This window comes from Streptomyces sp. DSM 41931 (assembly GCF_050271085.1).
Lineage (GTDB): Bacteria > Actinomycetota > Actinomycetes > Streptomycetales > Streptomycetaceae > Streptomyces > Streptomyces albogriseolus.
On record NZ_CP189902.1, the window covers coordinates 1,888,375 to 1,944,253 of the forward strand.

A 55,879-nucleotide genomic window follows, 5' to 3' on the forward strand; every position below is an offset into this window, starting at 1 on the left:
GTGGCGTTCCCGGAGATGGCGCTGACCGGGTATCCCGTCGAGGACCTCGCCCTGCGGTCGTCCTTCGTGGAGGCGTCCCGGGCGTCCCTGCGCGCCCTCGCCGCGCGTCTCGCCGACGAGGGCCTCGGCGACGTGCCGGTGCTCGTCGGCTACCTGGACCGCAGCGCCGCCGCCCAGCCGAAGTACGGCCAGCCCGCGGGCGCCCCGCGCAACGCGGCGGCCGTGCTGCACCGGGGGGAGGTGGCGCTGAGCTTCGCCAAGCACCACCTGCCGAACTACGGCGTCTTCGACGAGTTCCGCTACTTCGTGCCCGGCGACACCCTGCCGGTGGTGCGGGTGCGCGGGGTGGACGTGGCCCTGGCCATCTGCGAGGACCTGTGGCAGGACGGCGGCCGGGTGCCGGCGGCGCGTTCGGCCCGGGCCGGGCTGCTGCTGTCGGTGAACGCCTCGCCGTACGAGCGGGACAAGGACGACACGCGTCTCGAGCTGGTGCGCAAGCGGGCGCAGGAGGCCGGCTGCACCACCGCGTACCTGGCCATGACGGGCGGGCAGGACGACCTGGTCTTCGACGGCGACTCGATCGTCGTCGGCGCGGACGGCGAGGTGATCGCGCGCGCCCCGCAGTTCTCCGAGACGTGTCTGCTGGTCGATCTGGACCTGCCGGCCGCGGCGGCCGACGCGCCGGAGGGCGTGGTGGACGACGGGCTGCGCATCGAGCGGGTCGTGCTGTCCGAGGACCCGGTCCCCACGTACGAGCCGGAGCACACCGGCGGCTACGCGGAGCGTCTCGACGACGACGCGGAGGTGTACTCCGCGCTGGTCGTGGGCCTGCGGGCGTACGTACGGAAGAACGGCTTCCGTTCGGTGCTGATCGGGCTGTCCGGCGGCATCGACTCGGCGCTGGTCGCCGCGATCGCGTGCGACGCGGTGGGCCCGGAGAACGTGTACGGCGTCTCCATGCCGTCGAAGTACTCCTCCGACCACTCCAGGAGCGACGCGGCGGAGCTAGCGCGGCGCACCGGGCTGAACTTCCGCACGGTGACGATCGAGCCGATGTTCGACGCCTACATGGGGTCGCTGGAGCTGACCGGCCTGGCGGAGGAGAACCTCCAGTCGCGGCTGCGCGGCACGATGCTGATGGCCCTTTCCAACCAGGAGGGTCACATCGTCCTGGCCCCGGGCAACAAGTCGGAGCTGGCGGTGGGCTACTCGACGCTGTACGGCGACTCGGTCGGCGCGTACGGGCCCATCAAGGACGTCTACAAGACGCTGGTGTTCCGGCTGGCGCGGTGGCGCAACCGCGCGGCCGAGGAGCGCGGCGAGACGCCGCCGATCCCGGAGAACTCGATCTCCAAGCCGCCGAGCGCGGAGCTGCGGCCGGGCCAGGTGGACACGGACTCGCTGCCGGACTACCCGGTGCTGGACGCGATCCTGGCGCTGTACGTGGACCAGGACAAGGGCGCGGACGAGATCGTCGAGGCCGGGTACGACCGCGAGCTGGTCGAGAAGACGCTGCGGATGGTGGACCGCGCGGAGTACAAGCGGCGCCAGTACCCGCCGGGCACCAAGATCTCCCCGAAGGGCTTCGGCAAGGACCGCCGTCTGCCCGTCACCAACGGCTGGCGTGAGGGGCTGCCGCCTCAGGTGTGAGGTCCGGTACGACGACGGCGGGCGGGGCGCGGTGTTCCGCGCCCCGCCCGCCGTCGTGTGTCCGGGTCCCGGCCCGCCCAGGTCACTCGGCGGTGCCGGTGACCCGCACCCGTGCCGCTATCGGCAGGTGGTCGCTCGCCGTCGGCGGGAGCGTCCAGGAGCTCTCCGGCTCGGCGCCCCTGACCAGGATCTGGTCGATCCGCGCCATCGGGAACGACGCCGGCCAGCTGAAGCCGAAGCCGCTGCCCACCGCGCCCTGCGTGGAGCGCATCTGGGAGGTGACCGCCTTCAGGGCGCGGTCGTTCATCGTGCCGTTCAGGTCGCCGAGCAGGACCACGTTGTCCAGCGGCTCGTCCGCGATGGCCTCTCCCAGCGCGTCGGCGCTCTTGTCGCGCTGACGGGCCGTGAACCCGGCCTCCAGCTTCACCCGCACCGACGGCAGATGCGCGACGTACACGGCGACCCGGCCGGCCGGCGCGTCCACCGTGGCGCGCATCGCCCGCTGCCAGCCCAGCCGGATGTCCACCGACCTCACGTCGCTGAGCGGGTACTTGGACCACAGGCCGACCGTGCCGACCACCGCGTGGTGGTCGTAGGTGTCCGACAGCGCCGCCCGGTAGGTGGGCACCTCGGACGCCTTCAGCTCCTCCAGCGCCAGCACGTCCGCGCCCGCGGCGGCCACCTCGCGGGCGGTGCCGGACGGGTCCGGGTTCTCGGCGTTGACGTTGTGCGTGGCCACCGTCAGGTCGCCGCCGGAGGCGTTCTTGTCGCTGAGCAGACCGCCGAACAGGTTCAGCCACACGACGACCGGAAGGACCGTCGCGACCAGCGCCGTCGCCGAACGGCGGACGAGGGCCAGGACCAGCAGCACCGGCACGAACAGGCCCAGCCACGGCAGGAACGTCTCGAGCAGGCTGCCCAGGTTGCCGACCGCGTTCGGGACGTGCGCGTGGGCCAGCATGACCAGCGCCAGCAGGAGCGCGCAGACGGCCACCACCCAGCCCCTGCGCCAGATGCCGCGATCGCCGCGCAGGGAACCCAGCCGGTGGAGCAGGCGCCGCAACCGTGAGGCCGGGGTCCGGGGGCCCTGGCGCCCTTCGTCCGTCTCCGTCATGTACGCCTGCCGCGCCATACCGTTGCCTCACAACCTGCCGTGCACACACACCGTCGCCCCCGGTAAGACCCTAGGGGATGATCGGCTCCGTTCCTGCCGCCCCTCGGCGGCCGTACGAGGGCGAGGACGCCCGGCGGCGCCCGGGGAGTTCCGGGTGGGGCGGGTGAAAGCGCCGTCTGTGACGAAACGCGCACGACGGGGCTCGGCCGGTGGGACGGGCCCACCGGCCGGGTTGGTGTCCCGTCAGGCGAACGGGATGGTGAGGACGGAGCCCGCGCCCACCTGGAGGGCGGAGGGGCCGTTGCCCAGTGCGCTCCAGACCTCGACGCGGACGGTGCCGCCGTCCAGGTCGCCCAGGGTGCCCGAGGCGGAGTGCAGGCCCTGCCGGGCCGAGGAGTACTCCTCCCAGCCGGGGAGCGGGTCGGTGGCGAAGTAGCGGAACGTCTCGACGCGCTCGAACGTGCCGTCGCCGGTCAGGTCGTACGACACCCGGGCCTGCTGGGCGTGGCCGACGGAGCCGCCCGCGTCCACCTTGAAGGTGAAGGCGGTCGAGGAGCCCGACTTCAGGGTGCCGTTGACGTTCTCGACCTCGTAGACGAGCGGGTTCTTCGGGGTTCCGTCGTTGTTGGTGCCTCCGGCGGAGGGGATGGTGTCGGAGGAACCGGTCGCGGCCGCCTCGGTGGCGAGAGCGCCGCCCGGCTGCGGGTAGAACGTGTCGGCAGTGACCGGCGGGTTGCCGGCCGTGGTCACCTTCAGCGTGCCGCTCGCCGGGCCGGTCTGGCCGGCCGTGTCGCGGGCCTTGACGCTGTAGGAGTACTCGGTGCCGGCCGTCAGTCCGGTGTCGGTGTGCGTGGTGCCGGTGACGGTGGCGACCTTGGTGCCGCCGCGGTAGACGTCGTAGTCCTTGACGCCCTTGTCGTCGGTCGCCGCCTCCCAGGTCAGCTCGACGGAGGTGCTGGTGACCTCGCCGGCGACCGGGGTGCCGGGCGCGCCGGGCGGCTGGTCACGCGTGCCGGTGGTGGTGACGGTCACGGTGCCGCTGGGCGGGCCGACCTGGCTGGAGGTGTCGCGGGCCCTGACGCTGTAGGTGTACTCGGTTCCCGAGGCCAGCCCGGTGTCGGTGTAGGTGGTGCCGTCGACGGTGGCGACCTTGTCGTCGCCGCGGTAGACGTCGTAGTCCTTGATGCCGAGGTCGTCCGTCGCCGCCTCCCAGGTCAGCTCGACGGAGTCGTCGGTGATGTCGCCGGCGACCGGGGTGCCGGGCGCGCTGGGCCTGTCGTCACCGGGGGCGCCGCACAGCGTGCCGAGCTCGGTGTCGTCGCCCGCTCCGGACGCGGTCGACTTCGCCGGGACGTTGAGCACACCGCCGTCGGAGAAGAGGACCGAGCACTCCTCGGCGCCGTAGTTGTGCGCGGCGTAGGTCTTGGTGCCGTTCTTGTCGAAGACGGTGGCCGTCGGCGAGTTGGCCGTGACGGTCATGTCCGGGGCGCCGATGGAGTTCATCGTGGAGACCCAGTGGTAGGTGTGGGCCTTGGTCTCGCCGGCCTCGGGGACGTACCCGCCGTTCCACTGGTTCCAGTACTGCATGGCCTTGGCCGGGTCGTAGAGGGCCTGGACCTGCCAGAAGATGTCCTTCCACTCGACGGCCGGGCCGCCGTTCTCCTCCTCCATCTCGGTCACGCTGCGGCGCAGCATGTCCTTCTCGCGGGCCAGGTGCAGCGAACCGCCGGTCATGGGGAGGAAGTTGATCCCGTGGATCTCCTCGGGGTTGGCGGTCCACCAGGTGGCGTAGGCGCCGCCGCTGCTCCAGACCATGCCCACGACGTCGTGGGTGAAGTCCTCGGGGTAGACCTGCTGGTCGGCGTCGAACCAGTACTGCGCGATCGACTCCGACTCGGTCATCATCATGTAGACGCCCTGGTCGCGCAGCGCCTTGTCGCCCGTCGCCGAGCCCCACATGATCAGGCCGGCGCTGAGGTTGATCGACTCCGAGGAGGACTCCTGGTTGTTGCCGGCGGCGAAGGCCTCGTGGCCGGCGGCCCAGCTGTGACCGGCGTAGACGTCGAAGCCGCGCAGGAACGGATACTTGGAGTCGTCCCTGGCCGGGTTGGCGGCGTCCTTGATGAGCTCCTTCACCATGCCGCCCCACTCGGAGTCGGCGGCCCACTGCGGGTCGTACTGCGCCACGATCGCCGCGGCCATCACGTAGTACGAGTAGTGGAAGTGGTGGTCGTTCAGCTCCTGGTCGCTGCCGTAGGAGGCCGGGTAACCGATGAGCGTGCGCCAGTCCTTGTCGTAGGAGAACTCCGAGGGCCCGCCGACGGTGAACCACTCCTCCATGCGGCCCTCGATCAGCTCGATGAGCTTGTCGCGGCTCGCGGTGTCACCGATCTGGTCGGCGATCGGCACGAGCTGGGCGAGCTTGCCCAGGGCCTTGCCGGTCCAGTAGGTGTCGATGGCCCCGCTGAACGGGTCGCCCTGCGTCAGCACGTCGTTGATGTACGTCTTGAGCTTGGCCTTGTCGACACCCGCGGCGCTGGGCAGCCCCGGCAGGACGCCGTTCACCTTCTGCACGGTGGTGGACGAGGTGCCCTCGCGGACTCTCATCTCCCCGCGGGAGGACACGTAGCTGTAGTCGGTCAGCGGGTCGGAGGTGTGCAGCCACTGATGGCGGTAGAGCGCCTGGAGGGTGCCCTTCTCCGTGCCCTCCTTCGCCTCGGTGATCAGCGAGTACGTCGCCTCGACCTCGCCGGCGCCCTCCCGGTACTCCCAGTCCACCTTTGAGCCGGTCACGAAGCTGAAGGCGTACTTCTCGTAGTCGGCGAGCGCGTCCGTGCCGGGCAGGACGGCCAGGGAGAAGTAGTCCTTCGAGCCGAGGTCGGCCCTGATCTCGTTGCCGGACACGGTCCAGTCGCTGCCGCTCGGGGCGAACAGCGCGTAGTGGTGGCCCGAGATGGTGACGCCGAGGACGTTGCCCTGGTCGGCGAAGACCGTCGGCGGGGCCGCGGCCTTGATCTGCGCCGCGCCGCCCGTGCCCTCGGCGTACACGTACGGCATGCCGTGGCCGATGGTCGTCCGCAGCGTGCGCGCACCGTCGTTCCAGGACGGGGTCACGGTCCAGTCGCTCCACCCGTCCGCCTTCGCGTCGGGGGAGTTGAGGCCGGCGAGGCCGAGGGTCAGGTCGGCCTCGTGCGCGAACTCGTACTGACGCCCGCCGCCCACGATCTCGTGGTCGGTCGGGTAACCGACCTCCAGGCCGCCGGCCACCGCCTTGTAGGTGAGGGGGTGGCCGTACATGTTCTCCGACCACGGGTTGGCGGCGAACCGCTGGAAGGCCAGCGAGGACCACCAGTCGTTGGTCGGTACCGGCGTGTCCGCCATGCGCGGCGTGACCTTCGGCTTGACCGCCTGGCCGCCGTTGTTGGACGGGCCCTGCCGCCCGGCCGGCCGGACGTCGCTGTAGCTTCCCTTGCCCACCTCGACGGTGGCGGCCGAGGCGACACCACTGCCGAGGGTGGCCACCAGGCCTCCCGCGGCCATCGCGGCCGCCGACAGTAGTGCCAGGGGTCTCCGGAATCTCATGCGGAACCTCTCTGAGAGCGCTCTCAGGACGGCGCTCAACGTAAGCAGCAGGCAAAGAGCGGTCAATACTTCAAGCAGGAATTGGTGCCTGCGGCGCGCACGGGAGTCGGTGGCGGCAGGGCGGCGCGACGCCCGCTCCACCGCCGCCGGAGCGGGCGTCGCGACGGGTTCCGCCGCAGGTCGGAGCAGACGCCGCCGTCGGCGCACGGCTCAGTCCGAGCGCCCCGGTGCCGCCCGGAGCGGCGCCCGGACTGCTCCGGGGGGACACGACTCCCGGGGCACGGGTTCGACCCGGACGGGGTCCGGCCCGCGAACCGGCGGCCCGGGCGGCCGCACCCCGACCACTGACCTGAAAGCGCTCTCACGCTGCCGGAAGGGGAACTATCCTGTCTCCTGGGAGGAGCGGCAGGCGACGCGGTGCCGCACAGCAGACCAGGAGTTCCCTTGCCCGAGCAGACAGCAGCAAACCGCCCGACGCTGGAGGCTGTCGCTGCGCGGGCGGGCGTGTCGCGCGCCACGGCGTCGCGCGTGGTCAACGGGGGCGCCGGTGTGCGCCAGCCGCTGGTCGACAAGGTGCGCGCGGCGGTCGACGAGCTGGGCTACGTCCCCAACCACGCGGCACGCTCGCTGGTGACCCGCCGGCACGGCGCGGTCGCCGTGATCATCGCGGAGCCCGAGCTCCGGGTCTTCTCCGACCCGTTCTTCGCGCAGCAGCTCCGGGGCATCAGCCGGGAGCTGACCGCCAACGACCTCCAGCTGGTGCTGCTGTGGGTGGAGGACGAGTCCGATCACGGACGGATCGCGCGGTATCTCGCCGGGGGGCACGTCGACGGAGCGATCGCCTTCTCCCTGCACGGTGACGACCGTCTGCCGAGGCTGATCACCGAGAGCAAGGTACCCACGGTCCTCGGCGGCCGGCCGGGGACGGAGGCCGGCCCGGCCCTGCCGTATGTCGACACCGACAACCGGGGCGGCGCGCGGGAGGCCGTGCGCCACCTGGTCTCCCTGGGGCGCCGGACCATCGCGCACATCGCGGGTCCGGGTGACCAGACCTCGGCACTGGACCGGATCGCCGGCTATCACGACGTGCTGATCGACCCCGACCCGGAGCTGCTGCGCGAGGGGAGCTTCACCGAGGAGAGCGGCGCACGGGCCATGGCGGAGCTGCTCGACCGGCGGCCCGGCATCGACGGCGTCTTCGTCGCCAACGACCTCATGGCCCTGGGCGCCCTGCGCGTGCTGCGCGAGCGGGGTCTGCGCGTCCCGCAGGACGTGGCCGTGGTCGGCTTCGACGACATGGAGGCGGTGGTACGCGCCAGCGACCCGGCGCTGACCACGGTGCGCCAGGACGTCGAGGGCCTGGGCAGGCTGTCGGTGAAGCTGCTGGTCAAGCTGCTGAGCCGGCCGACCGGCCGGGTCCCCGCATCCGTGATCATGCCGACGAACCTGGTCCGGCGCGCCTCGGCGTGAAAGCCGGCTCCCGGGCGGCGTCCGGGAGCGCGATGCCGTGCCCGTTTCCGGCCCGCTTCCGGTCGGCCCGGCCCTCGCGTCGGCCCGACCTTCGCGTCGACCCGGCCCTCGCGTCACCCGCGCGGCCACCGGCCCGCCGGGGCTGCCGGCGGACCCAGCACTTTGGACGACCCGCGTCCGACCACACCGTCACCCACGGACCCGGCACCCCGGTCGCCCCCCTCCGGCCACACCGCCGCCCACGGACCCGGCACCCCGGACGACCCCCTCCGACCACACCGCCACCCGCAGGCCGGGCGGGGTTCCGGCGCGGCACGGAATCCGCCGCACAGCGAGCCGCGGGCCGCGCACCCGGCTAGCGTCCCGGCGCACCACACAGCCCTGCGGGCTTCCGGCCTGCGGCCCCCAGCGGCGTTCCGGCGCAGCACGGAATCCGCCGCACAGCGAGCCGCGGACCGCGCACCCGGCTAGCGCCACGGCACACCACACAGACCTGCGCGCTTCGCCGCGGACCCGGCGGCATCACGGTGCACCACACAGCCCTGCGCGCTTCCGGCCCGCAGCCTCCCGCCCTCCGTACAGCGGGTTTCCAGCCGCGGCGCCTGGCTGACCGCCGACGAGGCCGGGCAGGAAGCGTCCCCGCAGCGCGGGTCCGTGACCGCAGTCGCCAACCTGGCGCGTCCGGAGCCTTGACGTGAGCCGTACCGGGCGGGCACTCTCCACTCGCACCGTTTGAGAGCGCTCTCAGAGCGCTCTCATGCCACCGAGTCGAGGAGCCACCCATGCCCACAGCCCGTGCCGCGAGAAGAGCCACCGCCCGCCTGGGGGCGCTCGTCCTGACCGGTGCCCTGCTCGCCGCCTGCGGCGGTTCGTCCGACGCCGACTCCGCCGCCGGCGCGAACGGCAAGATCACCCTCACCGTGGACCTCTTCGGCTCCTTCGGCTACAAGGAGGCCGGGCTCTACGCCGAGTACGAGAAGCTGCACCCGAACATCACGATCAAGCAGACGGACACCGAGGACGAGGCCGACTACTGGAAGTCGCTCCAGACCCGCCTCGCGGGCGGCGGCGGCCTCGCGGACGTGCAGGGCATCGAAGTGGGCCGGATCGCCACCGTCACCCAGCAGCAGACCGACAAGTTCGAGGACCTGAAGAAGTACGGCGCGGAGTCCCTGAAGGGCCAGTTCGCGGAGGCCAAGTGGGCCGCCGCCACGGGGAAGAACGGAGAGGTCCTCGGGCTCGGGACGGACGTCGGCCCCGAGGCCATGTGCTACCGCACCGACCTGCTGAAGAAGGCCGGCCTGCCCACCGACCGCGAGGAGCTCGCGCAGCGCTGGTCCAGCTGGGACGGCTACCTGGAACTCGGCAAGCAGTACAAGGCGAAGGCCCCCGGCAAGAGCGCCTGGCTGGACAGCGTCGGCAGTCTCTACTCGATCATGATCGGGCAGCAGAAGGAGCGCTACTACAGCGCGTCCGGAGAGCTGATCTGGGACAAGAACCCCGCCCTGCTCGAGGCATGGGACCGCTCCGTGGAGGCGGCGGAGAGCGGGCTGAGCGCCGAGCTCGACCAGTGGTCGCCGCAGTGGAACCAGGCCTTCGCCGCCGGCTCCTTCGCCACCATCCCGTGCCCCGCCTGGATGCTCGGCTACATCAAGGGCCAGGCCGGTGACGCGGGCCAGGGCAAGTGGGACATCGCCAAGCTGCCCGGCGGCGCCGGCAACTGGGGCGGCTCCTACCTGTCCATCCCGCGCGCCGCCGAGCACAAGAAGGAGGCGTACGAGCTCATCAAGTGGCTCACCGCGCCCGAGCAGCAGGAGAAGCTCTTCCGCAAGGTGGGCAACTTCCCCTCCAGCACCGGCGCCATCGACAAGGTCGCCGACACCACGGACCCGTACTTCTCCGACGCCCCGATCGGCAAGATCTTCGGTGACGCGGCCAAGGCGGCGCCCGTGCAGGTCCTGGGTCTGCACGACCAGAGCATCGCCCAGCAGATCACCAACGCGCTGAGCGAGGTGGAGCGCAAGGGCACGGATCCCGAGAAGGCCTGGAAGAACGCCTCGAAGGGCGTGGCCAACACCCTCGGCTGACCCGAGCGCCGACCCACGCCTCCGCCGCCGCCGCTGCCCGCCCCGCCGGCGGCGGCGGAGGTCCCATGACCGCCGTTCCCCTCCCGAAGGCCGCCCCGTGACCCTTACCGCACTCGAGACGCCGGCTCCGCCGGTCCCGCCTCCCACCCCCTCCTGGCCGAGCCGCGCACGGCGCGCGTGGCAGAAGATGTCGCCCTACGCCTACATCGCGCCGTTCTTCACCCTGTTCGCCGCCTTCGGCCTCTTCCCGCTGATCTACACGGCGTTCGTGTCCCTGTACCGGGTCGAGCTGCAGACCCCCGGCGACATGGAATGGCGAGGGCTGGACAACTACACGGTCCTGTTCACCGACGAGTTCTTCTGGATCTCGCTGCGCAACACGTTCACCATCGGCGTCATCTCCACGGTCCCCCAGCTGGTCATGGCGCTCGGGCTCGCGCACCTGCTCAACTACCGTCTGCGCGCCCGGACGTTCCTGCGCACGGCGATGCTGCTGCCGTACGCGACGTCCGTGGCCGCGGCCACCCTGGTGTTCGCGCAGCTCTTCGGCCGGGACTTCGGCCTGATCAACTATGTCGCCGGGCTCGTCGGCATCGGCCCGGTCGACTGGCAGACCGGCACGGTCGCCTCCCAGATCGCCGTCTCCACCATCGTCGTGTGGCGGTGGACCGGCTACAACGCCCTGATCTATCTGGCGGGCATGCAGTCCATCCCGCAGGAGCTGTACGAGGCCGCCGAGATGGACGGGGCGTCGAAGTGGCGCCAGTTCTTCCACGTGACCCTGCCCGGACTGCGTCCGACGATCGTGTTCACCGTGATCGTCTCCACGATCGGGGCGACGCAGCTGTTCGGCGAGCCGCTGCTGTTCGAGGGGTCCATCTCGGGCGGCATCTCGCACCAGTACCAGACCCTCGGCCTCTACATGTACGAGCAGGGCTGGGGCTTCTTCCACCTGGGCCGGGCCGCGGCCATCGCCTGGGTCATGTTCCTGCTCATCGTGGTGCTCGTGGGAGTCAACGCCCTGCTCGCGTACCGCCGTTCACGCAAGGAGGCCGTGCGATGACCACGCTCGCCGACCCGCCGGTCACGCCTCCCGCCCACCCGGAGAAGCCGCCGCACCGCCGGGCCCGCCGGTCCCGCGCCGGACGGACCAACCACGCCGGCAAGCTCACGTACGCGATCCTGGCCGTCGCCGTCCTGGTCTCCGCGTTCCCGTTCTACTGGACGGTCGTGGCGGCCAGCCGCTCCAACGCCGACCTCGCCCAGGTCCCGCCGTCGCTCCTGCCCGGCCCGCACCTGCTGCGCAACTTCGAGGCGGTGCTGGAGGAAGCGGACATCGGCAAGGCACTGCTGAACTCCTTCATCGTGTCCGGCTCGATCACCCTCGGCACCGTGCTCTGCTGCACGCTCGCCGGTTTCGCCTTCGCCAAGCTGCGCTTCCGCGGACGCGGCGCGCTGCTCGCGATCACCGTGGGAACGATGATGATCCCGCCGCAGCTGGGCGTCATCCCGCTGTTCATGCTGATCGCCGAACTGCAGTGGGTGAACCAGCTCCAGGCCGTCATCCTTCCCGGCCTGGTCTCCGCGTTCGGTGTGTTCTTCATGCGCCAGTACCTGGTGCAGTCGCTGCCGGACGAGCTGATCGAGGCGGCGCGGGTCGACGGCGCGTCCACCGCCAGGATCTTCTGGTCCATCGTGGTGCCCGTCGCCCGTCCGGGCATGTCCGTGCTGGGCCTGCTGACCTTCATGGCCGCGTGGAACGACTTCTTCTGGCCCATCGTCGCCCTGTCCTCGTCCGAGCCGACCGTCCAGGTGGCCCTGCGCCAGCTCGGCGGCGGTTACGTCCACGACCAGTCCGTGATCATGGCCGGCACCCTCCTCGGCACCCTCCCGGTGCTGCTGGTCTTCGGCTTCCTGGGCCGGCAGATCGTCGGCGGCATCATGCAGGGAGCCGTCAAGGGCTGAGCCCGGGCCCGTCCGTCACCGCTCCCCCCCTCCTCCCCCACCTTCGCCTTCGGAGCCTTCAGTCCATGACCGCACCAGTCACCGCATCAGCCACCCTCACCGGCGACCCGACCGTCCTGAGGTTCCCCAGCGGTTTCCGCTGGGGAACCGCCACGGCCGCCTACCAGATCGAGGGCGCCGCCGCCGAGGACGGCCGCACGCCCTCGATCTGGGACACCTTCAGCCGCACTCCGGGAAAGGTCCGCAACGGCGACACCGGCGACATCGCCGCCGACCACTACCACCGTATGCACGAGGACGTCGCCCTCATGCGCCGCCTCGGGCTGACCGACTACCGGTTCTCGATCGCCTGGCCCCGCGTGCAGCCCACCGGTCGCGGGCCCGCCGTGCAGAAGGGCCTGGACTTCTACCGGCGGCTCGCCGACGCACTGCTGGACGCCGGTATCCGGCCGGTCGCCACCCTCTACCACTGGGACCTGCCCCAGGAGCTGGAGGACGCGGGCGGCTGGCCCGAGCGGGAGACCGCCCGGCGCTTCGCCGACTACGCCGCCCTGGTGGCCGACGCCCTCGGCGACCGGATCGGCACCTGGACAACCCTCAACGAGCCGTGGTGCGCCGCCTTCCTCGGGTACGGGAACGGCGTGCACGCCCCCGGCCGCACCAGTCCTGCCGACAGTCTGCGCGCGGCGCACCACCTCAACCTGGCGCACGGATCGGCGGTCCGGGTGCTGCGCGACGCCCTGCCGCCCACTGCCCACGTGTCCCTGACCCTCAACCTCCACGCCCTGCGTCCGCTCACGCCCTCGGCCGGCGACCTGGACGCCGTCCGCCGGATCGACGCCGTCGCCAACCGCGTCTTCCTCGACCCCGTCTTCCACGGGCGCCTCCCGGAGGACCTGGTCCGCGACACGGCGGCGGTCACCGACTGGTCGTTCGTGCGGGACGGCGACCTCGCCGTCTGTGCGACGCCGATCGACTCGCTCGGCATCAACTACTACTCCCCCACCGTCGTCGCCGCCGGGCGGTCGGAGTCGCCGTCCCCGTGGGCCGGCGCGGAGCGGCACGTCCGGTTCCTGCCCGCGCCGGGACCCCGGACCGCCATGGACTGGCCCGTGGACGCCGACGGGCTGTACGAGCTGCTCGTCCGGCTGCGCGACGACCTCCCGGGCCTTCCCCTGATGGTCACCGAGAACGGGGCGGCGTACGACGACTACGCGGACCCGTCGGGGGAGGTACGCGATCCCGAGCGGATCGCCTACCTGCACAGCCACCTCACCGCCGTGCACCGGGCGATCGGGGAGGGCGCCGATGTGCGGGGCTACTTCCTGTGGTCGCTGCTGGACAACTTCGAGTGGGCCTACGGCTACAGCAAGAGGTTCGGCATCGTGCACGTCGATTTCGCCACCCAGCGGCGCACTCCCAAGCAGAGTGCGGGCTGGTACGCCGACGTCGTCGCCCGCAACGGGATCGAGGCCTGACGGGGCGCCGGCCCGTGGCTTCTCAGTCCGCCGCCGTCACCAGCGCCCGGTCCCGTCCGTCGCCTTCCGGCGCCGGTGTGCGGCCGGGCAGGAAGACGGCGACGACGACCGCGCCCAGCACCGCGACGGCCGCCCCCCACAGCGCCGTGACGTGCATGGCGTACAGGAAGGCGTCGGCGGCCGCGTCGGCCAGGGGCTCGCCGCGCGGGCCCAGCCGGTCCGCCACGGCCAGGGTGGCCTCGATGGACTCGCCCGCCGCGTGCCGGGCGCCGGGCGGCACCGGGCCCAGCGCCTCCTCGATGTCGGTGCGGTAGGCGGTGGACAGCACCGAGCCGAGTACGGCGATGCCGAGGGCGCCGCCGACCTGGCGGAAGGTGTTGCTGAGCGCGGAGGCGGAGCCGGCCTTCTCGCGCGGCAGGGCCTGCATGACGACGACGCTCACCGGCGTCATCACATAGGCCATGCCGGTGCCCATCAGGAAGAAGACGGCCTCCAGGAACCACAGGGGCGTATCCGCGTCCAGGAGCGCGAACGCGGCCAGGGTCGCCGCGAGCACCACCAGGCCGGCGGTGGTGGTGATCCTGCTGCCGACGCGGTCCACCATGAGGCGGGCCCGGGGCGCGAAGAGCAGCTGGGTCGCGGCCAGCGGCAGCATCAGCAGGCCGGTTTCCAGCGGCGAGTGGCCGCGCACGCTCTGCAGGTAGAACACCGTGAAGAAGGTCACGCCCAGGAGGGCGAAGAAGACCAGCGCGATCGCGGTGATCGAGGCGGAGAACACCTTGTTCCGGAAGGTGGAGATGTCGACGGACGGGTGGTCGCTGCGCTTCTCGAACACCACGAACGCGGCCAGCACGGCGAGACCGGCGCCGGTCGCCGCCAGCACGGTGACGTCGGTGAAGTCGGCCAGCTGGCCGCCCCTGATGATCCCGTACACCAGCAGGACCAGGCCGGCCACGGACAGCACGACACCGACGGGGTCGATCCGGCCGGGCTTCGGATCGCGGGAGTCGGGGACGAGCCACAGCATCAGGGCGACGGCGAGGGCGACGATGGGCACGTTGACGAGGAAGACCGAGCCCCACCAGAAGTGGTCGAGGAGCAGTCCGCCGGTGATCGGGCCGATGGCGATGGCCAGGCCCACTCCGCCGGTCCAGATGCCGATGGCCCTGGGCTGCTCGTCGCGCTCGAAGACGTGCATCAGGACGGCCATGGTGGCCGGCATGACGAACGCCGCGCCCAGGCCCATCACCGCGCGGAAGACGATGAGCTCGGCGGGGGAGCCGGAGAACGCGGCGAGGGCCGAGCCGGCGCCGAACACGGCGAGACCGCCGATCAGCACCTTCTTGCGGCCGAGCCGGTCACCCAGCAGCCCCGCGGTGAAGAGCAGTCCGGCGAAGACGAGCGTGTAGGCGTTGATGGCCCATTCCAGCTGGCTCTGGGTGGCGCCCAGGCCGGTGGGGGCGGGGGTGGAGATCGTCTTGATGGCGACGTTCAGGATCGAGTTGTCCAGGACGACGATCAGCAGGCTCATCATCAGCACGCCGAGAATCACCCAGCGGCGCCGGTGCACGGCTTCCGGGATCCGGCGGGCTGGGGCGGCAGGAGAAGTCATGCGGCCCAGCGTAGAAAGTTCCGATACGAGACCGTCTCGCATTGACGGGCGTGTTGCCCGTGTTTGTCCCGGTGTGGCAGGGCAGGCCGGGGCGTGGGCGGCCGCGGCGGGCTGCCTCTGGCCCTCCGCCGGGAGAGGTGCCACCATGGACGTGGTCCGGGGACGCCGTCAGGGCGCCTCGAGATGACGTGTTGGGAGACAGATCCATGACGCAGCTTTCGGCTGCCCAGACCGGGACGCCCGGTTCTTCCTCCGGCGGCAAGACGCTGTACGGGGGCAAGGGCACGCGCCGCATCACTGTCCGGGACATCGCCCTCGCCAAGGAGCGCGGCGAGAAGTGGCCCATGCTCACCGCGTACGACGCGATGACCGCCTCCGTGTTCGACGAGGCCGGCATCCCGGTGATGCTGGTCGGCGACTCCGCGGGCAACTGCCACCTCGGGTACGACACCACCGTGCCGGTCACCCTCGACGAGATGACCATGCTGGCCGCCGCCGTCGTCCGGGGCACCTCGCGCGCCCTGATCGTCGGCGACCTGCCGTTCGGCTCCTACCAGGAGGGTCCGGTGCAGGCGCTGCGCTCGGCGACCCGGCTGGTGAAGGAGGCCGGGGTCGGCGCCGTGAAGCTGGAGGGCGGCGAGCGCTCGCACCGGCAGATCGAGCTGCTGGTGGAGTCCGGCATCCCCGTGATGGCCCACATCGGGCTGACCCCGCAGTCGGTGAACGCGATGGGCTACCGGGTGCAGGGCCGCGGCGAGGAAGCCGCCCAGCAGCTGCTGCGGGACGCGAAGGCCGTACAGGACGCGGGCGCGTTCGCGGTGGTCCTGGAGCTGGTGCCGGCCGAGCTGGCCGCCGAGGTGACCCGCACGCTGCACATCCCGACGGTCGGGATCGGCGCGGGACCGGAGACGGACGCCCAGGTGCTGGTGTGGACCGACATGCTCGGACTGACCGGCGGCCGGGTGCCGAAGTTCGTCAAGCAGTACGCGAACCTGCGGGACGTGATGACCGGGGCGGCGAAGGCGTTCGCCGAGGACGTGGTCGCCGGGTCCTTCCCGCAGGAGGAGCACTCCGTGCACTGACCCGCGCCCGGGTGCCGTGAGCCACCGCGTACGACCCTGTGAGCCACTGCCGCACCACCCACGACGGCCCGCCGATCTTCCCCCGTCGGCGGGCCGTCGCCTGTCCGGGAACATCCCGCCCCCCTGGTGCGCGGACGCCTGTCGGCGGGGTGTCGGCGCTCTGTCGGGGTTTTGTCGGCGGCCGCTGCGATCGTCGGGGACATGACGCGATACGACGAACGAACGGGGGGCGCGGGGAGCGCCGTGACCGTCCGGGGGCTGGTCAAGCACTACGGGGAGACCAAGGCCCTCGACGGGGTCGACCTGGACGTGGCCGAGGGGACCGTGATGGGGGTGCTCGGGCCGAACGGGGCCGGCAAGACCACGCTGGTGCGCGTCCTGTCCACGCTGCTCGCCCCCACCGCCGGGCACGCCACCGTCGCCGGGTACGACGTGGTCCGCCAGCCCCGGCAGCTGCGCCGGGTGATCGGGCTGACCGGGCAGTACGCCTCCGTGGACGAGAAGCTGTCCGGCTGGGAGAACCTGTACCTGATCGGGCGGCTGCTGGACCTGCCGCGCAAGGAGGCGCGGCGCCGCTCCGACGAGCTGCTGGAGCGTTTCTCGCTCACCGAGGCCGCCCGGCGCCCGGCCGGCACCTACTCCGGCGGCATGCGCCGGCGGCTGGACCTGGCCGCCTCGATGATCGGCCGCCCGGCCGTGCTGTACCTGGACGAGCCCACCACCGGCCTGGACCCGCGCACCCGCAACGAGGTGTGGGACGAGGTGAAGCGGCTGGTCGGCGACGGGGTGACGGTGCTGCTGACCACCCAGTACATGGAGGAGGCCGAGCAGCTCGCCTCCGAACTGACCGTGGTGGACCGCGGCAAGGTCATCGCGAGCGGCGGCATCGAGGAGCTGAAGGCCCGGGTCGGCGGCCGCACGCTGCGGATCCGGCCGGCCGACCCGCTGGAGCTGCGTCCGCTCGCCGCCGCCCTCGACGAGCTGGGGATCACCGGGCTGTCCGGCACCACCGTGGACGCCGAGCGGGGCGCGGTGCTGGTCCCCGTGCTCAGCGACGAGCAGCTGACCGCCGTGGTCGGCGCGGTCACCGCCCGCGGGATCACCCTCAGCGCCCTGACCACCGAACTGCCCAGCCTGGACGAGGTGTTCCTGTCGCTCACCGGCCACCGTGCCGGCGCCCCGCAGGACGCCCTGTCCGCCGACATGTCCGAGGAGGTCGTCGCCGTATGAGCGCCGCCACCGCCGCTTCCGCCGCCGGCGTCCGCTCGGACGCGCGGATCTCGCCGCGGGCCCATCTGCGTCACACCGGGGCGCTGGTGCGCCGCAACCTGCTGTGGATCCGGCAGGACCCGGAGTCGATGTTCGACGCCGTGCTCTTCCCGGTCGTCTTCACCCTGCTGTTCGTGTTCGTCTTCGGCGGCTCGATCGGGCAGGCCCTGGGCGGCGGGCAGGAGGCGTACGTGCAGTACATCGTGCCCGGCCTGATGGCCATGATGGGCATGAACATGGCCCAGGGGGTGGGCACCGGGTTCAACCAGGACTTCCACACCGGGGTCATGGACCGCTTCCGGTCGCTGCCCATCGGGCGCGGCTCGGTGCTGTTCGCGAAGATCTCCGTCGAGCTGGTGCGGATGCTGATCGCCACGTCGATCCTGCTGGTCGTCGGGGTGCTGGTCGGGTTCGACATCACCAACTGGCCGGGGCTGTTCGCCGCCGTGGGCCTGTCCACGGTGTTCGGCTCGGCGCTGATGTGGATCTTCCTCACGCTGGGCGTGGTGATGAAGAACGCCCAGTCGGTGCAGGCGATGGGCTTCCTGGTGCTGATGCCGCTGCAGTTCGGCTCGTCGATCTTCGCGCCGACGCAGTCGATGCCGGGCTGGCTGCAGAACTTCACCGAGTACAACCCGCTGTCGGCGCTGGCCGACTCCGCCCGCGGGCTGATGGTGGGCGGTCCGGTCGCCCACGACCTGTGGATGGTGCTCGCCTGGTCCGTGGGGATCACGGCCGTGATGGCGCCGGTCGCCATCCACAAGTTCCGTACGAAGACCTGATCTCACGCCGGATCGAGCAGGGCGACGGCCTCCTCCGGGGAGAGGCCGTCGCCCTCGGCGTACGCGGCCGCGAAGGCGGTCTCGTCCAGCACCTCCCGGATCCGGGCCTCGGCGTGGGCACGGGTCGTGCGCTCCACGAGGCCCGCCGTGTGTCCCTCGGGCAGCCAGGAGTCGGCGGCGCCCAGGCAGCGGGCCGCGTCCCGGGCGTGCCGTCCGCCGTCAAGACCGGCGAGGGCCGCGGCGGCCAGGACGACGTACGAGGCGCGCAGGTGCGGGGCCATGGCGACGACCAGCGAGTCGTCCGCCTGCCGCATCGCCTCCCGGACGATGTCGAGCGCGCGCTCGTCGTCGCCCGCGGCCACCTCGATGCCGGCCTCGGCGCCGAGGATGAACGCGTCGAAGACCACGTAGTGGGCGAGGCGGAACTCCTCGCGCAGCGCCCGCACATGCTCACGGGCCTCCGCCGTGCGTCCGCTCACGCACAGCCAGCCGATGAGGAACAGCCGGGCGGCGGGCAGCGCCTCGACGTGCCGGCCGCGGGTGCTGTCGATGACCTCGCGCAGCAGCCGCTCGCCCTGTTCGGTGTCGCCCGCCTCGATCAGCGCGGCGCCGAGCCGGGCGGTGAGCACGGCCGTGTGGGAGCGGGCGCCGAGGCGTTCGGCGTGCTCGATGGCCGCCGTGTAGTCGGTGGCGGCCTCCTGATAGGCGCCCGCGCGTTCCCGGGCCTCTCCGCGGGCGGAGAGCGCCTCGGCGATGCCCCAGGTGTCGCCGAGCCGCCGGTGGATCTCCAGGGCCTCGTCGGCGTCGCGGCGGGCGTCGCCGGCCCAGTCGCTGCGGTTGGCGAGGAAGTTGGCGCGCAGCTGGAGGTTGCAGGCCAGCTCCCACGCGTAGCCGGGCGTCTCACGGCAGGTGCGGACCGCCGCGTCCACCACCTCGCGCAGCCGGTCCATGTCGCCGGTGAGCATCACGGCGAACGTCCACAGCAGGCCCGGCGGACGGCAGACCTGTGGCTGGCCCGGCTCGTAGGTCGCGGAGATCAGGCGCAGCCGGTGCTGGGCCTGCGGGGTCTGCCAGTCGTCCAGCTCGGTGTCCATCTGGGCGAGATGGGCCAGGTGCACACCCCGGCGGGCCTCGGCGAGAACCTCGCCCGTCATCGGGGGCGGGGCCTCGGTGCAGCGCCGCCACAGCGGGGCGGCCGGCCGCACGGGTTCGGTGAACGGGTCGGGGCCGAGCGCCATGACCTCCTTGCACCAGTTGCGGGCCTCGATGCGCAGGTCGCGCATCTGCCAGTACCAGACCAGGGACAGGGTGACGCAGAGCGCCTCCTGCTCGTCGCGCCGGGCCACCGCGTGGCGCAGGGCGGTGCGCACGTTCTCGTACTCCCGCTCCAGCCGGGCGACGGCCTCCACCTGGCGCGGGCCGCGCAGCAACGGCTCGGTGGTACGGGCGAGTTCGCGGTAGTACGTCAGATGGGCGCGTTCGGCGTCGTCGCGTCCTCCGGTCTCGTCGAGACGTTCGCCCGCGTACTCGGCGACGGTCTCCAGCAGCCGGTAGCGCATCCCGCCGTCGCCCGACGGGGCGGCCACCACCAGCGACTTGTCGACGAGGGAGCCGAGCGCCTCCAGGGCGGCGGGGCCGCACACGGCCTCGGCGGCGGTGAGGTCGCAGCCGCCCGCGAAGACGGACAGGCGGCTCAGCACGTCGCGTTCGCCGGCGTCGAGCAGTTCCCAGGACCAGTCGACGACGGCCCGCAGGGTCTGCTGGCGGGGCAGGGCGGTGCGGCTGCCGGAGGTGAGGAGACGGAAGCGGTCGTCGAGCCGGCCGGCGATCTGGCGCGGCGTGAGCATCCGCAGCCGGGCGGCGGCGAGTTCGATGGCGAGGGGCAGGCCGTCGAGACGGCGGCAGATCTCGGCGCACGCCTCGGGGTCGTCGTCGGTGCGGAAGCCGGGGCGGGCGGCGGCCCCGCGCTCGGCGAGCAGACGCAGCGCCACCGGTTCGGGCAGCGGCTCCACGGGGCGCAGCGACTCGCCGCGCACGCCCAGGGGTTCACGGCTGGTGGCGAGGACGGTGAGGCCGGGGCAGCGTTCGAGGAGGGTCTCCACCAGGCGGGCGGCGGCCTCGACGACGTGCTCGCAGTTGTCGAGGATCAGCAGCATGCGGCGTGGCCCGCAGTGCTCGGCGAGCCGGTCCACGGGGGCGCTGTGCCGGTCGGTGACGGCCCGCATGCCCTCCGCGCCGGCGCCGTACAGCACGGTCTGGCGGGCGCCGACGGCGGTGAGGACCGCCTCGGGCACGGCGTCGGGGTCGTCCACGGGGGCGAGTTCGGCGAGCCACACGCCGTCGGGGTGGGCGGCCCGTACGGTCTCGGCGGCCTCCTGCGAGAGCCGGGTCTTGCCCGCCCCGCCCGGACCGAGGAGCGTCACCAGACGGGCGGCCGACAGGTCGGCGCGGATCGCCTCGATGTCCGTCTCGCGGCCGACGAAGGAGGTCAGCCGGGCGCGCAGGTTGCCGGGTGTGCCGCCGCCCGGCCGGGTGGGCGGTCCGGCCGGCTCCGGGCTGAGCAGCTCGGCGTGCAGGGCGCGCAGTTCCGCGCCGGGATCGGAGCCGAGCCGGTCGGCGAGCAGCCGGCGCACCTCGTCGTAGGCGGCGAGCGCCTCGGCGGTGCGGCCGGTGTCGCGCAGGGCGCGCAGCCGCAGCGCCTGGAGCGGTTCGTCCAGGGGGTGGCCGTCGCACAGGGCGGTCAGCTCGGGCAGGGACCGCTCGGCCTCGCCGAGGGCCAGGGCGGCGGTGTGGCGGGCGCGGAGCACGTCCAGGTGCCGGGTCTCCACGCGGGCCGCCTCGGCGGTCCGGTCGGGCAGCCCGGGCAGCGCGGGGCCGCCGCGCCACAGGGCGAGGGCGTCGTCGAGCACGGTGGCCGCCTTGGCGGGGTCGCCGTCGCCCAGCGCGCGCAGGCCCTCGCCGGCCAGCCGCTCGAAACGGTGCAGGTCGACGTCGTCGGGTGCGGCGGTGAGCCGGTAGCCGCCGTCGGCGGAGGCGACCGCGTCCGCGCCCAGCGCCCGGCGCAGCCGTCCCACCAGGGCCTGCACCGCGCCGGTGGCGTCGGTGGGCGGGTCGCCGTCCCAGACCTCCTCGACCAGCAGGCCGACCGGCACGCTGCGGCCGGCCCGCAGGGCGAGCACGGTCAGCAGGGCGCGCAGCCGTGCGCCGCCCACGGGAACGACGGTGCCGTCGGGGCGGACTGCCTGGGTGGTGCCGAGGATGCGGTAGCGCACGGGGTCCATTCTCTCCGGTGCCGGCCGGCGGAACGTCCGGCCGGGGTCAGGGGCGCCCTCACCTTGCACGGAACCGGGCGCCCGCGCGAAGCGTTTTCCCGGCGTGCCGGGTACGGTCGGGCAGGCCCGTGCGCTCTTCTCTGTACAGGGAGTTCCATGACCACCGCCGCCACCCGTCCCGGCGACCGACGGGTCAGTCCCGTCTTCCTGGGCATCCTGGCCGTCTCGGCGGTCACCGGCTGGGCCACCTGGACCGGGTTCGCGGCCGAGCCGGGGCTCGCGGTGTTCCTCTTCGTGACGTCCGCGTGGATCGTCTCCCTGTGCCTGCACGAGTACGCGCACGCGCGCACCGCCCTGCACGGCGGGGACATCTCGGTCGGCGCGAAGGGCTATCTCACGCTGAACCCGATGAAGTACACGCACGCGCTGCTGAGCATCGTGCTGCCCGTGGTGTTCGTGATCATGGGCGGGATCGGTCTGCCGGGCGGGGCCGTGTTCATCGAGCGCGCCCGGATCCGGGGCCGGTGGCGGCACAGCCTGATCTCGGCGGCGGGCCCGCTGACCAACGTGGCGTTCGCGGTGATCTGCACGGCGCCGTTCTGGCTGGGCGCCCTGGACGGCGTGCCGCCCGCCTTCCGGTTCGCCCTGGCGTTCCTCGCGCTGCTCCAGGTCACGGCGGCGATCCTGAACTTCCTGCCGGTGCCGGGGCTGGACGGCTACGGCGTGATCGAGCCGTGGCTCTCCCACTCCGTCCGCCGCCAGGTCGAGCCGTTCGCCCCGTTCGGCCTGCTCTTCGTCTTCGCCCTGCTGTGGGTGCCGTCCGTGAACGGCGTCTTCTTCGACATGATCGACGCGGTGCTGGGCTTCCTGTGCGTCGAGGAACTCGACACTTACTGCGGCTTCGACCTGTTCCGCTTCTGGCGGGGTGCGGACGAGTACTGCGCGGTCTGAGACCGCCGCTGCGCGCAGGCGGAGGCGCCCTTCAGGGGCGCGGGGAACTGCGCGACCAGCCACGGACTACCCGCAGCTCGGCAGGGCTGTCCCCTTCGGGGTCAGTCGGTGGCCGGGGTGTCGGGGCCGGTGGCTCGGGCTCGGCGGACGTAGTACCAGGTCATGTTCGACGACAGCCCCGCCATGAGGATCCACACGACGCCGATCAGCACGCTGCCCTCCACGAAGGAGACGACGGCCGCGGCGACGGCGAGGAGGCACACGACGAGGGCGTAGACGGCGAGGCGGGGCATGGCGGGGGGCTCCTGTCGGGGGACACTGCTTCCGCTCCAGTGTCCCCCATCGCCTCATACGTCCGTGACGCGGAGCCCGGCGTGCGCCTTGTAGCGGCGGTTGACCGAGATCAGGTTGGCGACCAGCGACTCCACCTGGTGGGCGTTGCGCAGCCGCCCGGCGAAGATGCCCCGCATGCCGGGGATGCGCCCGGCCAGCGCCTGGACGATCTCCACGTCGGCGCGGACCTCGCCGAGGACCATCACGTCGGTGTCGATCTCGTCGATCCCGGGGTCCTGGAGCAGTACCGCCGACAGGTGGTGGAACGCGGCGGTGACACGGGAGTCCGGCAGCAGCGCGGCGGCCTGCTGGGCGGCGCTGCCCTCCTCCGGCTTCAGTGCGTAGGCGCCCTGCTTGTCGAAGCCCAGCGGGTTGACGCAGTCCACGACGAGCTTGCCGGCGAGTTCCTCGCGGAGGGACTCGAGGGTCTTGCCGTGGCCGTCCCAGGGGACGGCGACGATGACGATGTCGCTGCGCCGCGCGGTCTCGGCGTTGTCGGCGCCCTCGACGCCGTGCCCGAGCTCCTCGGCCGCGGCCTGCGCCCGTTCGGCCGCGCGGGAGCCGATGATCACCTTCTGGCCGGCCTTGGCGAGCCGGTAGGCGAGGCCCTTGCCCTGCGGTCCGGTGCCGCCGAGCACGCCGACGACGAGGCCGGAGACGTCGGGCAGGTCCCAGGGGTCCTTGGCGGGGGCCTTCCGCGGGGGCTGCTGTGCGCTGTCGGTAGAGGTCATGGCCCGACTCTACGGCGGCGGACGCCCCCGCAGCGGCCGGGCGTGAGGCCCGTCACCCGGCGTCCCGCCCGTGTCCCCGGGTCGGGCGAACCGTGACCGAACACCAGGACGCGGGCGTGCCGTTGGGGGCAGGATGCGGCGGCATGGACGCCGTACGGGTCGCGCTGCTGAGGGAAGTACTCGCGGGGACGGAGTGGCTGGGGGCGACCCGGCACTTCGCGGGGACGCTGCGCGGGTCGGTGGTGTCGCACGGCGGCGGGCTGCTGCTGGTGGGCACGCCGGAGTACGAACCGTGGCACCTGGCGGCGCACCTGGTGGACGAGGCGGCCTGGTCGGGCACCCCGGAGCTGGCGCCGACGCTGGTGCGGCACGGCGCGCGCGCCACGGACCCGGCGCACCTGGCGGTGGGCCTGGGCCGGCTGGAGGCGGCACGGCGGGGCGAGACGCTGCTGGTGGTGGCGCCCGGCGAGCCGCCCGCGGCGCTGCTGGAGCGGGTGTCGGACGCCCGCCGCGCCGGGGCGACGCTGCTGTCGCTGGGTCCGGAGGCGGGTGAGCTGCCGGCGCTGGCGCACGAGGTGCTGCCCGTCCCGGACGGCTCCGAGCTGGACCTGGACACCGTGCAGCACCTGGTGAGCGCGGCGGCCGGGGAGAACGCGCTGCCCGCCCGCCGGGGCCGCCGCCGTGTCCGGGACCGGCTGTCCCGGCTGGCCGACCTGCTCACCGCCCCGCCGCCGACCCGCTGGTGACGCGTCGGCTCAGTCCTCGTCTCAGTCCTCGTCGCGGCCCTTCGGCGCGTCGTGCCACGCGGGGTCGTTCTCCCACTGGAGGTTGCGCTCGCGGGCGGTCTCCATCGCGTGTTCCGCCTCGGTACGGCTCGCGTACGGGCCGAAGCGGTCCTTGGCCGGGCACTCGGGCCCTTCCTCGACCTTCTTGTGCTCCAGGCAGTAGTACCACTCGCCGGGTTTCCCGGCCGTGCGCTTCTTGAACAGGGGCATGACGGCTCCTCTCGCCACGGAAGATGGTCCCCCGTCGCGGCTGAATTAGACTCGCGGCATGTCTGGCCAGTCACTCCTCGTACCGGGGAAGCTCTCCCCCACCCGCTCCGTGCCCGGGAACATCCGCCGTCCCGAGTACGTCGGCAAGCCCGCGCCCACCCCGTACACCGGGCCGGAGGTGCAGACGCCCGAGACGATCGAGGCGATGCGGCGCGCCGGCCGGATCGCGGCCCGCGCGATGGAGGAGGCGGCGAAGCTCATCGCGCCCGGCGTGACGACGGACGAGCTGGACAAGGTGGCGCACGAGTACATGTGCGACCACGGCGCCTACCCGTCGACGCTCGGCTACCGCGGCTTCCCCAAGTCGCTGTGCACGTCCGTCAACGAGGTCATCTGCCACGGCATCCCGGACTCGACGGTGCTGCGCGACGGCGACATCGTCAACCTGGACGTGACCGCGTACATCGGCGGGGTGCACGGCGACAACAACGCCACGTACCTGGTCGGCGACGTGGACGAGGAGAGCCGCCTGCTGGTGGAGCGGACCCGGGAGGCGCTGAACCGCGCCATCAAGGCGGTGAGGCCGGGCCGCCAGATCAACATCATCGGCCGGGTGATCGAGTCGTACGCGAAGCGGTTCGGCTACGGGGTGGTCCGGGACTTCACCGGGCACGGCATCAACTCGTCCTTCCACTCGGGCCTGATCATCCCGCACTACGACAGCCCGCACGCGACGACGGTGATGCAGCCGGGGATGACCTTCACCATCGAGCCGATGCTGACGCTCGGCACCCACGAGTACGACATGTGGGACGACGGCTGGACGGTGGTGACGAAGGACCGCAGGCGCACGGCGCAGTTCGAGCACACGCTGGTGGTCACGGACACCGGGGCGGACATCCTGACCCTGCCGTGACGCCCGGCGCCTCTCCACCCCCATCCGCGGAAGACCGGCACATGGACCCCTTCTCGACCCTGATCCGCACCGCCTCCCACGAGCGGCACGTCGAGGCGGAGACCTCGCCCTTCATGACCGCTCTGCTGGGCGGACGGCTGGGCGTGGACGCCTACGCGCGCTACACCGAGCAGCTGTGGTTCGTGTACGAGGCACTGGAGTCCGGCGCACGGGACCTGGCGTCGGACCGGGTGGCGGGCCCGTTCATCCGCCCGGAGCTGTTCCGGCTCGCCGCCCTGGAGCGGGACCTGGGGCATCTGCGCGGCCCGGACTGGCGCGCGACCCTGACCGCCCTGCCCGCGACGCGGGTCTACGCGGACCGGGTGGCGGCCGTGGCCCGCGCGTGGCCGGCGGGGTACATCGCGCACCACTACACCCGTTACCTGGGCGACCTCTCGGGCGGTCAGATCATCCGCGACAAGGCGGAGCGGACCTGGGGGTTCGCGAAGAAGGGCGACGGCGTCCGCTTCTACGTCTTCGAGGACATCGCCAACCCGGCCGCGTTCAAGCGGGAGTACCGGGCGCTGCTGGACGGGGTGCCGGTGGACGACCTGGAGAAGCAGCGCGTCGTGGCCGAGTGCAGGCGGGCGTTCTCGCTGAACTCGGACGTGTTCCGGGCGCTGGGCGAGGAGTTCCCGCTGTCGGCGTGAGCGGGCCTCCGGCACGCCGGGCGGCGCCCTTGACGGTGCCGCCCGTTCGTCCTGCCGGTCAGCGCTCCAGGTAGACCCGGCCGCCGACCTCCGTCCAGCCCTCCGGCTGCGGCGCCGTGAGGATCTGCGAGCCGGCGCCCTGGGTGATGTTCAGGGCACGTCCCAGCCGGTCGGTGAGCAGCAGCGCCGCGGCGCCGGTGGCCTCGTCCTCGTCGATGCCCCCGGCGCAGGCGCCGGCTCCACCGGAGCGGCTGTCGCCGCGCCCATCCGTGCGGCCCGGGAAGGCGCGGGCCCGGATCCGCCCGGCCGGCTCGTCCGCCCAGGCCCAGGCGTAGATCCACTCGCCCTTCGGGGGCACGGGCAGCTCGTCCACCTCGGCGGCGGTGGCGTACTGCCGCAGGGTGCGCGGCGGCACCCACTCCGCCCGCGCCTCGATCCAGCAGAACTCCCCGTCCTGCCGGGCGCCCACGACCCCGGCGGGCGTCACGAGTTCGGGCACGTCGAGCAGCCAGGCGGCGCCGACGCAGGGGTGGCCCGCGAAGGGCAGGCGGGTGGTGGGGGTGTAGATGTCGATCACCCCGCGCTCGGGGTCGTCGACGAACACGGTCTCGCTGAAGCCGAGTTCGGCGGCGAACTTCTGGCGCTCGTCCGGCCCGGGCAGAACCGAGCCGTCCCGGACGACGCCCAGTTCGTTGCCGTATCCGCCGCGTGGGCCGCAGAAGACACGCAGCACGTCGTAAGCAGTCACGGGGGCATTCAAGCACCGTCCGCGACCCCCGGCCGCCCGCGGCCCGGGCGCCTGCCCGTCTCGGGGTCACGGCCCTGGGAAGCCCCTTACGAGACAGGCCGGTTGGTAGGGGACGTCTCAGGGGCGGGCCTCGTCACCGCGTACGATCCCGCCGCCGCTCTTGATCACCAGGATGGTTCCCGTCCGCAGCTCGTATGCACGAACCGCCGCGATCGGAGCCCTTCCATGACCTCAGGCAGCACCACCGCCCGTGCCCGCGCCACGACCGTGTGCGCCCTGCTGGCCTCGTCCCTGCTGCTCGTCCCCCTCGCCGGGACGGCCGCCGCCCACCCCGAGCCGGACTCCCCCGCCGTCTCCGCGCCTCGTACCGGCGGATTCGACGCGACCGCGCTGGAGCGGGCGCTCGCCGAGGTCCCCGACGGGGACGTCTCCGCGGCGCTGATCCGGGTCGGCGGCAAGGGCAGCTGGTCGGGCACCGCGGGCGTCCGGGACCTGCGCACGGGGGCGCCCGCGTTGCCGCACGCCCGCTTCCGCGCCGGTTCCACGACCAAGGTGGTGACCGCGGCGGTCGTGCTCCAGCTCGTCGGGGAGAAGCGCGTCGCGCTCGACGCGCCCGTCAGCCGCTATCTGCCGGACCTGCTCCCGGCGTCCTTCACCGAGCCCCCGACGGTACGTCACCTGCTCACCTACACCAGCGGGCTGCGCCCCGGCGCGAGCCTCGGCTCGACGACCGAGGAAATGTACCCCCGCCGGTTCGAGACGCTCACCCCGGAGGAGGTGGTGGCCGCGTCCGTCGCCCAGGGCCCTGCGCACACCCCGGGCGAGCGGCAGGTGTACGGGAACATCCACTACACCGTGCTCGCCATGCTCATCGAGGCGGTGACCGGCGACAGCTACGAACACCAGGCGGCCGTACGGGTCTTCCGCCCCCTCGGCATGCGGCACACCGGCTTCCCCGGCGGCCCCGACCCCCGCATCCACGGCCCGCACCACCGCGCCTACACCGACATCGACGGCCGGACCACCGACGTCACCGAGTGGAACATGTCCGACCGCTGGGCGGTCGGGGACATGATCTCCACCACCGCCGACCTGGAGCGTCTGGTGTTCGGCGTGTTCAGCGGCAAGGTCGTCCCGCGGTCGCTGCTGGATGAGATGTTCACCGTGCCGGACATCGACGGCGCCACCTACGGGATGGCCCTTGAACGGTTCGTGATCGACGGCCGGGAGATCTGGGGCAAGACCGGCTCCCGCCCCGGCTACCACACGGTGCTGGGCGCGACCCGGGACCTGTCCCGCACCGTGGTCTACTCGGTCAACGCCAAGAGCGCCCGCGAGGACGGCTTCCCGCTCGTGCGGCGCTTCGCCATGCCGGCCTTCGCGAGCTGACCCGTCCGGCTGCCGGGTTCAGGTCACGGTGTGGCCGCTGTGGCCGGTCCCCGCGTCCGGTCCCGGAGGCGTCCCGGTAGGGTTCGCCTCCGGGAAGGGGAAGGTGAAGCAACCGGATGAGCAGGGATCTCGGTCTTCGTAGGCTCCACGGACTCCGCGGGCCCCGCGGGCCTCGCCGTACCGCGCTGATCGCGGCCTCCGTGACCGCGCTGTCGCTGACGGCGAGCGGCTGCGTGGTGGTGCACGGCGAGCGTGAGGTGCTCCCGGCGACCACCCGCGCCGAAGCGGCCGAGGCGCTCAAGGAGTTCACGGCCGCGTACAACGCGGCCGACAAGGCGTACGACCCCTCCCTGGACGCCGACCGCACCACCGGCGCGCTCGCCGACATCGACGGGGCCCGGCTGAAGGCGGGCAAGGTCAACAACCCGGACGGCAACCCGGGTCACGCGCCGCTGGAGCTGTCCGACGCGAAGTTCACCATCCCCGCCAAGGCGGGCTGGCCGCGCTGGTTCCTCGCCGACGCGGCCGCCAACAAGGGCGGTGACGTCCGCTGGCTGCTGGTGTTCACCCGCGACGCGCTGGACGACCCGTGGGAGGTGGCGTATCTGACGCTGGTCTCCCCGGACGACATACCGGAGTTCAAGACGGACCGGGACGGCTGGGCCGAGGCCGTCCCCGCGAACTCCACCGATGTCGCGGTCGCGCCGGGCGAGTTGAGCCAGAAGTACGCCACCTATCTGAAGGACGGCGGGGACGGTTTCGCGGACGGTCCGCACACCAGCGTGTGGCGGGACACCCGGAAGCAGAAGTCGGTGCGGCCGGGTCTGGCCACGCAGTACATCGACGAGCCGCTGGTGAACGGCGACTACGCGCCGCTGGCGCTGCGCACGGCGGACGGCGGGGCGCTGGTGTTCTTCACGACGCGGCACTTCGAGAAGCAGACGGCGGCGGCCGGTGCGACGGTGCCGACGCCGAACGAGGACGTGCTGGCGCTGACCAGCGGGGAGATACGTCAGTCGCTGACGTTGGAGTTCGTCTCGAACGAGGTGGCGCTGGACCCGGCGGACGGTCCGGTGGAGGTGCTGGGGCGGATCCAGGGGCTGACGTCCGCGAAGGGCGAGTAGCGGCGGGCGGACGGCGCGCGGTGACCGGCGTGAGGGTCCGCGGCGTTCAGTGGTGGAGGGGCCAGGCGGCCCCGGTGGGGTCGGGCTGGTCGCCCGCGTACCGGGCGCAGGCGTCCGTGAGGTACTCCAGCAGGCTCAGCGGGTCGGGCAGCGGATGCTCGGGGCCGCGTACCCAGCGGACCGACGGGTCGTCGTCGCCGGGGAGGCGGGCCGGCGGGACGAGGACGTAGGAGCCCCGGCAGTGCCAGCGCAGTCCGGGATGCTCGTCCATGGTCTCCGGATGGCAGTCCAGCTCGCAGGGCCACCACTCGTCCTCGTCCTCGGGGGTGCCCCGGGTGAGGGTGAAGAACAGCATGCGGCCGTCGTCGCTCTCGGCGACCGGGCCGACCTCGACCCCGGCCTCCAGCAGACGGTCCAGGGCTTCGCGGCCCGCGTCGAGGGGGACGTCGAGGACGTCGTGCGTCATGCCGGTCGCGGTGATGAAGTTGGCCTGCGGCTGGTGGCGGGCCCAGCGCTCGATCTGGCCGCGGTCGGTGGTCGACTGGGTCTGCCAGGCGAAGGACACCGGGTGCCGGGCGGGGGTGGGACAGCCCACGCGGTCGCAGGAACAGCGGTAGCCGGCGGGGTGCGCGGCGGGCGCGAGCGGCAGTCACGCTTCGGCGGCGGCGAGCAGCAGGGTCTCACGGCCGCCGTCGCCAGCGGCCTGCTTCGGGCGGCGTCCTCGCAGCCACTGGGAGAGTTTGCCCTGCCGGCCGCTCCGGCCGCCGAACTCCGCGCTCATCTATCCCCTCGCCTCGCCGTCGTGCGCTCCAGCATGCCCTATGGTCCCACGATCGTGCGCATCGGGGGCCCGAAGCCCGTAATCACCGCAGGTGGGACGAGGGTGATGCGACAGGGCGCAAGCTGACCGGTGGGGCGAAGGGGACATCCGCGGGGCGCGGCGGGCCGGGTGTCGGTGCACGGTCCGCCCGGGTGGGCCCGCCTACCGTGGGCGCCATGGTCATGTGGATCGCGTCGTCCGCGCCGGCCGCCCTGGTCTCCGTGGTGTCCCTGGCCGCGCTGACGCTCACCGGGAACGGCGGCCCCCTCCCGCCGGAGTGGGGCGACGGCCCGCTGACGGTGGACTCGCTGCCCCGGGTGACGTACGTGGCGCACCGCGGCGGGGCGCGCGAGGTGCCGGAGAACAGCATGTCGGGGCTGATGACGGCGTACCGGCGCGGTACGGCGCAGGTGCTGGACCTGGACACCCGGGTGCTGCGGGACGGCACGCCGGTGGTCTTCCACGACGCGACCCTGAACCGTACGACCTTCCTGGGCGGGGAGGTGCGGAAGCTGGACGCGGAGGAGTGGAAGGGGGTGCGGCTGCGTCCGCGCGACCGGCTGCCGGGGAGCTGGCGGTCGGAGCGGCCGCCGACGGTCGAGGAGGTGCTGGACCGGCTGGGCGGGCGGATCCTGCTGATGCTGGAGCTGAAGGACCCGGCCGGTCTTGAGCGGGTGGCCGGGATGATCCGGGAGCGGGGGCTGACCCGGTCGGTGTTCGTCAACACCAACGACCCGCGGGTGGCGGACCGGGTGCACCGGCTGGGGCTGCTGACCCAGCTGTGGCGCTCGGCCGGGCAGATGCGCACCGACCGGCCGGAGCGGTGGCGTTCCTTCGTCGACCTGCTGGACGTCGACATCCACGCGCGTGACGCGGACCTGGCACGGGCGGTGCGGTCGGGCATCCCGCGCGTGTGGGCGCACACCGTCGTCACCCCGGCCCAGCGCGACCGCGCCCTGGCGCTCGGCTGCGACGGCGTCCTCACCGACGCGCCGGGGCGGCTGGCACGGCACCGGACGCGGGTGCCGGGGCCGGTCAGCTCGGTGACGGGGCGCTGAGGACCGGTCTCAGCGGGGGGCCAGGCCGTGCAGGGCGTAGTCGACGAGGGTGTCGGTGTACGCGTGGGTGATCGGGCCGGTGTACTGCAGCCAGCGCTGGGCGAGCGGGGAGACGAACAGCTCCAGGGCGATGCGCGGATCGATGTCGGGGCGGACCTCCCCGGCCTCCTGCGCGGCGCGCAGCCGGTCGACGTAGAGCTGGAGCTGGGGTTCGAGGAGCTGGGCGACGAAGCGGCGGCCGAGCTCCTCGTTGACGACGCCCTCGGCGGCCAGGGCACGGGAGGGCGCCTCGAAGGCGGGGTCGCGTAGCTCGTCGACGGTGGCGCGCAGGACGTTCTTGAGGTCGGCGGCGAGGTCCCCGGTGTCCGGGATGCTGTACGGCGCCTGTCCGGCGGCCTCGGCGGCCTGGTTGCTCAGATCCAGGAACGCCTCGAGCAGTACGTCCGCCTTCGACGACCACCAGCGGTAGATCGTCTGCTTGCCGACGCCGGCGCGGGAGGCGATCCCCTCGATGGTGGTCTTCGGGTACCCCACCTCGGCGACGAGGGCGAGGGCGGCGTCGTAGATGGCACGACGGGACCGCTCGCTGCGGCGCGAGGTGTCGGGGGCGGGCGACTGGTTCTGGGCCATGGCTCGAATTTATCAGGTTGACAAGACGCGACGTCTCGCCGGACGCGCGCCTTCACCGCGGCGGCGCGGCCGACCGCATCCGGGCCGCAGTGCCCTGCCCGGCGAGGCCCTCAGCGCGACGCGCGCCAGGAGGGCGACGCGGGGCGGAGCGCTGCCGTCGCGCTCACTCCTGCCCGGGCTCCGGCGGCCACGGGTCGCCCCAGTCCGTGTCGCGGGCGGCGCGGTAGAGGGCGCCGTGGCGTTTGGTGATCGTGGTGCGGTTCAGGGCCGGGTCCGTCTCGCAGAGGTCGAGGAGGACCTGGCCCTTGCGGATCTGCGGCTTGCGGACGACGCGGGCGGGGGCCGGGGTGACCGGCCGGCGGGTCGCGGCGACGTAGCTGAACTTCTCGTCCTCGTAGGCGAGGGTGCCGCCCTTGATCTGGCGGTGCAGCGAGGAGCGGCTGACCCGCGCCGAGAAGTGGCACCAGTCCGTGCCGGGCACGATCGGGCAGGCCGCGCTGTGCGGGCAGGGCGCGGCCACGTGGAAGCCGGCGGCGATCAGACGGTCGCGGGCCTCGATCACGCGGGCGTAGCCGTCGGGGGTGCCGGGCTCCACGATCACCACGGCCTGCGCGGCGTCGGCGGCGGCGTCGACGAGGGCGGCGCGGTCGGGGGCGGTGAGTTCGTTGAGCACGTAGGAGACGGTGACGAGGTCCGCCGGCGCCAGGCTGAGCGCGGATCCGATCCGGGCGCGCTCCCAGCGGGCGCCGCGCAGGGCGGGGTGACCGGCGGCCAGCTCACGGCCGAGGTCGAGCGCGGGCGCGGCCCAGTCCAGCACGGTCACCGGACGCTCCCCGTCCCAGGTCGCGCTCACCGCCCACGCCGCCGCGCCGGTGCCGCCGCCGACGTCGGCATGGCTCCCGGGCGTCCACCCGGGCACGGCGTCGGCGAAGGCCCGCAGCGCCGCGTGCACCGCCTCGAACGTGGCGGGCATCCGGTACGCGGCGTACGCGGCCACGTCGGCGCGGTCGCGCAGGATGGGGGTGTCGGTGGGGGTGGCGCCCCGGTAGTGGCCGATCAGCCGCTCGACGGCCTGCGCGGCCTGCCGCGCCGGGATCCCGTCCAGCAGCCCGGCGAGGGCGGCGCGCAGGGAGTCGGCGGTGTGGAGGGGGGCGGGGGCGTTCACCCGGCGATTCTATTGCCCCCTCCGGGGGCCTCTGTTCCGCGTGCGGCCCGCAGGCGGGGCCCTGCGGCTCCGCCGCGGCCGACCCTCCGAGGCCCCGGGACGCCTCCCGCCCTCGGCCCGTACAGTGCCCGCCACGAAAGCGCTCCGGCACCTGGGCAGGGCGCGCGGCGCCTGGACTCCCCGGACCCCGGGGGGCGCGCACGACCCCGCGGAAGCGCCGGTACGCCGCCCTTACCGGGGGCCGCCCGCAGAGGCGAGCCCCCTCATCTCCCCCGTACCGCCCGCGCCACCCGGGTCGCCGCCTCCGCGCGCGGGGTGCTGTCGGGTGGGGTGGGGCGGCGGGGGTGGACCGTGTTGGCGAGGAGGACCACGAAGGTGTCCGTGGCGCGGTCCAGGACCAGGGACGTACCCGTGAAGCCGGAGTGCCCCGCCGCACCGCGTCCCGCGAGGGCGCCCATGAACCAGGGCCGGTCCACGGCGAAGCCGAGGCCTGGGGCCCGGAGCATCAGGTCCACGTGGTCGGGGCCGAGGATCCGCGCGGGTCCGTACGACCCGCCCGCCAGCAGGGTGCGGCAGAAGACCGCCAGGTCGCCCGCCGTGGAGAAGAGCCCGGCGTGGCCGGCGACCCCGCCCAGCGCCCAGGCGTTCTCGTCGTGCACCTCGCCCCGCAGCATCCCCCGGTCCGCCTTGGCCCAGGGCCGCCGCTGGTCCTCGGTCGCCGCGGCCGTCGGGCACGGCCCGAACCCGGTCGCGTCCATGCCGAGGGGCCGGGTGATGCCGTCGCGCACCAGGACGTCGAGGGTGCGGCCGGTGAGCCGCTCCAGGACGTGCTGGAGCAGCAGCATGTTGAGGTCGGAGTAGCAGTACGTGCCGGGCGCGGCGACCGGCCGTTCCGCGCGCAGCAGCGCCAGGCGTTCCGCGTCGTCGGCGCAGTCGTACAGGGGCAGTTCGGGGCGCAGCCCGGAGGTGTGGGTGAGCAGCTGGCGCACGGTGATGCCGTGCCGTACGGCGGCCGTGAAGTCCGGCAGATACGTGCCGACGCGCGCGTCGAGGCCCAGCGTGCCCCGCTCGATCCGCTGCACGGCGGCCACCGAGGTGAACAGCTTGGTGACGGAGGCCAGGTCGAAGGGGGTGTCCACGGTCATCGGCACCCGCTGCTCCGGCGGCAGTTCGACGGGCGCGTCCGCGTGCTCGTCGTAGCCGGCGTAGCGCACCGCCCAGCCCGCCGCCTCCTCGACGGCGATGACCGGACCGCGTCCGACGACCACCACCGCGCCCGCCGCCCAGGGCCGTGGCCCCTCGGTGCGGGCGCGGACCTCCTGGGCCAGACGCCGCAGCTCCCCGGCGTCGAGCCCGGCGCGTTCCGGGGTGCCCCGGCGCAGTCGCGGGGTGCTCAGACGCCCCCGCCCTTCGTGCTCGTCCCGTTCTTCCACGGGCGGCACATTCCCAGGAAGCAGGCCGTCGCCACCAGGGCGGAGGCCAGCTGGACGACGGCCATCGGGACGGCGGTGTCCTCGCCGGCGATGCCGACCAGCGGGGAGGCGATCGCGCCGATGAGGAAGGACGTCGTGCCGAGCAGGGCGGACGCGGAGCCGGCCGCGTGCCGGGCCCGCATCAGCGGGAGCGTCTGGGTGTTGGGCATGACGATGCCCATGGACGACATCAGCACGAAGAGCGCCGCGGCGACCGGCACCAGGCCCGTCTCGCCGAAGACGCCCAGCGACATCAGCAGCAACGCGGTGGCGGCGGCGACCACGACGGCGAGTCCGGCGCCGAGCGCCTTGTCCAGCCGGACCCGGCCGACCAGGATCTTCCCGTTGACCTGGCCCATGATCATCAGGCCGATCGAGTTGAGCCCGAACAGCAGACTGAAGGTCTGCGGGGAGGCGCCGTAGATCTCCTGCATGACGAACGGGGAGGCCGCGACGTACGAGAAGAGGGCGGCGAAGGCGAAGCCGCCGGCGAGCATGTAGCCGGTGAAGACCCGGTCGGCGAGGAGCCGGCGCATCGGAGCGAGGGCGTCGCCGACGTTCCCACCGTGCCGGTCGGCCGGGGCCAGCGTCTCGGGCAGCTTCGTCCACACGAGCGCCGTCAGCAGCACGCCGAGGACGGTGAGGACGACGAACACGCCCCGCCAGTCCGTGAACCGCAGCACCTGACCGCCGATCAGCGGAGCCAGGATCGGCGCCATGCCGGAGATCAGCATGAGGGTCGAGAAGAAGCGGGCCAGGGCCACGCCGTCGTACAGGTCACGGGCGACCGCCCGCGCGATGACGATGCCGGCCGCGCCCGCGAGGCCCTGCGCCAGCCGGCAGGCGACGAGGAGTTCGACGGTCGGCGCGAACGCGCACAGCGCGGTGGCCACGACGTAGATCGCGAGACCGACGAGCAGGGGCCGGCGGCGGCCCCAGCGGTCACTCATCGGACCGACCACGAGCTGCCCGAGCGCCATGCCGGCCAGGCACGCGGTGAGGGTGAGCTGGACGGTCGCGGCGGGTGCGTTCAGCGACCGGGTGACCTCCGGCAGGGCCGGGAGGTACATGTCCATCGCCAGCGGTGTCACGGCGGTCAGGCCGCCGAGGATGAAGGTGACCAGCAGGCCGGTACGCGGCACCGCGACCGCGTCGCGCTGTTCCGGCGTGGCCGCCGGCGCGCCGTGGGCGGCAGCCTCCGCCACCGAGCCCCCCGATGCCCCGCTTTCAGTCGATTTGGGTATGGACGCCCCACCCTCGGGCATGTGACCCCTCCCTTTTCATGCCATCGGCTCCCTATGCTCTCAGCTCGTACGGAGTGCTCGGCGTCGACGGCGATGTCATGGGAGCGCTTCCATCGGCTATCGCCGACGATACGGCGAACGACACGATCAGGGTGGGACGGATGACAGAGCAGAAGGTGCGCTGGGGGATCCTGGCGACCGGCGGCATGGCCGCGACGTTCACGGCGGACCTGGTGGACATGCCCGACGCCGAGGTCGTCGCGGTGGCGTCCCGCTCGGTGGAGTCGGCGAAGACCTTCGCCGACCGGTTCGGCATACCGCGCGCCTACGGCGACTGGGACGCGCTCGCGGCGGACGACGGCCTCGACGTCGTGTACGTCGCCACACCGCACGCGGCGCACCGTGCCGCGGCCGGGATGATGCTGGAGGCCGGACAGCACGTGCTGTGCGAGAAGCCGTTCACGCTCAACGTGCGCGAGGCGGCCGAGCTGGTCGCGCTGGCGCGGGACGGCGGGCGCTTCCTGATGGAGGCCATGTGGATGTACTGCCACCCCATGGTGCGCCGCCTCAAGGCGCTGGTCGCCGACGGCGCGATCGGCGAAGTGCGGCACGTCCAGGCGGACTTCGGGCTCGCGGGCCCGTTCCCGGCCACGCACCGGCTGCGCGACCCCGCGCTCGGCGGCGGCGCGCTGCTGGACCTCGGGGTGTACCCGGTGTCGTTCGCCCAGCTGCTCCTCGGCGAGCCGTCGGACGTCGTGGCGCGTGCGACGCTCTCCGAGGAGGGCGTCGACCTGCAGACGGGGGCGCTGCTCTCCTGGGAGAACGGCGCCCTCGCCTCGGTGCACTGCTCCATCGTGGGCGGTACGGCCACCTCCGCGTCGGTCACCGGGTCGGAGGGCCGCATCGACATCCCGGACGGCTTCTTCTTCCCGGAGCGGTTCGTGCTGCACCGGGACGGGCGGGACGCCGAGGAGTTCGCCGCCGACCCGGCCGACGGCCCGCGCGCCAGCCTCAAGCACGAGGCGGCGGAGGTGATGCGGGCGCTGCGGGCCGGGGAGACGGAGTCGCCGGTGGTCCCGCTGGACGGCACCCTCGGCGTGATGCGGACGCTCGACGCGATCCGGGACCGCGTCGGCGTCCGCTACCCGGGCGAGGACGCGGACGGCGCGGTACTCACACCGGCTTGAGCCCCGGGTCCCCCGCCTCGGTGACGAAGGAGGCGGCGGTGGTGAGCGGCGCGCCCTGCGTGGTGACGTGGGAGACCGTCTTGAAGTCGGCGCGCGCCCGCTCCCGGCCGAGGGTGACGGTCGTGTAGCCGCGCCGGCCGTCGTAGAACCGCAGGTGCGGGTTGGCGGCGGTCAGGTTGTCGTAGTTGGCGGGCTTCTCCGACCCGTTGCCGCCACTGGTGACGGACGTGGTGACGATCTCGGTGCCCACAGTCTTCGAGCCGGGGTCGGAGAAGTCCCGCTTGATGTCGAAGCCGTAGTGGACGTGCACGTCGCCGGTGAGGACCATCAGGTTCTCGACGCCGGCGGCCTGCGCGCCGGCCAGGACGCGCTCGCGGGAGGCCGGGTAGCCGTCCCAGGAGTCCATGGAGACCTTGGCGGGCGGGGTGGGCCTGTCCAGCCGCTGGGAGAAGGTGACCTGCTGCGGCACGACGTTCCACACCGCGTCGGAGCGGCGCCAGCCGTCGATCAGCCAGCGCTCCTGGGCGGCGCCGGTGAGGGTGCGCGAGGGGTCCTCGGACTCGGGTCCCGGGTACTGCCAGCCGTCGCCGTAGGCCTGGTTGGAGCGGTACTGCCGGGTGTCGAGCACGTCGAACTGGGCGAGCCGGCCCCAGTGCAGCCGGCGGTACAGCTTGAGGTCGGGGCCCTCGGGGAGCTGGGGCCGGCGCAGCGGCATGTTCTCCCAGTAGGCGCGGTAGGCGGCGGCCCGGCGCAGCAGGAACTCCTCCGGCGGCACGCTGTTCTCGGGGGTGTCGTCGGCGTAGTTGTTCTCGGTCTCGTGGTCGTCCCAGGTGACGACGAAGGGGTGCGCGGCGTGCGCGGCCCGCAGGTCGGGGTCGGACTTGTAGAGGGCGTACCGCAGCCGGTAGTCCTCCAGCGTGACGGTCTCCCGGCGGAACAGGCCGGGCAGGGTGCCGGCCGGGTAGGCGCGGGAGCCGGCGACGTCGTTCACGGCGTACTCGTAGAGGTAGTCGCCGAGGTGGAAGACGACGTCGAGGTCCTCCTGGGCGAGGTGCCGGTAGGCGGTGTAGTAGCCCTGGTCGTAGCGCTGGCAGGAGACGACGCCGAAGGTGAGTTCGGCGGCGCGGCTGCGGGCGGCGGGCGCGGTGCGGGTGCGGCCGGCGGGGCTGACGAAGCGGCCCGCGCGGAAGCGGTAGTGGTAGACGCGGCCGGGGGCGAGCCCGCCGGCCTCGACGTGCACGGTGTGGTGGAACTCGGGGTGGGCGGTGGCCTTCCCGCGTCTGACGACGCTGCGGAAGCGGGCGTCGAGGGCGAGTTCCCACTCGACGGTGACGCGGCGGGCGGGCAGTCCGCCGTCGGCCTGGTACGGGACGGGCGCGAGGCGGGTCCACAGCAGCACCGAGTCGGGGTGCGGGTCGCCGGAGGCGACGCCGAGGGTGAAGGGGTCGTCGGTGAGCTGGGCGGTGTCGAGTTCGGCGGCGGCCGCGACGCCCGCGCCGGGCACGCCGACGGCGAAGGCGAGCGCGGCGGCGGCGCCGGTGGCGGTCAGGAAGCGGCGGCGGCCGATGTGGCGGGCGGCGGCGCGGAGTTCGGGCGCGTGGTGGGACGGGCGGGCGTGGGGCGTCGTGAGGTCCTGCGTCATCGGTCCTCCCCTGGCGGACGGGTGGGTGCGGGAGGAATTGCAGTGGCCGGGGACGACGCGGCGTTGACGCGTACACAGCATCCGGATGACGGTCGCATGAGGTCCGCATGGCGCACCCTCCCGCACGCTGCGGGCCCGTGAACGCCGAGGAAACGGACGGACAGGTGGCTTGCGCGGTACGGCACATGGCGGCGTACCGCGATCCCCACAATCGGAATTAGTACATCCGCCCCATTGCGGCCGGTGGGAGATCTATGCTCAACTCCTCTACACCAAAGCTTCACAGTTGAGGCAGCGGTCTTCCGTTGGGCCACATCCAGGGGGGAGGCGGCAGCCGTTCCACGCCGCCGGCTGGGGGTGGGCCCGCGCGGGACCGCGGGTGCACACCGGCGGGTGGAACGGCTGCCGCATATTTCTGTGGCCGCTGATGGCTTATGGCTTACGGCTTATCGCCGGAGGATGCGCTCCACCTCCGCCATCTCGCCCTCGCTCAACGGCCCCTTGGCGAGTGCGCCGGCGTTCTCCTCGGCCTGGGCGACCGACCGGAAGCCGGGGATGGGCACGGTGCGCGGGCTGCGCGCCCACAGCCAGGCCAGGGCGCCCTGGGCGAGGGTGCGGCCGCCGCTGGTGAGGACGTCCCGCAGCGCGTCGACGCGGACCAGCCACTCGGGGTCGGCGCCGCTGCCGTCGCCGAAGCCCCGCAGCCAGGCGGGCGGACGGTTGCGGATGTCCCCGGCCTCCAGCGGCCGGCCGCTCCCGTGCTTGCCGGTCAGCAGACCCATGGCGAGCGGGCTGCGGTTGACGGACGCGAGATCCGCCTTCTCACAGAGCAGCAGCAACTCGGGGGCGTCGTCGAGGACGTTGAGCGCGTGCTGCACGGCCGCGCAGTGCGGACCCTCGGCGAAGACGGCGGCGCGGGCGGGGTCGTCGGTGCTCCAGGCGTAGGCCCGGATCAGCCCCTCCGCCACCAGCTCCTCGCACGCGTCGCGCAGCCTGGCCGCCCGGTCGGGGTCGGCGTCGGCGATGTGCAGCTGGTAGAGGTCGACGTGGTCGGTGCCGAGCCGGCGCAGGGAGGCGGTCAGGGCACGGCGGAGGTGCTCCGGGGAGTCGTCGGTGCCGGTGAGGGTGCGGGTGTCGGGGTCGAAGAGGTTGCCCCACTTGGTGGCGACGACGACGTCGTCCCGCCGCGAGCCGAGCGCCCTGCCGAGGACTCGCTCGCTGTGGCCGGTGCCATAGACGTCGGCGGTGTCGAAGAAGGTGACACCGAGGTCCAGGGCCCGTCGGATCGCCCGCACGGACTCCTCGTCGTCCACCTTCCCCCACCCGAGCGGCTGCCCGGCCCGGTCCTGCCACTCCCCACCGATCGCCCAGCACCCGAACCCGAGCGCGCTGACCTGGATACCACTGCGTCCCAGTGTGCGTGTGAACTCCATGCGGGGGACGGTAGGAGTTGGAGTGCGCGCCAAGGCAAGGGGTTGTCGCACTCCTGCGGCTGACGGGACGCGGGGAGTCACTCGCCCGTCGTCACCGCCCGCTCGACGCTCTCGGGGGTCGCCCCCACCGTGACCGGTACCGCGAAGCCGTACGTGTCGTCGCAGAGGATCAGCTCCTCCGTCGCCGGGACCAGGCGTCGGTACCAGCACGCGAAGCGCACCGCGAGGTGCAGTGGGCCTTCGAGGTAGAGGCAGGTGCCGTCGGCGTGGGAGCAGCCTTCGAGGCGGTCGCCCGCCTCCTCGTACAGCCACGTCACGTCCCGTACTTCGCGTCCGGGGGCGTCGGGGCTGGTCACGGAGATCCGCGCGTCGGGCCAGTGCGTGCGGAGGGCTCGCGTCAGATCGTCCCGGTGGACGGCCTGGCCGGCCTTCCCCTCGAACACGGCGAGGTAGGTCACGAGTCCACCCTCTCGTGGAGCCAAGCCGTGGCGGAGCCCGGGAGTCGTATCCAGCTCCCGGGCCCTGGGAAGCCACCCATGCCTCTCGGCGTCACTGGTCGTCGGGCCACAGACGGAACGCGGTGTGCCCGGTCAAGGGGCGCACCATGCGGAAGTGGCGGCGGTCCAGGGTGAGGATCGCGTCCGTGCGGTACTCGGCCGCCATCACCACGTTCATCGTGTCCGTGAGGCCGATCTGCGGATACCTGCGCATGGTGACGAGCGCCGTCGACAGGTGCGGTTCAATCTCCGGGACCGCGTACCGGCGTACGGCGGCCTGGTCCCGGATGTGGCCCAGCGCCAGCTGCGCGGCCTCGGACCCGATCCGGGTACTCAACAGGTAGTCGAGCTCGGCCAGGACCAGCGGGCTCACCACCAAATGGGAGGCGTCCGCCACGGCCTTCCGGCAGGCAGCATGCTCGGGGGCGTCCGCGTCGAACAGGGAGAACAGACCCGAGGTGTCGGCAACAAGCACGGTCACGCGCCGAAGCCTTCCAGGTACGAGCCGCGGCCCTGGGACCAGTCGATCCTGGAGCCGCTGTGAAACACGGGGATGTCGTCGTCACCCATCGGGTCCGTGGGGTGATCGGGTACCGGCTCCTCCGTGACCGGCGACAGGACGGCGACCGGGCGCCCGTTCTTGGTCACGGTGATCCGCTCGCCCCGCTCAGCCGCGGCGAGGATCTTTGAGGCGTTCTGATTGAAGTCACGCGCGGTCGTCTCCATGTAGTACAGGGTACTACGCTGGTTGACGCGGAGATCTGGAGCGTGCGCCGCAGCCCTGCCCCGCACGGCACCTTGCGACCATCTCCCTGAGCGAGACCGCCCCTTCCAGCCCTTCGGACTCGGCTTCGTCGGCCAGCTCGTTGAGCCACACCCCTTCGGCATGCTCGGCGATGCAGCACACCTCGGCAGAGGCCGCGATCTCGTACTCCGCCCAGACCGTCTTGCCCGGGCCGTCCGGCCGTGGGCACCAGTCCCAGCGGGCGGCGAGCGCGGCGACCAGGAGGAGGCCCCGGCCGGTTTCGTCGACGGCGGGGACCTCGGGCCGGGGGCCGCCCGGCCGGGGCGGGACCCGCTCGCCCCGGGTGTCGGTGACCTCGACGCGGACGGCGGCGGATCGGGCTCCGGTGGGGAGGAGCGCGAGACGGAGGTGGAAGTCCCGGCCCGGGACGTTGCCGTGCAGCACGGCGTTCGCCGTCAGCTCGGCGGCGATCAGCACGATCGCGTCGTGGTCGTCGGTGCCGTACGGGACGCCCCAGGCGTCCAGGCGGACGGCGGTGAGGTGCCGGGCGAGACGGGCTCCGCGCGGGGTGGAGGTGAAGCGCATCGCGAAGGTGCGGGACACCGGCACGGGGTCGGGTGACGCGGTGCCCAAGCGAGCGGCGGGGGTGGCGAGTCGGCCGAGGCCGGTGGGACCGGCGGGGTTGTTCGTCATGCCGTCCACGGTCCCGTCGGTCGCGTAGCGTGACCAGTGGTGACGCACCGACGCGAGCCGCTGTACGCGACGTGTCGGTGCGCGTACGTGGCGTGCGGCGTGACGGCGTCCCCGGCGGGCGCGTTGGGCCCGAAAAGGCGGTGGTCGATGACGAAGCGTACGGGCGCGGACGCCCTGGCGGGTGGTGGGGACGGCGGAACGGTCGTGAGTGTCGGGGACGGATGGGAGAGCGACGACGGCGGGGGCGGCGCGCGCCGGCCGGAGGACGGGGCGGGGAAGGGCGTGGTCGCCGCGTTCGGGCAGACCCTGAAGACGCTGCGGCTGCGGGAGGGGCTGGACCGGGCGGAGTTCGGGAGCCGGATCGGGTACTCGGCGGCCACGGTCGCGTCGTTCGAGCAGGGGCGGAGGATTCCGTCGCCCCGGACCATCGAGCGGGCGGACGAGGTGCTGGGGGCGGACGGGCTGCTGTGCGTGTGGAAGGAGGAGGTGGAGCGGGCTCAGTACCCGGTGTTCTTCCAGGGGATGGCGACACTGGAGAAGGAGGCCGTTGAACTCGTCTCCTACAGCATGCCCGTCCTCAACGGGTTGCTCCAGACCGAGGAGTACATGAGAGGGCTGCTCGGTATGAGGCGCCCTCCCCTGGACGAAGAGACCACCGAACAGCGTGTGGCCGCACGATTGGCCCGACAGGACATCTTCGACCGCCGACCGGCACCCTTCCTGAGCTTCGTGCTCGACGAGTCGCTCCTACGGCGCCCCTACGGGGGTAAGGCCGCGTTGCGGGGTCAGCTGGAGCATCTGCTGCTGATCGGACAGAAGCGAAACGTCGAGATCCAGGTCATGCCGCTCGACCGTGAGGACAACGCGGGCGTGAACGGTCCGTTCACGGTCGTCACGCGCAAGGACGGCAAGAAGTTCGTGTATGCCGAGGCACGAGGCATCGGCTCCTTGGAGACCGACCCGGAACAAGGGGTTCTGGCCGCGGCGCTCTATGGGATCATCCGATCACAGGCTCTCAGTCCGCGAGAGTCAACGGAGTTCATCGAAAGGTTGCTGGGATCGCTATGAAGAGCGCTGAGTCCTCGACCGTCGCCTCCGGCCTCGCCTGGTTCAAGAGCAGCTACAGCGGTACCGAGGGCGGCGAATGCCTGGAGGTCGCGGCCGCGACGACAGGTGTGCACATCCGCGACTCCAAGACCGCCGCCGGACCCGTCCTCACGGTCTCGCGTGACGCGTGGGCGGGGTTCGTCGGGCTGGCCTCCTCGGAGCGGAGCGTCTGACACTCGTACGGTCACGAGAGCCCTGCCGATCCTTCCGGACGGCAGGGCTCTCGTGCGGGAGGGGCGATTTTCGGCCTGTTCATCGTTCAAACGGATCCGGTCATCGGGCGCTCTGTCCTTGCTGACGGATGATCAATAACCTTGTGCGGTACACGAAATACGACCGCAGGGAGCCCCATGTCCACCGCCCAGCAGGTGCCCGACATCCTCTCGCCCGAGTTCGCAGCGGACCCCTATCCGGCCTACCGCGTGATGCGGGAGACCGCGCCCCTCATCTGGCACGAGGCGACCAAGAGCTACATCGTCTCGCGCTACGAGGACGTCGAGCGCGTCTTCAAGGACAAGGCCGGCGAGTTCACCACCGACAACTACGCCTGGCAGCTCGAGCCGGTGCACGGCAAGACGATCCTCCAGCTCAGCGGGCGCGAGCACGCCGTCCGCCGCGCGCTGGTCGCGCCCGCCTTCCGCGGCAGCGACCTGGAGCAGAAGTTCCTGCCGGTCATCGAGCGCAACTCCCGTGAACTGATCGACGCCTTCCGGCACAAGGGCTCGGCCGACCTGGTCGACGACTTCGCGACCCGTTTCCCGGTCAACGTCATCGCCGACATGCTGGGCCTGGACAAGGCCGACCACCCCCGCTTCCACCGCTGGTACACCGCCGTCATCGCCTTCCTCGGCAACCTGGCGGGCGACCCCGAGGTGACGGCGGCCGGTGAGCGGACCCGGGTGGAGTTCGCCGAGTACATGCTGCCGATCATCCGCGAGCGCCGGGAGAACCCGGGCGACGACCTGCTGTCCGCGCTGTGCAGCGCCGAGGTCGACGGCGTGCGGATGAGCGACGAGGACGTCAAGGCGTTCTGCAGCCTGCTGCTGGCCGCCGGCGGCGAGACCACCGACAAGGCCATCGCCGGCATCTTCGCGAACCTGCTCGCCCACCCCGACCAGCTCGCGGCCGTCCGCGCCGACCGCTCGCTGATACCGCGCGCCTTCGCCGAGACCCTGCGGTACACCCCGCCGGTGCACATGATCATGCGGCAGTCCGCGACGGAGGTCACCGTCAGCGGCGGCACCATACCCGCCGGCGCCACCGTCACCTGCCTGATCGGCGCCGCCAACCGGGACGAGCGCCGTTACGCCGACCCGGACCGCTTCGACATCTTCCGCGAGGACCTGACCACCACCACGGCCTTCTCCGCCGCCGCCGACCATCTGGCCTTCGCGCTCGGCCGGCACTTCTGCGTGGGCGCGCTGCTGGCCAAGGCCGAGGTGGAGATCGGCATGAACCAGCTCCTCGACGCCATGCCGGACGTGCGGCTCGCCGACGGGTTCCAGCCGGCCGAGCAGGGTGTGTTCACCCGCGGTGTGCAGAGCCTGCCGGTCCGGTTCACGCCGGTCCAGGGCTGACCCCGGTCAGCGGTCCGCGACCCCGTTCACACGCGCCGCCCCCGCCCCCGGCCGGTTCCGTCCCGGCCGGTCCGCCGCGGGGGCAGCGCCCGTCGTCGTACCGCCTGCCGCCCGGTGAGGGCTACTGCACCACCGGCGTGAACTGCACCGGCAGTTCCATCAGGCCCCGCATCCAGATCGACGGACGCCAGACCAGTTCCTCCGGCTCGACGGCCAGCACCAGGTCCGGCAGCCGCTCCAGCAGCGTCTCGACCGCCGTGCGCGCCATCACGTCCGCCAGCAGCGGGGCCGGGTACGGGCAGCGGTGCTCGCCGTTGCTGAAGGACAGATGCGCGGCGTTCTCCGCGCCGACGTGGCCCTCGGGCCAGATCTGCGGGTCGGTGTTGGCCGCGGCCAGGCCCAGGACCAGGCAGTCGCCCGCCCTGATCCGCCGGCCGCCGAGCTGCACGTCCCGTACCGCCCAGCGCCCGATGAAGTTCTGCGTCGGCGTGTCCAGCCACAGCACCTCGTTGAGCGCCTCGCCGACGCTGAGCCGGCCGCCCGAGACGTTCACGGCGAAGCGCTCGTCCGTCAGCAGCAGACGCAGCGTGTTGCAGACCCAGTTGGACGTCGGCTGCTCGGCCGCCGAGATCACCGAGATGAGGTCCTGGACGATCTCCTCGTCCGAGAGTCCCGCCGGGTCCATCACCATGCGGGAGGTGACGTCCGGGCCGGGCGCCGTCCGCTTCTCCTTGACCAGCTGCCGCAGCCGCTCGCCCACCCGGTTGTACCCGGCGACCGGGTCCTCGCCCTCCGCCGCGTCGAGGGAGATACGCAGGTCGTCGACGAGTTGGCGGGTGTCCTCACCGGTCGCCGGCATGCCGCACATCTGCACGACGGCGCGCATCAGCAGGGGGTGCACGTAGTCGGACATCAGCTCGGCCTGGCCGCTGCCGGCGAACCGGGCGATGAGGTCGTCGGCGATCAGACCGCACTCGTTGGCCAGCTCGAACTGGTCGACGCCCTCCAGCGCCTCGGTGATCACCCCGGCCCGCCGCCGGTGTTCGTCGCCCTCGGCGAACAGCACCGAGGGCTGGTAGCCGACGTACGGCAGCAGCGGCCAGTCCGCCGGGATGTTCTCCCACTGGTTCCAGCGCCGGGAGTCCCGCGCGAACAGCTCGTCGTGGCTGGTCACATAGGTGAGCTCGGTGTAGCCCAGCACCAGCCAGGCCGGGACGCCGCCGTCGAGCAGCACCGGCGCGACGGGGCCGTGCTCGCGGCGCATCGTGCGGTAGAGCTCCGAGGGCGTCTGCTGGAAGTCCAGCCCGGTCAGGCTCACCGCGCCGGCGTGCGCGGGGCACCCCGGGGGCGGCTCGTCCCCGGTGCGGGCCGGGGACGCGAAGGGGTCGGCCGGATCGGTCACAGTGTCGCCTCCTTGGCGGTGGCCAGATCGTGGAGGTGGTTCACGAGGGTGATCAGCACGTCCTTGCCGGAGGCCCGGACCCGGGCGTCGCAGTCGACCATCGGCACGTGCGCGGGGAGGGCGAGCGCCTGGCGTATCTCCTCCAGGGAGTACCGGACGCTGTTGTCGTCGAACCGGTTGACGGCGACGACGAACGGCGTGCCGTGGTGCTCCAGCCGGTCGATGGCGTACCAGGAGTCGTCCATCCGGCGGGTGTCGACGAGCACCACGGCGCCCAGGGTGCCGGAGAACAGCCGGTCCCACAGGAACCAGAAGCGCTCCTGCCCGGGCGCGCCGAACAGGTACAGCACCATGCGGTCGTTGAGGCTGATCCGCCCGAAGTCGAAGGCGACCGTGGTGGTGGTCTTCGCGGGCAGCCCGTCGGTCTCGTCGACCCCCACGCCGGCCTGCGTCATCACCTCCTCGGTGTTCAGCGGCCGGATCTCGCTCACGGAGCGGACCAGGGTCGTCTTGCCCACGCCGAACCCGCCCACGACGACGATCTTCAGGCCCGTCTCCGCGGTGTCGCGGAGCGGTGTGCGGTGGGTGGGCAGCTCAGAGGTTGCGGAGTCCATGGAGCACCTCTTGGAGTAGGGCGGAATCGGGCAGGGAGGCGACGGACGCCGCCGCGCGCGGGTGGCGCGCGGTGATGCGCCCGGTGTCCAGCAGGTCGCCGAGCAGGATGCGTACGACCGTGACCGGCAGCCCGAGTTCCGCGGCGATCTCGACGACGGCGACGGGGTGTTCGCACAGCTCGAGGATCCGGGCGTGCTCCGACTGCATCCCCGGCGTCGGCGCGCTCTCGCTGACGATCAGGGTGACCAGGTCGAAGGACTCGTCGGCGCGGCTGCGCCCGCCGGTGACGAGGTACAGCCGGTCCGGGTCGCCCGTGTCGACGGGTTTGCGGGGGGTCACGAGGTGCCGCTCCCCGCGGACTCGGTTCGGGGCTCGGCGCGCAGGTGGTCGCCGATCTGCTCGACCAGCTCCATCATCTGGTGCCCGACCACGCCGGGGTCGGCGTCCTCACCGGCGACGACGGCGAGGTGCGCGCCCGCGCCGGCCTCCACGATGAACAGCAGGCCGCCGTGGAACTCCGTCATCGACTGCCGTACGCCGCCGGTGCCGTCGCCGAACTCCATGGAGGCGCCCTGGGCGAGGGCCTGGATGCCGGAGCAGATGGCCGAGAGCTGGTCGGCGAGGTCGAGGGTCAGGTGCTCGCTCCAGCAGAGCTTGAGGCCGTCCCGGGAGAGGACCAGGGCGTGCCGTGCGCCGGGGGTCCGCTCCAGAAGACCCTGCAGGAGCCAGTTGAGGCTGTTGTCGGTGGTCGTGGTCTGCATGGTGGGTGTTGGGACGGTGGTGTCCGGCCTGGCCGGTCACCGGCCCGTTCCTCCTATCTCACGTGCTCGAGCGGGAAGGGGCGCCGTCGCCCCGGACGCCGTACGGGGCCGGGCCGCGGCGCCGTACGGGAGGGGTGGGACTAGGGAGCCGCGGGCGGCCGGGAGCCGGTGCCGGAGGCGCCGTCGCCCGATGTGCCGGTGACGCCGTTGCCGGACTGCCGTGCGCCGCGGTGGAAGGCGCCGAACCGCGAACCGGCGTCGCGTGCCCCGCGCCGGCCCGACCCCGTGTCGCCGGAGCGGGCGGCCGCCGACTGGCGCTGCTCGCGCTCGCGCTCCGCCTCGGCCATGGTGCGGCCGGGGGCGCGGACCGGGAGGCCGTTCGGGGTGGTGCCCTCGGGCTGCCGGTGCCGTCCCTGGCCGGGGACGGCGGGCAGGTCGGACCGCTCGGCCCGGGCGGCCGGAGGCTCGGCGGCGGGCAGCGAGGCGGCCGCGGGGCGGACCTCGGCAGCGTTGTCACGGTCGCCGCGGGAGCCGCGGACGGGCAGCGCGTCGGCGTCGCTCCGGGAGCCGGCGGAGGAGCCCGCGGAGGGCAGTGCGTCCGTGTGGCGGCCGGCCGGGGAGGCCGTCTCCGACGGGGACTGGACGGACACGCCCCGGGCCGCTCCGCCGCGGCCGGCCAGCGTGTCGCCCCGGCCGGCCGTCTCGTGCGGCGCGGGCTCGCGCTGCTGGGCGAGCAGGTGCAGCGGCAGCAGGACGACGACGCCGGTGCCGCCGCGGGAGGACGGACGGTAGTTGACGCTGACGCCGTACTTCGCGGCGAGCCGGCCGACGACGGCGAGGCCGAGCCGGGTGCCCTGGAGCGAGGCGAGGTCGGTGACGCGCCCGCTGACGGCCTCCTCGGCGCGCCGCATCGCCGCGTCGGCCATCTTCAGACCGCTGTCCTCGATGGTGACGACGACGCCGGCGCTGCGGTCCTCGACGTAGACGTGCACCTCGTCGATGGGCGGGGAGAAGTTCGCCGCGTTGTCCATCAGTTCGGCGAGCAGGTGCATGACGCCTTCGGCGGCGAACCCGGCGACCGCGGTGCGGGTGGAGCAGTGCAGGCGGACCCGCTGGTAGGCGGCGATGCGGCCGGCGGCGCCGCGCAGGATACTCTCCATCCTGATCGGCTTGTTCCAGGCGCGGCTGGACCGGCCGCCCATGAGCAGCGCCAGCCGGTCGGTCATCAGGCCGAGCTGGGAGGTGCTGTGGTCGAGCTTGAGCAGGTCGCCGAAGACCTCCTCGCCGTGCCGCTCCTGCATCTCGCGCAGGTCGGCGAGCATCTGGACGGCCTTGGCCTGGACGCGGCTGAGCGCCTTGGCGGAGGCGGCCTGGGCGGCGGCGGCGCGCCGCTCGCTGTGGGCGAGTTCACGGATGAACGATTCCGCCGGGGCGCGCAGGGCGGGGTGCTGCGGCAGGTCGGTCTCGGCGAGCACGGTGTCGGCGGAGCGGCCCTCGCGGAGCCGGGTGATCGCGGCCGGCATCGTCTCCCGTACGAACCGGTCGTGTTCGGTCGCGGTCCGTTCGAGTTCGTCCCGGATCGCGCGGTACTCGTCCTCGAGCGTGAGCACCCGCCGTACGTCCTCCTCGACGACGGCGGCGAAGGCGTGGGTGATGCGGGAGAGCTGCGGGTCGGAGGGCGGGGGCACGGCGGCCAGCACGTCGGCGGCGCTCGTGCCCTCGCGCAGCCGTTCGGCCACGGCGGGCAGGGTGGCTCCGGCCAGGTGGGAGATCTCCGCGGAACGGCGGGCGGCCTCGGCGCGGAGGCGGCCGATCTCCGCCTCCCGCTCGGCGGCGGTGGAGCGGGCCCGCCGGACGAGGCGGTGGTCGACGAGGACGGTGACGGCCACGCACGCCCACCCGGCCAGCACCACGGCCAGGGCCCACGGAGTGGCGTCGGACGGCGCCAGGGCGAGCGCCGCACCACCGGCGGCGGCGGTCACCACCAGCACGGCCGCCCGTGCGGCGAACGAGGTGCGCGGCGCCCCCGCCGGTGGGTGCTGGCTGGGAGAAGCAGGCACTGGCATGGAGCGGTCCCTCGGTCGGTGAGAGCAGGGGAAGGGGGCGGCCGTACGACGGCGACGGCCGCGGGCCGGGGAAGGGATCAGCCGACACAAGGCGATCTTCCGACCACGTACGGCTCATGCTAATCACCCCGATGCGCGCGGAAGCCCCGCTTGCTGAACAGCTCGTCAGCAAAATCAGTTCGTCGTGAACCCATCGCTCGTACGTTCCGCTGTGGTAGCCGTGACGAGGCCGGACGAGCCGGGCCGGAGTGCGACAACGGGCCGCCGATGTCGCTGACGGGCCGTCACATTTGCTGCACCGCACGTCATTTACTGCTTCCCTCACTCACGCGAGGCAACAATTTTCGGCCAACTGCGTTGAGGCCGACGGCGCTTCGCGCCTGGTCACGGTAACGAGGAGACCATGAAGGTGAAGGAATCCCGCCGCTCGTGAAGCTTCGGTGACGACGGCTCTCGCGCCCCGTCACGTCCGGTGAGCCGTGCGCCGCCCCGCGTCCACTGCCGCGTACAGGTCGCGCCACGCGGCCGCCAGCCCTTCGACGCTCTCGGCCTCCAGCTTGCGGGCGATCTCCTCGCCGTCGACGCCGAGGTCCTCCAGTCGTCTCCAGACCTCGAGAGCCGCCCCGTGACGCCCCATCAACGTGTCCCCGCACATGTCGAGCCGGCGGGCGGCCGCCTTCAGGGTGGGCAGGGTCATCAAGGTGATCGTGCCCCAGGTGACGAGCTGCTCGACATAGCGGGTGAGGGACGACGAGGGGTCGGTCACGGTGGTGGCCGTCCACATCAGCCGTTGCGGATGGGCTCCCGCCGCGGCCATGGCCCGCCAGTCGGCGCCGCCGAACCAGTCGTCGTACATCCGGTAGAAGTGGCGGGCCCGTGCCACAGCGGCTTCGCCGCGCAGCGCCAGGGCGTCGGGGGTGCCCAGATCCTCCAGCCGCGCGTCCACCTCGGCGTCCAGGAGGCCCACGGGCAGGGAGACGACCGAGACCAGCCTGGAGAGCCGCCGCCCGTCGGCCAGCGCGCGCCGGAGTCCCTCCGCATAGGCGTCGAGGGCCTCGCGATAGCGCGAGGCCGAGAAGACCGCGGTGACATGCACGGGAAAGCCCGCGCCGACGCACTCCCTGATCGCGGCGATCCCCTCCGTGGTGGCCGGCAGCTTGACCATCGCGTTCGGCCGGTTCACCGCGCGCAGCGCCTGCTCCGCCTCCGCCACGGCCGACTCGACGTCATGGGCGAGGCGTGGGTCCAGGTCCATCGACACCAGGCCGTCCAGGCCGCGTGTGGCCTGGTACACCGGGCGGAGTTCGTCGCAGGCCCAGCGGACGTCGTACGCCGCCACCGCACGCACCGCGTCGGCGGCGCAGATGTCGTCGGAGGCCAGGCCCGCGAGTTGTTCGCGGTAGGCGTCGTCGCTCTCGACCGCCGCCGCGAGCGCGGCCGGGTCGGACGTGGCGCCCCGGACGCCGGTGCGCGCGATGAGCCGGCTCAGGCATCCGGAGGCAAGGTGACCGCGGGTGAGTCCGTCCAGCCAGGGCGAGACGCCCTCCGCGACCAGTTCGTCCAGCTCCAGCACGCCCGGTTGCCTCAGCCGGTCCGACATGGCGGGTCGTCACTCCTTGCTAGTCCATGGCGAGTTCAAGCGTCGCCGTCAGGTTATTCGCATGCACCGGTGATGAACTACGGGTGTCCTGCCACATTGGCGCAAAGTGGTTCCGACATCGACTTGATGAAGTAGCGGCTATTTGACGAAGTGCGTCGATCGCCATTGGGCCTTCCTTCGCTTTCGATACAGGATCGGAGCGAACAGCCGGCCGCCCGAGGTCCGGCACGGCCACTCCGTCTGCCGAGGAGCACCGCATGCATGACCCACATCGCCGTCCTCGACGGCCCTGCACGGGTCTTGTCCGCACTCCGGACGCCGACCGGCGCCGGGGGGCCCGTCACCTGGGCGAACGACCTGTTTTCTCCCGCCGCGCCCCGGCGCGGCTCCCCCGGGGCCGACGCTCGAACGGCCCTTCGGACCGGGACCGGGCCGCGTGCGGCCCCGTGACGGCCGTGCCGGATTCCCTGCCCGGCACAGGAACCGGAGCCGGAACCGGTTGAGGCGGAAAGCACCACCTCCGGGCCGGTAACGCATTTGCGGGGCGGCGTCATTGCGTGCCCCGGCGTCCGGGTCCGCCGCAAAGCGAGCAATTCCCGGCCGCGGCGTTCCCGCCACCTATCGCATGAGCGGAGCTATCACCCGAGCTAATACGCGTGCCGGACAAAGGGGCGGTCGCCGCGCCTCCGACGCGCGGACGGGCACCACCGCCACGGCCCGCGGCGGCCCGCTCGTACGGCTTGTCCGATGACCGGCGGCCCCAGCGCACCCCGGTGCGCCGGGGCCCCGCCGACCCACGTCCGAGACCCGCACGGCCGCGCGGTCACGGGGTTCTCCCTGCCCCGGCGATGGCGCGCCGCAGTCACGCCCTTCGCCAAAGGAGAGACACCAGTGGACGACGCGCTGCTCGACATCAAGGACAAACCGGCCAGGCAGCAGCCCGAGTGGGGTGATGCGGCGCGGGTGCGGCAGGTCACGGACACCCTGGCCCGGCACCCGGCCCTCGTCGACGCGGCGGACGTCGACACGCTGCGTTCGCTGCTGGCCCGGGTCGCCTCGGGCGAGGCCCTGGTCGTCCAGTCCGGCGACTGTGCCGAGGACCCCGCCGAGTGCACGACCGGCTATGTCGCCCGGAAGACCGCGGTGCTGGACCTGCTGGCCGGCGCGCTGAAGATGATCACACACAAGCCGGTGATCCGTGTGGGCCGGATCGCGGGCCAGTTCGGCAAGCCCCGCTCCAGCCCGACCGAAGTGGTCGGCGGCATGGAACTGCCGTCCTACCGGGGCCACATGGTCAACGGCCCTGAGCCCGACCCGGAGAGCCGGCGCCCGGAGCCCGGCCGCATGCTGGACTGCTACCAGGCGGCCCGCGAGATCATGACCCATCTCGGCTGGCGGAACGCCGGACCGCGGCACGCCGTCGAGCCGCCGGTGTGGACCAGCCACGAGGCGCTGATCCTGGACTACGAACTCCCCATGGTCCGCCGGGACGACCGGGGCCGGCTCGTCCTCACCTCCACCCACTGGCCCTGGATCGGCGAGCGCACCCGTCAGCTCGACGGCGCGCACGTCGCCCTGCTGTCCCGGGTCGCCAACCCGGTCGCCTGCAAGATCGGCCCCAAGGTGACGGCCGACGAGCTCCTCGGGCTGTGCGAACGGCTCGACCCCGACCGGGAGAAGGGCCGCCTGACCCTCATCGCCCGGATGGGAGCGTCCGCGGTCGGCGACCGGCTGCCGGGGCTCGTCGCCGCGGCCCGCGAGGCCGGGCACCCGGTGATCTGGCTGACCGACGCCATGCACGGCAACACCGTCGCCCTGCCGGGCGGGCTCAAGACCCGCTACCTGGAGACGATCGAGCGGGAGATCCAGGAGTTCCAGGAGGCCGTCCGCTCCGAGGGCGGCATCATCGGCGGGCTGCACCTGGAGACCACGCCGGACGACGTCACCGAGTGCGTCCCCAACGACGCCTGCGTCGAACACGTCGCGGACAAGTACACGACCTACTGCGATCCGCGCCTCAACCCGAGCCAGGCAGTCGCCGTGGCCTCGGCCTGGCTCGGCTGACAACTCCGCCACCCACCCCGACCGGCACGGGGCACGGCCGTCGGGCAGACACGCAGATGAGGAGGTCCTGACAATGGACGGAAAGGTCGCACTCGTCACCGGGGCGGCGGGCGGCATCGGCGAGGCGGTGGCCCGCGCCCTCGGCGCACGCGGCGCGGTGGTGGGAGCCGTGGACCGCGACGCCGACCGGCTGCGGCAGGTGGTGGACAAACTGCGCGCGGACGGCCTGGAGGCGCAGGCCCTGCCCGCCGACGTCACCAGCGCCGCCGACGTCGACGCCGTGGTCCGCGCGGCCGAGGAGCGCCTCGGCCCGCTGGAGTACCTGGTCAACGGGGCCGGCGTGCTGCGTCTGGGCACCGTGCGCAACCTCACCGACGAGGACTGGACGACAACGTTCGCCGTCAACGCCACCGGCGTCTTCCTGATGTCGCGGGCCGTCGTCAACCGCATGCTGCCGCGTCGGCGCGGCGCGATCGTCACCGTCGCGTCCAACGCCGCCGCCACCCCGCGGGTGCAGATGGCCGCCTACGCCGCGTCCAAGGCGGCGGCGACCATGTTCACCAAGAGCCTGGGCCTGGAGGTCGCCCGGGACGGCATCCGCTGCAACGTGGTGGCGCCGGGCTCCACCAGCACCCCGATGCTCACCTCCATGTGGCACGACGACTCCGGCCCGACGCACACGATCGAGGGGCGGCTGGACGCGTTCCGGGTCGGCATCCCGCTGGGCAAGGTGGCCCGCCCCTCGGACGTCGCCGACGCCGTCGCCTTCCTGCTGTCCGACGAGGCCTCCCACATCACGCTGCACGAACTCACCGTCGACGGCGGCGCCGCGCTCGGCGCCTGAGCCCCGTCCCCCACCGACCTGAGGCGACCAGGAGAGCAACTCATGGCAGGCATACCCGAGATCACCCCCTACCCGATGCCGACGGCCGGCGACCTGCCCGGCAACGTGGCCCAGTGGTCCGTCGACCCGGACCGCGCCGTCCTGCTGGTGCACGACATGCAGCGCTACTTCCTGCGGCCCCTGCCCGACGGCCTGCGGGAGGAACTCGTGGACAACGCCCGGCAGGTGCGCGAGCACTGCGCGGGGCTCGGCATGCCGGTGGCGTACACGGCGCAGCCCGGCGGCATGACCGACGAACAGCGGGGCCTGCTGAAGGACTTCTGGGGCCCGGGCATGCGCACCGCCCCCGCCGACCGGCAGGTCGTCGACGAACTGGCCCCGGCCCCCGGCGACTGGCAGCTCACCAAGTGGCGTTACAGCGCCTTCTTCCGCTCCGACCTGCTGGAGCGGATGCGCGCCGCCGGCCGGGACCAGCTGGTGCTGTGCGGCGTGTACGCCCACGTCGGCGTACTGATGACCGCCGTCGAGGCGTTCACCCACGACATCCAGCCGTTCCTGGTGGCCGACGCCGTGGCCGACTTCTCCGAGCACCACCACCGGCTGGCCCTGGAGTACGCGGCGCAGCGCTGCGCCGTCGTCGTCACCACCAAGGAGGTCCTGGCATGACCGGCACCGCGAGCGGCGACCTGCTCGGCCGGATCCTGGGCGACCGGCCACCGGCCGCGTACGCCCTGCTGCACCGCCCCGAGACGACGGGTCCGGGCGTGCTGGACGTCGTCGTCGGCGAGACGGCCGAGCCGCGCACCCTCGCCGAACTGCCCCTGCCCGACGCCGCGGAGACGTCCGGCGGTCCCCGCCACGAGGTCCTGGCCCTCGTGCCCTACCGGCAGATCGCCGAGCGCGGATTCGACTGCCCCGACGACGGCACGCCGCTGCTGGCCATGGCCGTCACCGCTCAGGCCACCGTGCCCGTCGCCGAGGCGCTGACCCGGATCCCCGACCTGCCCGTGGAGCTGTCCGGCGGCCGCTTCGACGTCCCGGACGAGGAGTACGCCGCCACCGTCCGCCGGGTCGTCAAGGACGAGATCGGCACCGGGGAGGGCGCCAACTTCGTCATCAAGCGCACCTACACCGCCGACATCACCGGCTACACCCCGCGGCACGCGCTGGCGGTGTTCCGGCGCCTGCTGCAACGCGAGAGCGGCGCCTACTGGACGTTCCTGGTGCACACCGGCTCGCGCACGCTCGTCGGCGCCACTCCCGAGCGGCACATCAGCCTGCGCGCGGGCCGGGCGGTGATGAACCCGATCAGCGGCACCTACCGCTACCCGTCCACCGGCCCGGCGCTGCCGGAGGTGCTCGACTTCCTCGCCGACCGCAAGGAGGCCGACGAGCTGTACATGGTCGTGGACGAGGAACTGAAGATGATGGCCCGGATCTGCGAGGAGGGCGGCCGGGTGGTCGGGCCGTACCTCAAGGAGATGGCGCGCCTCGCCCACACCGAGTACTTCATCGAGGGGCACAGCACGCGCGACCCGCGCGACATCCTGCGCGAGACGCTCTTCGCCCCGACCGTCACCGGCAGCCCGCTGGAGAACGCCTGCCGGGTCATCAACCGGTACGAACCCGAGGGGCGCGGCTACTACAGCGGGGTCGTCGCGCTGATCGGCCGGGACGAGCACGGCGGGCGGGCCCTGGACTCCTCCATCCTGATCCGTACCGCCGACATCGACGCGACCGGCCGGCTGCGGATCGGCGTCGGCGCCACGCTCGTCCGGCACTCCGACCCGGAGAGCGAGGTCGCCGAGACCGCGGCGAAGGCGGCGGGTCTGCTCTCGGCCTTCGAGAGCAACGGGCCGGCCCGCTTCGCGGACCATCCGCAGGTCCGGTCGGCGCTGGAGCAGCGCAACGCCACCCTCGCCGGCTTCTGGCTGGCCGGTCGTGGCTCCGGGGCGCGGCCCGGTCCGGAGCTGGGCGGACGCCGCGTGCTGGTCGTGGACGCCGAGGACACGTTCACC

The 55,879-nt window shown here is 72.8% G+C and carries 48 protein-coding genes and 1 pseudogene (2 of these 49 running past the window's edge); 24 read left to right on the forward strand and 25 right to left on the reverse strand.

Features of this window, described 5'->3' with window-relative positions; genetic code table 11:
• On the forward strand, positions 1 to 1,650 hold the 3' portion of the coding sequence (locus tag ACP7TJ_RS08910; protein WP_427762719.1) for an NAD+ synthase. The gene continues 117 nt to the left of window position 1, outside the view; the window shows 1,650 of its 1,767 coding nt (coding positions 118–1,767); its start codon lies off the left edge, out of view; the stop codon is at positions 1,648 to 1,650.
• Positions 1,651 to 1,732: 82 nt separating this feature from the next.
• On the opposite strand, the gene ACP7TJ_RS08915 is transcribed toward ACP7TJ_RS08910, so the two are convergent.
• Positions 1,733 to 2,782: an endonuclease/exonuclease/phosphatase family protein gene (locus ACP7TJ_RS08915; RefSeq protein WP_167742892.1), complete on the reverse strand. Its 1,050-nt coding sequence runs from the start codon at positions 2,780 to 2,782 to the stop codon at positions 1,733 to 1,735.
• Positions 2,783 to 3,007: 225 nt separating this feature from the next.
• Positions 3,008 to 6,346, reverse strand: coding sequence for a glycosyl hydrolase (locus tag ACP7TJ_RS08920; protein ID WP_427762720.1), 3,339 nt, complete (start codon positions 6,344 to 6,346; stop codon positions 3,008 to 3,010).
• Positions 6,347 to 6,790: 444 nt separating this feature from the next.
• Here ACP7TJ_RS08920 and ACP7TJ_RS08925 point away from each other — a divergent pair, with 444 nt between their 5' ends.
• The 5 genes from ACP7TJ_RS08925 to ACP7TJ_RS08945 all read left to right on the forward strand — a co-directional run bounded on the left by ACP7TJ_RS08925 (position 6,791) and on the right by ACP7TJ_RS08945 (position 13,346).
• Positions 6,791 to 7,816, forward strand: a complete 1,026-nt coding sequence (locus ACP7TJ_RS08925; RefSeq protein ID WP_167742893.1) for a LacI family DNA-binding transcriptional regulator — start codon at positions 6,791 to 6,793, stop codon at positions 7,814 to 7,816.
• A gap of 782 nt (positions 7,817 to 8,598) precedes the next feature.
• Complete coding sequence (locus ACP7TJ_RS08930) at positions 8,599 to 9,903, forward strand: extracellular solute-binding protein (protein ID WP_427762721.1); 1,305 nt, start codon at positions 8,599 to 8,601, stop codon at positions 9,901 to 9,903.
• A gap of 97 nt (positions 9,904 to 10,000) precedes the next feature.
• Entirely contained in the window at positions 10,001 to 10,966 is a 966-nt protein-coding gene (locus ACP7TJ_RS08935; protein WP_167742895.1) for a carbohydrate ABC transporter permease, read from the forward strand.
• Positions 10,963 to 11,868 carry a carbohydrate ABC transporter permease gene (locus ACP7TJ_RS08940; protein WP_093767871.1) on the forward strand — a complete coding sequence of 302 codons (906 nt, stop codon included), beginning with the start codon at positions 10,963 to 10,965 and terminating at the stop codon, positions 11,866 to 11,868. Before ACP7TJ_RS08935 ends, ACP7TJ_RS08940 begins: the two co-directional genes overlap by 4 nt.
• Positions 11,869 to 11,933: 65 nt before the next feature.
• Complete coding sequence (locus ACP7TJ_RS08945) at positions 11,934 to 13,346, forward strand: GH1 family beta-glucosidase (protein ID WP_427762722.1); 1,413 nt, start codon at positions 11,934 to 11,936, stop codon at positions 13,344 to 13,346.
• Positions 13,347 to 13,368: 22 nt separating this feature from the next.
• Here the strand turns inward: ACP7TJ_RS08945 and ACP7TJ_RS08950 are convergent, their stop codons facing one another.
• Positions 13,369 to 14,958 (reverse strand): MFS transporter, encoded by a 1,590-nt coding sequence (locus ACP7TJ_RS08950; RefSeq protein ID WP_093767869.1) that lies wholly within the window; start codon positions 14,956 to 14,958, stop codon positions 13,369 to 13,371.
• A gap of 206 nt (positions 14,959 to 15,164) precedes the next feature.
• Between ACP7TJ_RS08950 and panB the strand changes: the two genes are divergently transcribed.
• From panB to ACP7TJ_RS08965, 3 genes are all read left to right on the forward strand, one after another.
• Entirely contained in the window at positions 15,165 to 16,040 is an 876-nt protein-coding gene (gene panB, locus ACP7TJ_RS08955; RefSeq protein ID WP_093767868.1) for a 3-methyl-2-oxobutanoate hydroxymethyltransferase, read from the forward strand.
• A gap of 201 nt (positions 16,041 to 16,241) precedes the next feature.
• Complete coding sequence (locus ACP7TJ_RS08960; RefSeq protein WP_167742897.1) at positions 16,242 to 17,270, forward strand: ATP-binding cassette domain-containing protein; 1,029 nt, start codon at positions 16,242 to 16,244, stop codon at positions 17,268 to 17,270.
• Positions 17,267 to 18,091: an ABC transporter permease gene (locus ACP7TJ_RS08965; protein ID WP_093767867.1), complete on the forward strand. Its 825-nt coding sequence runs from the start codon at positions 17,267 to 17,269 to the stop codon at positions 18,089 to 18,091. Before ACP7TJ_RS08960 ends, ACP7TJ_RS08965 begins: the two co-directional genes overlap by 4 nt.
• A gap of 2 nt (positions 18,092 to 18,093) precedes the next feature.
• Here the strand turns inward: ACP7TJ_RS08965 and ACP7TJ_RS08970 are convergent, their stop codons facing one another.
• Positions 18,094 to 21,372, reverse strand: a complete 3,279-nt coding sequence (locus ACP7TJ_RS08970) for a BTAD domain-containing putative transcriptional regulator (RefSeq protein ID WP_266545683.1) — start codon at positions 21,370 to 21,372, stop codon at positions 18,094 to 18,096.
• A gap of 147 nt (positions 21,373 to 21,519) precedes the next feature.
• Between ACP7TJ_RS08970 and ACP7TJ_RS08975 the strand changes: the two genes are divergently transcribed.
• Positions 21,520 to 22,314: a site-2 protease family protein gene (locus ACP7TJ_RS08975; protein ID WP_167742899.1), complete on the forward strand. Its 795-nt coding sequence runs from the start codon at positions 21,520 to 21,522 to the stop codon at positions 22,312 to 22,314.
• Between the two features lie 101 nt (positions 22,315 to 22,415).
• On the opposite strand, the gene ACP7TJ_RS08980 is transcribed toward ACP7TJ_RS08975, so the two are convergent.
• Both ACP7TJ_RS08980 and npdG read right to left on the reverse strand, forming a co-directional pair.
• Entirely contained in the window at positions 22,416 to 22,607 is a 192-nt protein-coding gene (locus ACP7TJ_RS08980; protein WP_193457516.1) for a hypothetical protein, read from the reverse strand.
• A 54-nt stretch (positions 22,608 to 22,661) separates the two neighbouring features.
• A complete protein-coding gene (gene npdG / locus ACP7TJ_RS08985) occupies positions 22,662 to 23,378 on the reverse strand; it encodes an NADPH-dependent F420 reductase (protein WP_093767864.1) in 717 nt (238 codons plus the stop codon).
• A gap of 143 nt (positions 23,379 to 23,521) precedes the next feature.
• Between npdG and ACP7TJ_RS08990 the strand changes: the two genes are divergently transcribed.
• Complete coding sequence (locus ACP7TJ_RS08990; protein ID WP_228919946.1) at positions 23,522 to 24,124, forward strand: hypothetical protein; 603 nt, start codon at positions 23,522 to 23,524, stop codon at positions 24,122 to 24,124.
• 21 nt (positions 24,125 to 24,145) lie between these two features.
• Here ACP7TJ_RS08990 and ACP7TJ_RS08995 read toward each other — a convergent pair whose 3' ends face one another.
• Positions 24,146 to 24,373, reverse strand: a complete 228-nt coding sequence (locus tag ACP7TJ_RS08995) for a hypothetical protein (protein WP_093767862.1) — start codon at positions 24,371 to 24,373, stop codon at positions 24,146 to 24,148.
• A gap of 58 nt (positions 24,374 to 24,431) precedes the next feature.
• Between ACP7TJ_RS08995 and map the strand changes: the two genes are divergently transcribed.
• Positions 24,432 to 25,289: a type I methionyl aminopeptidase gene (gene map, locus ACP7TJ_RS09000; RefSeq protein WP_228919949.1), complete on the forward strand. Its 858-nt coding sequence runs from the start codon at positions 24,432 to 24,434 to the stop codon at positions 25,287 to 25,289.
• A gap of 41 nt (positions 25,290 to 25,330) precedes the next feature.
• The gene (locus tag ACP7TJ_RS09005; RefSeq protein ID WP_427762723.1) at positions 25,331 to 25,978 is read left to right on the forward strand and encodes a heme oxygenase (biliverdin-producing); all 648 of its coding nucleotides are present in this window, start codon (positions 25,331 to 25,333) and stop codon (positions 25,976 to 25,978) included.
• A 58-nt stretch (positions 25,979 to 26,036) separates the two neighbouring features.
• Here the strand turns inward: ACP7TJ_RS09005 and ACP7TJ_RS09010 are convergent, their stop codons facing one another.
• Positions 26,037 to 26,726: a PhzF family phenazine biosynthesis protein gene (locus ACP7TJ_RS09010; protein WP_427762724.1), complete on the reverse strand. Its 690-nt coding sequence runs from the start codon at positions 26,724 to 26,726 to the stop codon at positions 26,037 to 26,039.
• 225 nt (positions 26,727 to 26,951) lie between these two features.
• On the opposite strand from ACP7TJ_RS09010, the gene ACP7TJ_RS09015 reads away from it, so the two are divergent.
• Positions 26,952 to 28,115: a serine hydrolase domain-containing protein gene (locus tag ACP7TJ_RS09015; RefSeq protein ID WP_427762725.1), complete on the forward strand. Its 1,164-nt coding sequence runs from the start codon at positions 26,952 to 26,954 to the stop codon at positions 28,113 to 28,115.
• Positions 28,116 to 28,231: 116 nt separating this feature from the next.
• On the forward strand, positions 28,232 to 29,239 hold the full coding sequence (locus tag ACP7TJ_RS09020) for a hypothetical protein (protein ID WP_427762726.1): 1,008 nt from the start codon (positions 28,232 to 28,234) through the stop codon (positions 29,237 to 29,239).
• 46 nt (positions 29,240 to 29,285) lie between these two features.
• Here the strand turns inward: ACP7TJ_RS09020 and ACP7TJ_RS09025 are convergent.
• Positions 29,286 to 30,020 (reverse strand): annotated as a pseudogene (locus ACP7TJ_RS09025) (bifunctional DNA primase/polymerase).
• 215 nt (positions 30,021 to 30,235) lie between these two features.
• Here ACP7TJ_RS09025 and ACP7TJ_RS09030 point away from each other — a divergent pair.
• Positions 30,236 to 31,117 carry a glycerophosphodiester phosphodiesterase gene (locus ACP7TJ_RS09030; protein WP_427762727.1) on the forward strand — a complete coding sequence of 294 codons (882 nt, stop codon included), beginning with the start codon at positions 30,236 to 30,238 and terminating at the stop codon, positions 31,115 to 31,117.
• 9 nt (positions 31,118 to 31,126) lie between these two features.
• Here ACP7TJ_RS09030 and ACP7TJ_RS09035 read toward each other — a convergent pair whose 3' ends face one another.
• The 4 genes from ACP7TJ_RS09035 to ACP7TJ_RS09050 all read right to left on the reverse strand — a co-directional run bounded on the left by ACP7TJ_RS09035 (position 31,127) and on the right by ACP7TJ_RS09050 (position 35,649).
• Entirely contained in the window at positions 31,127 to 31,747 is a 621-nt protein-coding gene (locus ACP7TJ_RS09035) for a TetR/AcrR family transcriptional regulator (RefSeq protein WP_167742908.1), read from the reverse strand.
• A 163-nt stretch (positions 31,748 to 31,910) separates the two neighbouring features.
• Positions 31,911 to 32,912: a small ribosomal subunit Rsm22 family protein gene (locus ACP7TJ_RS09040; protein WP_189910236.1), complete on the reverse strand. Its 1,002-nt coding sequence runs from the start codon at positions 32,910 to 32,912 to the stop codon at positions 31,911 to 31,913.
• Positions 32,913 to 33,175: 263 nt separating this feature from the next.
• The gene (locus tag ACP7TJ_RS09045; protein WP_093767853.1) at positions 33,176 to 34,345 is read right to left on the reverse strand and encodes a serine hydrolase domain-containing protein; all 1,170 of its coding nucleotides are present in this window, start codon (positions 34,343 to 34,345) and stop codon (positions 33,176 to 33,178) included.
• On the reverse strand, positions 34,306 to 35,649 hold the full coding sequence (locus ACP7TJ_RS09050; protein WP_425821374.1) for a multidrug effflux MFS transporter: 1,344 nt from the start codon (positions 35,647 to 35,649) through the stop codon (positions 34,306 to 34,308). The genes ACP7TJ_RS09045 and ACP7TJ_RS09050 overlap by 40 nt, the downstream gene beginning before the upstream one ends.
• Before the next feature lie 140 nt (positions 35,650 to 35,789).
• On the opposite strand from ACP7TJ_RS09050, the gene ACP7TJ_RS09055 reads away from it, so the two are divergent.
• Positions 35,790 to 36,815, forward strand: coding sequence for a Gfo/Idh/MocA family protein (locus ACP7TJ_RS09055; RefSeq protein WP_093767851.1), 1,026 nt, complete (start codon positions 35,790 to 35,792; stop codon positions 36,813 to 36,815).
• Here ACP7TJ_RS09055 and ACP7TJ_RS09060 read toward each other — a convergent pair.
• The 6 genes from ACP7TJ_RS09060 to ACP7TJ_RS09085 all read right to left on the reverse strand — a co-directional run bounded on the left by ACP7TJ_RS09060 (position 36,802) and on the right by ACP7TJ_RS09085 (position 41,825).
• Positions 36,802 to 38,457 (reverse strand): alkaline phosphatase D family protein, encoded by a 1,656-nt coding sequence (locus ACP7TJ_RS09060; RefSeq protein WP_427762728.1) that lies wholly within the window; start codon positions 38,455 to 38,457, stop codon positions 36,802 to 36,804. The genes ACP7TJ_RS09055 and ACP7TJ_RS09060 overlap by 14 nt on opposite strands.
• 446 nt (positions 38,458 to 38,903) lie before the next feature.
• The gene (locus ACP7TJ_RS09065; protein ID WP_266396539.1) at positions 38,904 to 39,890 is read right to left on the reverse strand and encodes an aldo/keto reductase; all 987 of its coding nucleotides are present in this window, start codon (positions 39,888 to 39,890) and stop codon (positions 38,904 to 38,906) included.
• A gap of 77 nt (positions 39,891 to 39,967) precedes the next feature.
• Positions 39,968 to 40,348, reverse strand: coding sequence for a hypothetical protein (locus tag ACP7TJ_RS09070; protein WP_427762730.1), 381 nt, complete (start codon positions 40,346 to 40,348; stop codon positions 39,968 to 39,970).
• A 91-nt stretch (positions 40,349 to 40,439) separates the two neighbouring features.
• On the reverse strand, positions 40,440 to 40,868 hold the full coding sequence (locus tag ACP7TJ_RS09075) for a PIN domain-containing protein (RefSeq protein WP_189910231.1): 429 nt from the start codon (positions 40,866 to 40,868) through the stop codon (positions 40,440 to 40,442).
• The gene (locus ACP7TJ_RS09080; RefSeq protein WP_189910230.1) at positions 40,865 to 41,113 is read right to left on the reverse strand and encodes a type II toxin-antitoxin system Phd/YefM family antitoxin; all 249 of its coding nucleotides are present in this window, start codon (positions 41,111 to 41,113) and stop codon (positions 40,865 to 40,867) included. The genes ACP7TJ_RS09075 and ACP7TJ_RS09080 overlap by 4 nt, the downstream gene beginning before the upstream one ends.
• A 13-nt stretch (positions 41,114 to 41,126) precedes the next feature.
• A complete protein-coding gene (locus ACP7TJ_RS09085; protein WP_427762733.1) occupies positions 41,127 to 41,825 on the reverse strand; it encodes an ATP-binding protein in 699 nt (232 codons plus the stop codon).
• A gap of 147 nt (positions 41,826 to 41,972) precedes the next feature.
• Between ACP7TJ_RS09085 and ACP7TJ_RS09090 the strand changes: the two genes are divergently transcribed.
• The 3 genes from ACP7TJ_RS09090 (at position 41,973) to ACP7TJ_RS09100 (ending at position 44,509) form a co-directional block, all read left to right on the forward strand.
• Positions 41,973 to 42,893: a helix-turn-helix domain-containing protein gene (locus ACP7TJ_RS09090; protein WP_266551458.1), complete on the forward strand. Its 921-nt coding sequence runs from the start codon at positions 41,973 to 41,975 to the stop codon at positions 42,891 to 42,893.
• The gene (locus ACP7TJ_RS09095) at positions 42,890 to 43,105 is read left to right on the forward strand and encodes a DUF397 domain-containing protein (protein ID WP_167742918.1); all 216 of its coding nucleotides are present in this window, start codon (positions 42,890 to 42,892) and stop codon (positions 43,103 to 43,105) included. Before ACP7TJ_RS09090 ends, ACP7TJ_RS09095 begins: the two co-directional genes overlap by 4 nt.
• A gap of 177 nt (positions 43,106 to 43,282) precedes the next feature.
• On the forward strand, positions 43,283 to 44,509 hold the full coding sequence (locus ACP7TJ_RS09100; RefSeq protein ID WP_093767846.1) for a cytochrome P450: 1,227 nt from the start codon (positions 43,283 to 43,285) through the stop codon (positions 44,507 to 44,509).
• 121 nt (positions 44,510 to 44,630) lie between these two features.
• Here ACP7TJ_RS09100 and ACP7TJ_RS09105 read toward each other — a convergent pair whose 3' ends face one another.
• The 6 genes from ACP7TJ_RS09105 to tal form a co-directional block, all read right to left on the reverse strand.
• Complete coding sequence (locus ACP7TJ_RS09105; RefSeq protein WP_093767845.1) at positions 44,631 to 45,911, reverse strand: cytochrome P450; 1,281 nt, start codon at positions 45,909 to 45,911, stop codon at positions 44,631 to 44,633.
• Positions 45,908 to 46,525, reverse strand: coding sequence for a GTP-binding protein (locus tag ACP7TJ_RS09110; RefSeq protein WP_093767844.1), 618 nt, complete (start codon positions 46,523 to 46,525; stop codon positions 45,908 to 45,910). Before ACP7TJ_RS09110 ends, ACP7TJ_RS09105 begins: the two co-directional genes overlap by 4 nt.
• A complete protein-coding gene (locus tag ACP7TJ_RS09115) occupies positions 46,506 to 46,865 on the reverse strand; it encodes a DUF742 domain-containing protein (RefSeq protein WP_093767843.1) in 360 nt (119 codons plus the stop codon). The genes ACP7TJ_RS09110 and ACP7TJ_RS09115 overlap by 20 nt, the downstream gene beginning before the upstream one ends.
• Entirely contained in the window at positions 46,862 to 47,287 is a 426-nt protein-coding gene (locus ACP7TJ_RS09120; protein ID WP_093767842.1) for a roadblock/LC7 domain-containing protein, read from the reverse strand. Before ACP7TJ_RS09120 ends, ACP7TJ_RS09115 begins: the two co-directional genes overlap by 4 nt.
• 140 nt (positions 47,288 to 47,427) lie before the next feature.
• Positions 47,428 to 49,353 (reverse strand): ATP-binding protein, encoded by a 1,926-nt coding sequence (locus ACP7TJ_RS09125; protein ID WP_266396545.1) that lies wholly within the window; start codon positions 49,351 to 49,353, stop codon positions 47,428 to 47,430.
• Positions 49,354 to 49,816: 463 nt separating this feature from the next.
• Positions 49,817 to 50,953 carry a transaldolase gene (gene tal / locus ACP7TJ_RS09130; protein WP_427762737.1) on the reverse strand — a complete coding sequence of 379 codons (1,137 nt, stop codon included), beginning with the start codon at positions 50,951 to 50,953 and terminating at the stop codon, positions 49,817 to 49,819.
• 891 nt (positions 50,954 to 51,844) lie between these two features.
• Between tal and ACP7TJ_RS09135 the strand changes: the two genes are divergently transcribed.
• The 4 genes from ACP7TJ_RS09135 to ACP7TJ_RS09150 form a co-directional block, all read left to right on the forward strand.
• On the forward strand, positions 51,845 to 53,017 hold the full coding sequence (locus ACP7TJ_RS09135) for a 3-deoxy-7-phosphoheptulonate synthase (protein ID WP_427762739.1): 1,173 nt from the start codon (positions 51,845 to 51,847) through the stop codon (positions 53,015 to 53,017).
• Between the two features lie 73 nt (positions 53,018 to 53,090).
• Positions 53,091 to 53,861 carry a 2,3-dihydro-2,3-dihydroxybenzoate dehydrogenase gene (locus ACP7TJ_RS09140; protein ID WP_167742923.1) on the forward strand — a complete coding sequence of 257 codons (771 nt, stop codon included), beginning with the start codon at positions 53,091 to 53,093 and terminating at the stop codon, positions 53,859 to 53,861.
• Positions 53,862 to 53,903: 42 nt separating this feature from the next.
• Positions 53,904 to 54,527 (forward strand): isochorismatase family protein, encoded by a 624-nt coding sequence (locus ACP7TJ_RS09145; RefSeq protein ID WP_093767837.1) that lies wholly within the window; start codon positions 53,904 to 53,906, stop codon positions 54,525 to 54,527.
• A protein-coding gene (locus ACP7TJ_RS09150; RefSeq protein WP_427762741.1) for an anthranilate synthase family protein crosses the window boundary here: on the forward strand, positions 54,524 to 55,879 show its 5' portion. 588 nt of this gene lie beyond the right edge of the window; the window shows 1,356 of its 1,944 coding nt (coding positions 1–1,356); its start codon is at positions 54,524 to 54,526; its stop codon lies beyond the right edge, outside the window. The genes ACP7TJ_RS09145 and ACP7TJ_RS09150 overlap by 4 nt, the downstream gene beginning before the upstream one ends.

Excerpts from the sequence above, each read along its gene's own strand:
- ACP7TJ_RS08915 (WP_167742892.1), bottom strand. The coding sequence starts at position 2,782 with ATGGCGCGGCAGGCGTACATGACGGAGACGGACGAAGGGCGCCAGGGC.
- ACP7TJ_RS08920 (WP_427762720.1), bottom strand. The coding sequence starts at position 6,346 with ATGAGATTCCGGAGACCCCTGGCACTACTGTCGGCGGCCGCGATGGCC.
- ACP7TJ_RS08930 (WP_427762721.1), top strand. The coding sequence starts at position 8,599 with ATGCCCACAGCCCGTGCCGCGAGAAGAGCCACCGCCCGCCTGGGGGCG.
- ACP7TJ_RS08940 (WP_093767871.1), top strand. The coding sequence starts at position 10,963 with ATGACCACGCTCGCCGACCCGCCGGTCACGCCTCCCGCCCACCCGGAG.
- ACP7TJ_RS08945 (WP_427762722.1), top strand. The coding sequence starts at position 11,934 with ATGACCGCACCAGTCACCGCATCAGCCACCCTCACCGGCGACCCGACC.
- ACP7TJ_RS08950 (WP_093767869.1), bottom strand. The coding sequence starts at position 14,958 with ATGACTTCTCCTGCCGCCCCAGCCCGCCGGATCCCGGAAGCCGTGCAC.
- panB (WP_093767868.1), top strand. The coding sequence starts at position 15,165 with ATGACGCAGCTTTCGGCTGCCCAGACCGGGACGCCCGGTTCTTCCTCC.
- ACP7TJ_RS08960 (WP_167742897.1), top strand. The coding sequence starts at position 16,242 with ATGACGCGATACGACGAACGAACGGGGGGCGCGGGGAGCGCCGTGACC.
- ACP7TJ_RS08965 (WP_093767867.1), top strand. The coding sequence starts at position 17,267 with ATGAGCGCCGCCACCGCCGCTTCCGCCGCCGGCGTCCGCTCGGACGCG.
- ACP7TJ_RS08970 (WP_266545683.1), bottom strand. The coding sequence starts at position 21,372 with ATGGACCCCGTGCGCTACCGCATCCTCGGCACCACCCAGGCAGTCCGC.
- ACP7TJ_RS08975 (WP_167742899.1), top strand. The coding sequence starts at position 21,520 with ATGACCACCGCCGCCACCCGTCCCGGCGACCGACGGGTCAGTCCCGTC.
- ACP7TJ_RS08980 (WP_193457516.1), bottom strand. The coding sequence starts at position 22,607 with ATGCCCCGCCTCGCCGTCTACGCCCTCGTCGTGTGCCTCCTCGCCGTC.
- npdG (WP_093767864.1), bottom strand. The coding sequence starts at position 23,378 with ATGACCTCTACCGACAGCGCACAGCAGCCCCCGCGGAAGGCCCCCGCC.
- ACP7TJ_RS08990 (WP_228919946.1), top strand. The coding sequence starts at position 23,522 with ATGGACGCCGTACGGGTCGCGCTGCTGAGGGAAGTACTCGCGGGGACG.
- ACP7TJ_RS08995 (WP_093767862.1), bottom strand. The coding sequence starts at position 24,373 with ATGCCCCTGTTCAAGAAGCGCACGGCCGGGAAACCCGGCGAGTGGTAC.
- map (WP_228919949.1), top strand. The coding sequence starts at position 24,432 with ATGTCTGGCCAGTCACTCCTCGTACCGGGGAAGCTCTCCCCCACCCGC.
- ACP7TJ_RS09005 (WP_427762723.1), top strand. The coding sequence starts at position 25,331 with ATGGACCCCTTCTCGACCCTGATCCGCACCGCCTCCCACGAGCGGCAC.
- ACP7TJ_RS09015 (WP_427762725.1), top strand. The coding sequence starts at position 26,952 with ATGACCTCAGGCAGCACCACCGCCCGTGCCCGCGCCACGACCGTGTGC.
- ACP7TJ_RS09020 (WP_427762726.1), top strand. The coding sequence starts at position 28,232 with ATGAGCAGGGATCTCGGTCTTCGTAGGCTCCACGGACTCCGCGGGCCC.
- ACP7TJ_RS09030 (WP_427762727.1), top strand. The coding sequence starts at position 30,236 with ATGGTCATGTGGATCGCGTCGTCCGCGCCGGCCGCCCTGGTCTCCGTG.
- ACP7TJ_RS09035 (WP_167742908.1), bottom strand. The coding sequence starts at position 31,747 with ATGGCCCAGAACCAGTCGCCCGCCCCCGACACCTCGCGCCGCAGCGAG.
- ACP7TJ_RS09050 (WP_425821374.1), bottom strand. The coding sequence starts at position 35,649 with ATGCCCGAGGGTGGGGCGTCCATACCCAAATCGACTGAAAGCGGGGCA.
- ACP7TJ_RS09055 (WP_093767851.1), top strand. The coding sequence starts at position 35,790 with ATGACAGAGCAGAAGGTGCGCTGGGGGATCCTGGCGACCGGCGGCATG.
- ACP7TJ_RS09060 (WP_427762728.1), bottom strand. The coding sequence starts at position 38,457 with ATGACGCAGGACCTCACGACGCCCCACGCCCGCCCGTCCCACCACGCG.
- ACP7TJ_RS09065 (WP_266396539.1), bottom strand. The coding sequence starts at position 39,890 with ATGGAGTTCACACGCACACTGGGACGCAGTGGTATCCAGGTCAGCGCG.
- ACP7TJ_RS09080 (WP_189910230.1), bottom strand. The coding sequence starts at position 41,113 with ATGGAGACGACCGCGCGTGACTTCAATCAGAACGCCTCAAAGATCCTC.
- ACP7TJ_RS09085 (WP_427762733.1), bottom strand. The coding sequence starts at position 41,825 with ATGACGAACAACCCCGCCGGTCCCACCGGCCTCGGCCGACTCGCCACC.
- ACP7TJ_RS09090 (WP_266551458.1), top strand. The coding sequence starts at position 41,973 with ATGACGAAGCGTACGGGCGCGGACGCCCTGGCGGGTGGTGGGGACGGC.
- ACP7TJ_RS09095 (WP_167742918.1), top strand. The coding sequence starts at position 42,890 with ATGAAGAGCGCTGAGTCCTCGACCGTCGCCTCCGGCCTCGCCTGGTTC.
- ACP7TJ_RS09100 (WP_093767846.1), top strand. The coding sequence starts at position 43,283 with ATGTCCACCGCCCAGCAGGTGCCCGACATCCTCTCGCCCGAGTTCGCA.
- ACP7TJ_RS09110 (WP_093767844.1), bottom strand. The coding sequence starts at position 46,525 with ATGGACTCCGCAACCTCTGAGCTGCCCACCCACCGCACACCGCTCCGC.
- ACP7TJ_RS09120 (WP_093767842.1), bottom strand. The coding sequence starts at position 47,287 with ATGCAGACCACGACCACCGACAACAGCCTCAACTGGCTCCTGCAGGGT.
- ACP7TJ_RS09125 (WP_266396545.1), bottom strand. The coding sequence starts at position 49,353 with ATGCCAGTGCCTGCTTCTCCCAGCCAGCACCCACCGGCGGGGGCGCCG.
- tal (WP_427762737.1), bottom strand. The coding sequence starts at position 50,953 with ATGTCGGACCGGCTGAGGCAACCGGGCGTGCTGGAGCTGGACGAACTG.
- ACP7TJ_RS09140 (WP_167742923.1), top strand. The coding sequence starts at position 53,091 with ATGGACGGAAAGGTCGCACTCGTCACCGGGGCGGCGGGCGGCATCGGC.
- ACP7TJ_RS09145 (WP_093767837.1), top strand. The coding sequence starts at position 53,904 with ATGGCAGGCATACCCGAGATCACCCCCTACCCGATGCCGACGGCCGGC.